We start from the raw sequence: 57,671 nt of genomic DNA, 5'->3' as shown, positions 1-57,671 counted from the left end.
ATTGAAGTAGTTTTAGTTAACTCAAACCCAGCTACAATAATGACAGATCCTCAGTTTGCAAACAAAACTTACATTGAGCCAATAAGCGTAGAATTTATAGAAAAAATCATAGCAAAGGAAAAGCCTACGCATTTGTTGCCTACACTTGGTGGTCAAACAGCATTAAATGCAGCTGTGGGCTTATATGAAGCAGGTATTCTTGAAAAACACAATGTAAAACTTATCGGTGCAAATGTAGAATCAATAAAAAAGGCTGAAGACAGGGAATTATTTAAAAAAGCAATGAACAAAATAGGTCTTAAAACGCCAAAATCAGCTGTAGTAAGAAGCCTTGAAGAAGCAAATCTTGCTGTAAGCGAAATAGGGTTTCCAGTAATTATAAGACCATCATTTACATTGGGTGGCACAGGGGCAGGTATTGCCTATAACAAAGATGAATTTGAAGCAGTTGTAAAATGGGGATTGGATCAAAGCCCAATAAAAGAAATATTGGTAGAACAATCCGTTATAGGTTGGAAAGAATTTGAGCTCGAAGTTATGCGAGACAAAGCGGATAACGTTGTTATAGTTTGCTCAATTGAAAACTTTGATCCGATGGGCGTGCATACAGGAGATTCAATCACAGTTGCACCTGCACAAACACTTACAGACAAAGAGTATCAACTTTTAAGAGATGCAAGTATTGCAATAATAAGAGAAATAGGTGTAGAAACAGGTGGGTCCAATATACAGTTTTGTGTTAATCCTCAAAATGGCGAATTTTACGTAATAGAAATGAACCCAAGAGTATCACGCTCAAGCGCTTTAGCAAGTAAAGCTACAGGCTTTCCTATAGCAAAAATTGCAACACTTTTAAGCATTGGCTACACTTTGGATGAAATACCAAATGATATAACTAAAAAAACACCTGCAAGCTTTGAGCCAACATTGGATTATGTGGTAACCAAAATACCACGCTTTACATTTGAAAAATTTAACACAAAAGATGAAATTGGAATGCAGATGAAAAGTGTAGGCGAAGTTATGGCAATTGGTCGCACATTTAAAGAATCTTTGCAAAAAGCCATAAGATCTCTTGAGTTAGATTACTATGGTTTTGAAGATCCCCAAGAAAATGACATTGTAAAAATTATAGACAAAATTGTTCATCCAAATAGTAAACGCTTATTTTACATCGCAAAAGCAATGCGAATGGGTATGTCTATAGATGAAATATACAAGTATTCATTTATTGACAAATGGTTTCTGGCAAATATAAAACAAATACTTGATATGGAAAATGAGATAAAATTAAATGGTGTAAATATTGAAAACATTAAAAAAATTAAACAGTATGGTTTTTCAGACAAATATATTGCAAATCTTATCAATAAAAAAGAAGAAGATATAAGGACTTTAAGAAAAAGTTTGAATATTAAAAATGTATATAAGATGGTTGACACATGCGCTGCTGAGTTTGAATCATATACTTCTTACCTTTATTCAACCTACGAAGAGGAAAATGAATCCAAGAGATCAAACAAAAAAAAGGTTGTAATTTTGGGCAGTGGTCCAAATAGAATAGGTCAGGGCATAGAATTTGACTATACATGCGTCCATGCTAGCATTACATTAAAAGAAGAAGGTTACGAATCTATCATGATAAATTGTAACCCCGAGACTGTTTCAACAGATTATGATATTTCTGATAAACTTTATTTTGAACCTTTAACTTTTGAAGATGTTATGAATGTTATAGAAAATGAAAATCCAGAAGGTGTAATTTTGCAATTTGGGGGTCAAACACCACTTAAGCTTGCAAGCGAACTTCAAAAAAACAATGTTAAAATATTAGGTACAGACTCATCAAGCATAGATATAGCCGAAGATAGAGAATTATTTAAGCAGCTAATTAATAAATTAGGTTTAAAGCAACCCAAAAGTGCAACAGCAACAACAATACAGCAAGCAATTGAGATAGCAAATACAATTGGATACCCGGTGCTAGTAAGGCCTTCATATGTTCTAGGTGGAAGAGCAATGATGATAGTATACGACCAATCACATATGGAAAAATATTCACAGGAAGCCATTAAAGTATCAGGAGATCACCCTATATTGATAGATAAATTTTTAGAAGATGCAATTGAAATAGATGTTGATGCATTATCAGATGGGACTGATACGGTTATTTGTGGTATAATGGAGCATATTGAAGCAGCTGGTGTGCACTCAGGAGATTCTGCTTGTTCTTTACCTCCTAGAACTCTAAATAGTCAAATAATAGATGAGCTAAAGCGCCAAACGAAAATCATATCTAAAGAGTTAAAGATTATTGGTTTTATAAACATACAATTTGCAATAAAAGACAATACTATTTATATTCTCGAAGTTAATCCTAGAGCTTCAAGGACAATACCTTTTGTTAGCAAAGCAACAGGTGTTGCCTGGCCAAAAATTGCAACAAAAGTACTTCTTGGCAAAACACTAAAAGAACTTAATGTTAAAGAAGTTGTCCCTAAATATTATGCTGTAAAAGAAGTAGTGTTACCGTTTGCTAAGTTTCCAGATGTAGATGTGGTTTTGGGACCAGAAATGAAGTCTACAGGCGAGGTTATGGGTATTGATAAAAATTTCTCTTTAGCTTATTATAAGGCTTTTTATGCGAGTGGATCAGTTTTGCCTACAAAAGGCAATGTATTTTTGTCACTTGCTGATAAAGATAAAGCTTATGTAAATGAGATTGCACAAAAATTAGTTTCTTTAGGTTTTAAGATATTTGCAACGCAAAGAACTTACAACATGATAAAAAATCTTGAAAACGTATATTATGTAAAAAAAGTTAGCGAGGGAAGGCCTAATATACTTGATTTAATAATTAATGATGAAATAGATTTTGTCATAAATACACCATCAGGTAAGGTTTCTTTTAGCGATTCATTCCATATCAGGCGATTATCGTTATTAAAAAACATACCATACTGTACTACGGTTTGGGGAGCTTTAACAAGCATAGAAGCCATAACAGCAAAGATTCAATCTCAAACTATAGATGTAAAAGCAATACAAGATTATTATAAGGAGATAGAATATGAGCAATAAAGTTTTTTTTACACCAGAAGGCTATAACAAGCTTATTGATGAATTAGAAAAGTTACAAAAAATTGAAAGACCTAAAATTATAAAAGAAATAGAAGAAGCACGTGCTAAAGGTGATTTAAGTGAAAATGCCGAGTATCATGCAGCAAAAGAAAAACAAGTTTTCATAGAAAAACGCATAACAGAAATTTCTAACAAAATAAACAAAGCTTGTATAATTGATCCAAATAGTGTTCCAAAAGATAAAATAAGCTTTGGTTGTAAAGTAAAGTTATTAAATACCGACACAGATGAAGAAGTTGAATATATGATAGTAGGCGAAGATGAAGCAAACCCAAACGAAGGAAAAATTTCAGTAAACAGTCCAATAGCTTTAGCACTTTTAGGCAAAGAAGTTGGAGATATCGTAACTGTAAAAGTTCCAGCTGGCGTAAAAAATTTTGAAATAGAGGATATATCATAATTATGCAAACATTAGTATTAAGCAACGATAAAGTTGCGAATGATATATATTGTCTTAAGCTGCAAAAACCGTACGGTTTTGATTATAAACCAGGTCAATTTTTAATGATAAAGGTAAATAATTTAAATGAACCATTACTTCGAAGGCCATTTAGTATAGCTAAAGCTGTAAGTTCAATAGATATATACTATAAAGTTGTAGGTCTTGGAACAAAGATTTTATCAGCTTTAAAGAATGGTGAATATATTGACATTACTGGACCTTTTGGAAATAATTTTGAAATAAAATACAAACGTCTTGCTTTAGTAGGTGGTGGCATTGGTGTTGCACCACTTATTGGTTTAAAAAACTTTTTAGACGAGCAAAAAATCGAATCGGAGTGTTTTTTTGGTTTTAATACAGCTAAGGATTGCTTTGTAGACTTTGGATCTATTGCGACAATTGATGGCTCTTCTGGTATAAAAGGCACAGTTGTTGATATGCTGGCTCATTTAGATAATTCGTATCATGTTTATGCTTGTGGACCAAATGCTATGCTTAGTGCTTTATGTAAACTTGCAGATGAAAAAGGTTTTAGCGTGGATGTATCTTTAGAATCAAACATGGCATGCGGCTTTGGTGTGTGCTTAGGCTGCAGCGTAAACACAATAAAAGGATACAAACAGGTTTGTAAAGATGGGCCAATCTTTAACTATACGGAGATAGTATGGTAAACCTATCAGTAAAATTAAACAATTTAATATTTAAAAATCCTGTAATGACAGCCTCTGGTACATTTGGTTACGGAATTGAGTACAATAGATTTTTTGATATAGGGCTTCTTGGCGGTATTATAGTAAAAGGCTTAAGTTTAAATCCAAGGCAAGGCAATCCTCCACCCAGAATTATAGAAACACCATGTGGTATGCTAAACTCAATTGGATTACAAAATATAGGCTATAATAAATTTGTTAGCGATATTTTACCCCAATTTGACAATATTGATACAAACTTAATAGTGAATATTTATGGTAGTGAAATTGGAGAATTTGTGGAACTTGCAAGTAAACTAAATAATTACAAACAAATTTCCGCTTTGGAAGTAAATGTATCGTGTCCAAATGTTAAAGCAGGCGGAGCTACATTTGGAAAAGACCCAGAGGTTATATTTGTTCTTGTATCAAGTATAAAAAAAGTTTGCGAAAAACCAATAATTGTAAAATTAACACCAAATGTTACAGATATTGCTCTAATTGCACAGGCGGCTCAATCTGCTAAAGCTGACGCAATAAGCTTAATAAACACTATTACAGGTATGGTTATTGATACAAAAACTAAAAAACCTTTCCTTGGAAATAAATTTGGCGGATTAAGTGGACCAGCTATTTATCCAGTGGGTCTTAGAATGGTTTATGAAACCTATGAAAAAATAAATATACCAATAATTGGAGTTGGCGGTATAAATAGTCCCGATATTGCTATTCAGTATTTACTTGCTGGAGCATCTTTAATACAAATTGGTACAGCTAATTTTGTTGAACCAGATATTAGTTTAAAAATTATAGATGGAATAAGGAGGTACTTAGAAAATGAAAAAATTGATGATGTTAGCAAGCTTGTTGGTCTTGCTCACAACTAGTGCTTTTGCCTATACCTTAAAAGATTTGGGTATTTCTCTTAAGAATTACCAGGTCTTGCCTTTTAAACAAATTGCAATAAATGCAATGACAAAACAAAAAATTGAAAGAAATGGTATATTGACAATAAAAAAAGGACAATACATGGTTTTTACATATAAAGATGAAACAGTAAAACTAAAAGACGCAAAAGTATATGATACTATAGACAATAGCACTAAAGTTTACCCTCTTGAAGGTTTTAATCAAGTTTTATACAATCTTTTTTTAGGAAAAGAAAACATTAATTCAATTTTTGATATTAAAAAAACAAATGGTAGCTTTTTGCTTACACCACAACAAAAAACAAACATTGCACAAGTTGAGCTTTCTTTAACTAACCAAAAACTTAAAAAAATTAAAATCACAGATGTTTATGGCAATATTATAATATTTGATTTTTAATGTTGCTTTTATGTTGCGAACACTACAACGAAGCAAAACCATTTATTGAATATTTCAAGGCTCAAAAGCAACGCAATTTATACCTAACAGAAGGTATAGCAATATATGTAAACTTCGGAAAAGGCGCATTGAACCTTGCTTTTGAATTTACAAAGTTAAACGAGACACTTAAACCGGATTTAAGCATTCTATTTGGCACAGCAGGAAATATATCAGACTTAAAAATAGGTGATATAATAATAGCAAAAAAGATCAAATTATTTGATACTAGTCTATCACCTCTTTTAAACCCTGTAGAACTAAATACAGTTAATGGTTTTAAAAATGTTGATTGTATAAGCGTTTTTGGTAGTTATGCACTAAATAAAGATCTAAGTCTATTTGGTGATTGTATTGATATGGAAGCCTACTTTTTTGCAAAAGCACTTAATCAATTAAATACAAAAGGCCTTATTGTAAAACTTATAAGTGATAATAATGATATAACTAATAAATTTATTACAATTGATTACTCCAAAGCTTTAGATGTGATAAATACTTTTAAAATAATAGCAAATAATAACCTAACAGAAATTTTTGTAAAAACGCACATTCTCGATGTAAAAGTACTTTTTGGTTTAAAAAGGCTTTTTGAAAAAAAACACTACACGTTTACAATGCGTCAAAATATCTATAAAAAAATTCTTATTAATTCTACAGAAATTATCAAAAAACCATTTAAACTTAAACGTAGCTTTAGTGAAATACATGTTAAACAAAAATATATAAAAATTGACGACTATGTTGGTATTTTTCACAATTTAAAAGATAAATGCGCAGTTATTTATGCAAATAAGAAAGGAGAATTTCTAAGGAAAACTCCAGATCATTACACACCACAAAATACTTATGGATACTCAATTCTTCAATCTTATAACTGCATATACGATTGTTCATATTGCTTCTTAAAAGGATATTTTAAAACATTCAATCCTGTTATTTTCAAAAACATAGAAGATTATTTTGAGCAAATAAAAAAAATTCTCTCAAAAGATAAACTAAGGCCAATGTACTTTTACCTTGGAACATTTTCTGATCCTATAGCTTTAAGTATTTTTGACAAAAGCTATATTAAATTTGCTGAGTTCTTTGAAAATCTCGATGCAATATTAGAAATTAGGACAAAATCAGCCAATGTTAAAGAATTATTACAACACAAACCTTTTAAAAATACAATAATTGCTTTTTCCCTTGCACCGCAAAATGCGATAGAAAAGTTTGAATATTTAACACCAAGCCTGCCAAGGAGGCTTGAAGCGATAAAATTATTAGATAATGCTGGTTTTAATATTGGCATTCGTTTTGATCCCTTTTTTGGTGAATTTTTAAGTCAATATGAAAGTTTTGTAAGTTTTTTAAAACAAATAAAACACTTGCACTCAATTGAGATAGGGTTTTTGCGATTCTCAAAAAACGAATACAAAATTTTTTTAGATAAAAACCCAGCAATTCTTTCAAATATGATTTTAAAAAATAATATGTATATATCAAATTCAATAGAATATACAAAAAAAGCAATACAAACAATATTTAGAGACTTTAAAGATAAAATTTACTATAATATGCTAACTAATTAAATAATTATAAAGTTTTGTCCTTATGACTTGACATCCTTTATTGATTATTATATAAATTAAAAAATTACCTTGGAGGTTAATAATGAAAGAAGAAGATCTCAACGCCCAATTGGCAGAATTAGTTAGATTAAATCCGCAAATTGAAGGTTCAGCTTTAGTTAGTTCGGATGGTTTGATGATAAGCTCACAGTTGCCAGCTAATTTTGATGAAGACAGGGTTGCTGCAATGTCAGCTGCATTGCTAACATTGGGTGAGCGGGCAGTGGACGAATTAGAAAAAGGTGTACCTGAGCAGGTTACTGTTAAAGGCGATAAAGGCTACATAATATTGACATCAGCTGGCAGTGAAGCAGTTTTAATTGTGCTTGCAAAACCTGATGTAAAATTGGGTTTGCTTTATTTGGACATTAAAAACACATCAAAAAAACTAAAAGAATTAATGTCGTAAAGGAGCGTATTGTGAGCGAAGAAGAGAAAAAAGAACGCCTTGAAAAATTGACTGGCGCTCATGTTTTTTGGGCATCTTTGGTTGGCTCATCTTATGATTTGGGCATAATGAATCAAGCAATAATAGTACCCGCAATGAAAGCAACAGCGCAAAGGTTAGTATTGCATCAAATGTATAAAAATCTGTTGCCAAAATTCAATCCACAAGATAGTCTGGATATTAACATTAAAAAAGCTCTTGATGCTTTAAACGAATACCTCCAATTTGCAAATCATTACAATGTATCTATTACTCAAGAAAATTCAAAAATGATAGCTACAATAAACATTAGAAAAGACTCTTGTATGTTTTGCCCAGTTGGTGTAGGTGGCGGTCCAGTTGATACTAGCGTATGTCCATACCCTCCACTTTTTTCTACATATTTTGATGTTTTAGCTAAAAATACACTTTCATTTTTAACACCCAAAATGAAAAAAGAAGAAAAAGGCTACATGAAAAAAGAACCTCAAGATTGTATTATGAGTTTTATCTTTGAAGAAGATGATGCTTTTAAATCAATTTATGAAATTTTAAAATCATCTGTAGAAAAAATACAAACTACAATAGAAAATGCACTAAAGGATGGTGTAATATCCGAAGAAGAACTCTGGGATAGAAATTATATCCCAATAGAAAATACAAACCCTCAAAAATACAAAACAAAATTTACTGATTTCATGAAAAAATTCATTCAACCAATTGAAGATGAAGTACTAAATCTAAACAAAAAATTTGTTTTTGTAGTGTTGGTTGATGAAAACGGTTATTTACCCGCGCACAATACAATATATGATCAACCACTAACAGGCGATTATCAAAAAGACCTTGCAGGAAACCGATCAATGCGCATATTTAATGACCCAACAGGTCTTGCTGCTGCAAAAAATACAGATCCTATTTTATTTCAAATATATCCAAGAGACCTTGGCAAAATTATGTATGACATCTCCATGCCTGTAACGATAAATGGAAAACATTGGGGTGCTTTAAGGATTGGTTTTAAAGATTAATCTTCTGCAACTAATTGCTCTAAAGCAAGCAGTATCGCTTGCTTTACTTCTTCTTTGTTTTTGTTTGAAATCTTAATTAAAGGTATGTCTTTTGGTTTATTGGAAAGTAGTTGTTCTATAACCTTATCATCTATTCTATTTGGTAAATCCTTTTTTGTAAGTGCAAATACCGCAGGCAGTCTTTTTATTTTCATAAATTCGCGATAATATTTGTACATATTGGAAACGGATTCTTTACTCGTTATATCTCCAAGTACTATTAAAGCAAGGGCATTTTTTTCTAATATATCGTATATAAATTTAAAGCGCTCTTGTCCAGGTGTTGCATAAATATGTATTATAATGTCTTTGTCAATTGTAATTGTGCCAAAATCAATAGCCACAGTAGTAAAACTTTTTATATCTTTTAAACCTTCTTCGGTGACGGGTTTATCTGTCGTAATTGGATCTATCTCGCTTATGCACTTAATAAATTCTGTTTTACCTGAATTAAAACTACCTGTAACAATTATTTTGTAAATAGCCATTTTTTACAAACCTCTAATTTTATCTAAAATTTTATGCAAAACACCTTTTTTTATCTTTACATCGAACTTATTTGTTAAATCTTGATCAGATGACAAATCAATTATTCTCAACATGTACATTACTACAAGGTTTTGTAAAACTCTTATATCATAGCCATATCGTCTTAGAATTTTATCTACGCTAATATTAGAGTTATTCATTAACCAATTAATATCTAAATTACTACCAGGCAATAAAGAGCTTTTTACGGCATATAGTGGTGCTTTTACAGTTACAATATTTCTATCTTTTGGAAGCAAAGACATAAGATGTTCTTTATTATCAATATTTTTAATCCCTTCCCAAACGAAATTTTTTAAACTAATTCTTGGAGTTCTTTCATTGGATATATTTGATAAATCGGATATCTCTATAATATCTTGGGCAACATAAAGTGTTGGATAGTTAAATATATCATAAAAATTTTCAAAATCAGAATGTATGAAGTTTATTTCACTTCCCACTATAAGAATTTTAAGCTGTCTATTGCCAACCAAAAAACTAATTTTTTGGTTACTTCTAATAGAATTTAAAAACTCACCAAGCCTAACTTCTTTAAAATTATCAAAAGATATTTTTTCCAATGTTTTGAATTTGTTATTAATATTTGAGATAGCTGTAAATATTTCTTTATGGAATGATGGATAAGCGATAGTTAAAATATCTTTAGTGTTTGGTATAATATCCGTTTCTTCCTTTAAAACAACAATAACTGGTCTAAAAAAGCTAGACTCTAAATTATTAGAATTTATCTTTTCTAAAAAAACCTCAGCAAGTTTAGCTTTAGTAGTTAAGCCTTTGTGATTTCCTATTATAATTAAATTATAATTTGTAATATCTTCTTTTATTTGACGAGGATCATCAACCCAATCCACAAGCCAACCATCACTGCTAAGCATAAATTGTAATATTTTTACAAGCAAATCATCATCTATCACCAAATAAGCTTTTTTGTTTTTGTCTAATACATTTTGTATCATAAATTGGATTTTATATAATACATATATATAAGTCAAGAAAATTTTTTAAAATTGATAAAAAAAATTTTTATGTTATAATAAAAAAATAGGAGGTAAAAATGAAAAAATTAACTTTAGCTCATAGCCCTGATTCAGATGATGCATTTATGTTCTATGCTTTAAATATAAACGCAATAGAGACACACGGATATACTTTTGAGCAAATTTTAAGCGATATACAAACCTTAAATGAAAAAGCACTTGAAGCTGTATATGATATAACTGCAATTTCTCTTGCGGTTTATCCCCTTATACAGGATAAGTACGATATACTAAAAAGTGGTGCAAGCATGGGTTTTAAATATGGACCTATTATAGTGTCAAAAAAACCTATGTCTTTAGATGAAATAAAAAAATCAAAAATTGCCATACCAGGTATTTATACAAGCGCATTTTTAGAGTTACAATTATTGCTTGGCAAAGATTTAGATATACTTATTGTGCCTTTTAATAAAATATTTGATCATGTATTAAATGGAGATGCACAGGCTGGACTAGTAATACACGAAGGTCAACTTACATATAAAGATTTTAATCTTTACAATGTATTTGATATTGGTAAATGGTGGTATGAAAAAACAAAACTGCCTCTTCCCCTTGGTGTTAATTCCATCAAAAAAAACCTAGAAGACAAAAGTTTAATATCTGATATCCTTCAAAAAAGTATTCTATACTCTTTAGAGCATAGAAGCGAAGCTGTAAATTATGCTTTAGAATTTGCAAGAGGCATGGAAACTTCACTTGCAGATCAATTTATAGGTATGTATGTAAATAAATTAACAGTAGATATGGGAGAAGACGGATTAAAAGCCTGTCAGCTATTGCTTGATGAAGCATATAAAGCTGGTTTGATTAAAAAAAGTACTAAAATAACGCTTGTATAACGCTATTATTGTTGGAGCAGGTACAAGTGGACTTGCTTGTGCTTGCTTCTGTAAAGGTAAAACCCTGCTTATAGATAAACAATCAGCGGGCAAAAAATTATCAATTGCAGGAAATGAACGTGTAAATTTGACTAACCTTGCAGATTTAAACGAATTTTTAAAAGCCTATGTTCCAAATGGTGAATTCTTAAGAGATGCATTTAAAATTTTTTTTAGAGATGATCTACTTAGATTTATAAATACACTTAATCTTGATATAGAAGTCGAAAATAATAAAGTTTTTTTGAAGAATTCAAATGGGAAAATTCTTGTCAATAAACTAAAAAACTTTATATTAAATAGAAATATTCATCTAGTTGAAAACGAGAAAGTCATTAAAATAGAAAAAAAAGAAACGTTTATAGTTTATACTTCAAGAAACATATACAAATCAAAAAATCTTGTCATAGCAACAGGCGGATTAGCACGTAAAAAATTAGGTGCAAGCGCAGATGGCTATATGTTTGCAAAATCTCTTGGTCATACAATTATACCGCCAAAACCATTTGAAACGCCGTTTTGCATTAAAGATAGCCTATTTGAAAATTTAAGTGGAATATCTTTATATGTTCAAATAAAATACAAAAATAAAATTTTTTCTGGCGATATGCTTTTTACTCACTTTGGCTTAAGCGGACCTGTTATTTTAGAAGCTTCATGTTTTGTTAAAAATTGCGACATAATAAACATTAATTTTTTAGGAAAAAATAAAGATATTTTTTTTAAAGAATTAGAAAAAGCTAAAAGTATAAAATTGCTTATTAAAGATTATTTACCAAAACGCTTTATTAATAATATATCAAAAAAAATTCCATTTATTGAAAAAAATATAAATCAAGTTTCAAAAAAAAATATACACTTTGCATTTGAACTACTTTGCAATTATAAAATTAATGTAAAACTATGTGGTTTTGATAGAGCTTTTGTTACAAAAGGTGGAATAAATTTAAAAGAAGTAGATCCAAAAAGTTGCTCTTCAAAGCTTGTAAGTAACTTATTTTTTTGTGGAGAAATTTTAGACATTGCAGGCCCAATAGGCGGTTTTAATATTCAGGCAGCGTTTTCAACTGGTTATTTAGTTTCTCAAAAACTTGGTAATCTACCGTTTACAAACATATAAAGCCCTATTGATACCAAAAAAATACTCATGACATATGTAATCAAATTTGTTTTCAAAAAGTTAAATGAGTTAACAAAAAAGCCCATAAATATAGATGCCAGTATAAATGGTATTCCAAGTCCAAGCGAGTATATAAAAAGCAACATTGCGCCTTTTGATAAACTTGCAGTGTTAGCTGCAATTACAAGTATAGATGATAAAATTGGTCCAACGCATGGACTCCACCCAAAAGCAAAGAAAATACCAACCAAAAATGATGTAAATAAATTTACACTTTTCACTTGAACATTAATTCGTAAAAATTTATAAATAAAATCTATTTTAAAAATATACAAAATTCCAAATATTATTATTAAAATACCAGAAATTTTAGCAAGTAAAATTTTATTTGTTACTATTATTGTTCCTATATAGCTTGCACTTGTACCCATGAGGGTAAATATAACGCTAAATCCCAAAACAAAAGCTATAGAGTTTAAAATTGCCTTTTTATAAACATTTTTATCTTTAGACTCTTTTAACTCTTTTACGGTTACTCCCGAAATGTATGAGATATAAATTGGTATCAATGGCAAAATACATGGACTAATAAAGGACAAAAGACCGCCAAAAAGTGCACTAAAATACATTAAATCCTCCCAAATAGATTATTAAAAAACATTTTTATTGGATTGTCAATAAGTTTAATGTTTTGAGAAAAAAAGTAATTTATCAATCTTTTGATAGAAATAGAGAAACTTGAGTCAGGGTTGTATTGAATAATTGGTTTTTGACTTTTGATTGAACTTGACAGGTTTTTATCAAACAAACTATAACTTGCCATATCAAGTTTTGTATTTAAAAATTTTTCACAAATATTGTTCATATTATTAAAAACATTTTGAGCTTCTTGTTTATCTTTTACCATATTTATAAACATTTTAATATCTTTTCGCTTGTAATTTAAAGTCAATATTTTAATTGTTGCATAAGCATCGGCTATTGATGTTGGCTCAGGGGTTGCTACGATAACTATATCCAAAGCATTTTTTAGAAGAGTCATAACTTTTTTTGATATACCCGCACCTGTATCTATCAATAACACATCTGATTGAGCAGATAATTCATTAAGCTTATCTAGTATTTCTCCTAAATCATTTTCTGCAACATTGGAAATTTCTTCAATGCCGCTGCCTGCAGGTATAATTTTTAAATTTTGATTATAGTCAACAATAATTTCTTCTAATTTTTTTGATTTGTTAATCACATCAATTATACTGTAACTTGTTTTAATACCCAATACAATGTCTACATTTGCAAGCCCTAAATCTCCATCAAATAATATAACTTTTTTATTTATATTGCTTAATGCTACAGCCATATTTGCAACAATGCTGGTTTTTCCTACACCACCTTTGCCACTTGAAACTGCTATAACTTTTTGGTTTTTTTTGTTTGTATCAACCAATTCTCTTAACTTTTTAGCTTGATCGTTCATTTTCTTCCTCTTTTATTGTATTTTTAATAATAAACGAAGATATACTTAATGGATCAGCTTTAACTATATCATCTGGAACATCTTGCCCAAAACTAATGTAAGAAATTGGTTTTTTTGTTTTAACAGCAAAATTAAGCATTGTACCCGGCGTATTTGTTTCGTCTAATTTTGTTAAAAGTAGGCTATCAATTCTGAGTTTAGAAAATTTCTCGTAAATTTCCATACAATCTTCTTCTTTTGTATTCAAAGCTAAAACCAAACTAAAATGCATGCCTTCTTGATCTTTAAATAAATTAAATGATTCCTCTAATCGTTTAATATCTTTTTGGCTTCTGCCCACGGTATCAATAAAAATTTTATCGTAGTCACTAAATTCATTAACAGCTTTTTGTAGATCATTTTTTGTAATACAAACTTGCATTGGTATTTCCATGATTTTTGAATATGTTAATAGTTGGTCAACGGCACCTATACGATAAGTATCGGTTGTAATTATACTTACTTTCTTTTTGTTTTTTAATTTTTCAATAGCTGCAAGTTTTGCTATTGTTGTAGTTTTGCCAACACCTGTTGGGCCAGTTAGTACCACTATTTGCTCGTCTAACTGAGCAGTTTTAAAAAATTGCGACAATAAAACGGTTAAATAATCAATGGTATAATTTTCATCTTTTAATTTTTCTGCATACAAATTATCATACATGGTTTTTGAAATCTTGAAAGAGTATTTTTTATTTATACCTTTTTCATTCATAAGATTAAAATACTTTTGGACCGAAATAGGCAAATTGTAAATATCGATTTCGCCTTCTTTTTTTGCCATATATGAAAGAGAACTTTTTAAGTTATCAAGATCATTTTTAATACTTTCTACAACTTCCTGAAGTGGATTTTTAGTAGCGCTTTTTAACAAATTTTCCAACTCTAAAATCTTTTTTTCCAGATCTTGTTTAGACGAGTCAATGTTTTGTGACTCAATTAAGCTTGCAAAATTAGCCTTTTTACTTTCTTGTTTGTGCTCAATAGCAGCAGTTACTTCGATAACCTCTCTTTTAAAAAATGAAAAAAAAGACCCTTTTCTTACCTTTCTTGTTGATAAAATGACGGCTTCTTCGCCTAATTCTTTTTTTATTTTTTTTATGGCTTCTTGAAGGTTATTTGCTTCAAATGTTTTTATTATCATAATTCAATTGTGCCCAATGTTTTAATTTCAACATTATTGGCAACCTCTGAGTAAGAAAGTACAGCAACTCTAGGAAAAAATTTTTCAAGAAACGCTTTAAAATGCCTTCTTACCCTTGGAGATGTAACGATAATAGGCTCAATACCATTTTCTGCAACCTTAGCAATTTGATTTTGCGTAGCTTGAATAAGCTTATCAGCAATATTTGGAGGCAGATTCATATAAGAATAACCGCTTTCTTCTTTAATATTTGCGCTTAATATACCTTCTGCACTTGAGCCAAGCAAAATTACATTTAAAACATTATTTTCATCCTTATATTTATTTGTGATATGGTAAGCTAGAGCGCTTCTTACATACTCTGTTAGCAAATCTAGATCTTTAGTATGTGGAGCCCAATCGGCAAGCGTTTCAAAAATTGTGAGCAAATCTCTTATAGGTACTTGCTCTTTAAGAAGATTTTTTAATACCTTATGCACTTGACCAAGAGTTAAATACTGTCCTAATTCTTCTATAACTTTAGGATAATCAACTTTTAAGTTTTCAAGTAATTTACTTGCATCCTGGCGCGTAAATATGTCATAAATATTTCTTTTTATTAGTTCGGTTATATGTGTAATTATGACAGTAACTGGATCAACTACTGTGTATCCAGCTAATATTGCTTCATTCTTTTTTTCCTTATCTATCCATATTGCCTGCAAACCAAACGCTGGTTCTTTAGTGGCTATACCTTCTATTTGCTTTAGGGGGGCAGGTGACATAGCAAGCAATTTATCCGGTTCAATCCTGTATTTACCTACTTCAATGCCTTTGATTAAAAAAATGTATTCATTTTTATCTAAAGTAAGATTATCTCTTATTCTTATAGAAGGTATTATAACACCAATATCCAAGGCTAGTTGTTTTCGCATTAATTTTATTCGATTTAGCAAATTGGCACCTTCTGTTTCTTCTGTTAGATGTATCAAGCCGTAACCTATTTCAAGTTCAAGTACATTAATTTTCATTGCTTCTTCAATATTTTCTTCAACTATTGGAACTTGCGATTGTTCTTGAGTAATTTTCTCTTCTTCAGTAGCCTCGCGGTTTTTTTGAGAAATTGAATAAGCCAGATAAGTAAAAATAGCGGCCAAAAGAATCAATAATATATGCGGCATACCTGGTAATAATGCAAGGATAGCTAAAATTGCAGCGGATAAATACAAAGCTTTGTATTGTTTTGTAAGCTGATTAATTAAATCAGGTGCAAGACTTTCTTCGCTTGAGCTTTTTGTAATTACAATACCTGCTGCTGTAGAAATAATTAGTGCTGGTAGTTGAACAACAAGGCCATCGCCAATAGTAAGCACAGTATATCTGCTAGCTGCTTCTGATAAACTCATTTTATGTTGAAGCACGCCAATAATTATACCACCTATTATGTTAATAAAAGTTATTAAAAGACCCGCTATTGCATCGCCTCTTACAAACTTGCTTGCACCATCCATAGCTCCGTAAAAATCTGCTTCTTTGGCTATTTCCTGTCTGCGTTTTTTTGCCTCTGCTTCAGTTATTACTCCTGAATTTAAATCTGCATCTATACTCATTTGTTTTCCAGGCATTGCATCCAAAGTAAAGCGTGCTGCAACTTCTGCAACTCTACCTGCGCCTTTTGTTATTACAACAAAATTTATTATTACCAATATAATAAATACTATAAAACCTACAATATAGCTTCCTCCAACAACAAAGTAACCAAAAGTTTTTATAAATTCTCCAGCTGCATCGGCACTTTGAGCTCCGTGAAGCAAAATTGCTCTTGTAGTTGCTATACTTAAAGACAATCTAAATAAGGTTACAGTTAAAAGTATTGTAGGAAAAGTCGATATATCCAGCGGTCTTTGCGTATAAATACTTACAAAAAAAATAAGCAATGCAGAAGCAAAAGAAATAGTTATAAAAAAATCAAGCAAAAAAGGTGGCAAGGGTACAATTAAAACTGTAAGAATAATAATTACTGCAACAAGTATAAGAAAATCGCTAAAGCGCGTAATTTGACCCATTAAACTAAGTTCTTTCTCCAAAAATTCCCCTTCCAATGCGTATAATAGTCGAGCCTTCTTGGATTGCTATACGAAAGTCATCACTCATACCCATCGATAACTCGCTCAAAGTAGGACAAATGCTTTTCTTTAAATCTTCAAATATTGATTTCATATCCCTAAAAGCTTTTCTAATTTCACTTTCTTGGGCTTGTGGTCCAATGCACATAAGACCGTATAGTTTTAGATTTTCAAAATTAACTATTCTCTTTGCAGCATCTGAAACTTCATTTTTAGAAAAGCCAAATTTTTTTGGATCATTTGCAATGTTTATTTCAAGCATAATATTAATAATTTTATTTTGAGCTTGAGCATATTTATCAAGCTTTTCTGCAAGTTCTATTGAGTCAACACTATCAATATAGTCAAAATAGCTAACTGCTTTTTTGGCTTTATTTAACTGAAGGTGTCCTATTAAATGCCACTGAATATCTAAATTGTCTGCTTTTGCAAGTTCAATTTTTTCAATTGCTTCCTGGACTCTGTTTTCCCCGAATATTTTTTGAGAGCACTCATAAGCTTTTTTTACAGCTAAATAGCTAAAGTTTTTTGAAACCGCCATTAATTTGACATTTGGATTTAAAATTTCCAATTCCTGTTTTATCTTTTTTAAGTTTTCACAAATATTTTCCATAAAAAACTCCTTTTTACGATTATACTTTTGCTTTAAAATAAGTCAATTATTTATGTTGTGTCTAGTTGACAAATTCCGTATAAAATAGTATAAAAACTTTGGCTAAATGCCCCGATAGCTCAGAAGGATAGAGCACAGGATTCCTAATCCTGGTGTCGCAGGTTCGATTCCTGCTCGGGGCACCAGTATTTTTAATTATGAAATGCTACAAACATGAAAACATTGATGCAGTAGCAACGTGTAGAGATTGCGGCAGAGGTTTATGTAGTCAATGTGCAAATAAATACTTTATACCTTTGTGCGATTACTGCTTTTTAAATAGAGCAAATAGAGATTATAATTTTTACAAGAAAGCAATTGTGATTGATTTGGCTTATTTTATTGTATTGGTTATATCCACAATTTTTGTTATGAAGACTTACTATTTACCCCATGCATCTAATCTTTTTATGGAATATACTTTAGATAACGATTCGAAAGAATTAGTAAATAGACTATTTAATGTGGAGCTTAAAAATCCAATTTATCTTTCTTATATTGTTATATTAGGATTCTACTGGTGGAAATACCTTTTTAAAAGAATTTCCTGGCGCATATTTTTATACGCTCATGTAATAGAAAAAGTGTTTTATGGAACTATTATATTTGGGAGCTACTTAATTATGGCGATATTTTCGCCAATATTTTTTATTGTGATGGTTATTATTTTAACTTTTAAGATAATAAAAGACAAAAATAACATAGAGCGTTTAAACAATATGATATTTAATATAAAATCTCAAATATAATTTTTTTGAAGTGGACCTCTGCTACAATTTACTGGATTATAAAAAATGAGTTCTGTTTTGCTGAAATGCCAGCAAAACCAGTAATCCTGAAGCGCCCCTGTTGTCATCCTGAGCGTAAGCGAAGGATCTACTTATGAGATTCTTCGGGCGTTGCCCTCAGAATGACGAAAAATTTTTTAAAAAAAATAATTTTTTCCTTGACATTATGTAATTTTGATTGTAAGTTTATTATATATTTTATATTTAGGAGGTGTGTCGTGTTAAAACACGATGTGGCACTAAAAAGGGGCTTGCAAAAGCAAGCGGGTTTCACTTTGATTGAGCTATTGATTGTTATCGCAATCATAGCTATTCTGGCTGCTATTGCCATACCGCAGTTTTTAAAGTACAAACAGGGCGCTTATCAGGATTCTGTTAAAAGCGATGTAAAAAATGCTGTAACGGCAATAGAGGCATTTAATGCTCAATATGGTGATTTACCAAACGCACCAACGAGCTGCACTTATGGAACATCCTGCGATTTGAAAGATGCAAACGGTAATACATCTACTAGTGCAGTTAATATTTCAAAAGGCAACACCATAAAATTTACCTGGGAAGATTGTGCTTCGAATACAGCAAACGCTGGCGCCAAAGGCTATAAGGTAGAAGGCTATAATAGCCAAATTGCAAGCGGTCCTGGCTCTCAAGGTACTCCTATTTCCTATGACTCCTGCACCGGAGAATACTCTGGCTTCTAATGGCTAAACCAAAGCCTGCTTCATTGAGGCAGGCTTTGGTATTTTTCCTTGCAATTTAAGTTTTTATAGTTTATAAGCTTTGGATTTTATTTTTTATCTGGCTTAGCAGATTAGATGTCAAAGTCAAATCAAAATTGCTCTCATTTGCAGGATCAAGCAAATCAATTGCTTTTGCAAAATACATTATAACAATATCACGCAAAGATTTTAGATAATCAAATTTTTTTAATACGTCTTCTATTGTGAGGTCTGTGTGTTTGTGAAGCCAGTTTATATTTATCTGAGAGTCTTTGGGCAATAAATCTTTTAATACATATAGATTTGCCTTTACCGATATTTTTGTCTTATTTTCAGGCAATAGCTTATATAAGTGTTTTTCGTCTAAAATATTTTCCAGGCCTTGTTTTATAAACTCTCTTATGCTTATCTGTTTATATTTTTCTATAGATATACGATCAGCAAAGTTAAATGTATTAAATTCATGATAGGCAGCTTTTACTTTTGTGTTTAGAAAAAAATCTTTAAAATCTTCAAAATCGTTTCTTAATATAAAAAATTTGCCGTTTGAAGTCAAAAATTCAAGCTTTTTATCATAAACCAAAGCAGTGACTTTTTGATTATCTTTAATGTAATGAAAAAATTTATAAAGATCCAATTCTTTAATCTCACCAGTTTGGGTAGTATCTTTTAGTTGTTTTTGCTCAAATGTCTGGATTTGATTTTCTTTTAATATTTTTGAGAGTTTTTCATGCGTATTTGGCATATTTACAATAAAAATATCCTTGCAGCGCTTTGGCAGTTTCTCATTTGGTGCCTTTAGCATAAAAATAAGAATCTTATGGTTGTTGTTTTGCGCAAAATCAGCAATTGCCTCGCATAATTTTGCTTTTGTTAAAATGCCAAAATTTTTTCCTATAATAATTGCTTTATAGTCTAGAATCGTATTTTGCTCAAGAATGCGTTTTATATCAAAACTTTCTTCGACAACAAAATTTGACTCAAATACAGCTTTTAAATACTGTTTTAGCGGTATATTATCCATAAAAAACAATACTTTGTGCATTTTATTTTCACCGTTTTTTATGTAGTATAACAAATGTTATATATATGTCAATATTATAAAATTAATTTTGCATTCCAATAAGACAAGCCCCAATAGCTCCAGTAAAACTGGATAACTCATGCGTGGCTATTGGTGTGTCCAATATCTTTTCTAAAGCCTTTAAAAGTCCAATATTTTTGGCAACGCCTCCTGTTAATATAACTTTTGGCTTGCCACCAGCTCTTTTGTACATGCTTGATATACGGCTTGCAATAGATTGGCAAAGGCCAGCGATAATATTGTTTCTATCTTCGCCTTTTGCTACCAATGATATAACTTCAGATTCTGCAAATACCGTGCAAATACTGCTTATTTTTGAAGGAGAAGTAGCTTTTAAAGCAAGATTTCCAAACTCATTTATATCTGTTTCCAAAGCTTTTGCCATGACATCTAAAAACCTGCCAGTGCCTGCTGCACATTTGTCATTCATAACAAAATTTACAACATTTCCACTTTCATTTAAAATTATAACTTTGCTGTCCTGACCGCCAATATCTATGAGCGTACTTACATCGTAAATCAAAAACTTAACACCTTTTGCATGGCATATGATTTCTGAAGCAGTTTTTCTTGCAAAATCAATGCTTTCTCTACCGTACCCGCAGGAAACAATATTTTTGATATGGGATTCACTTATGTTGTTTCTTGACAGAATTTCTTTGTATATATTTGTTGCAACCTGCTTTGAGCTGTAGCCTACATTTGCAATTAATTTATCAATTATGTTTTTGTTTTGATCCATAAGTACTATTTTTGCTGTTGTTGAACCTATATCTATGCCTATAAACATTTTAGCCCTTTATTTTGACTCAAAACTTCCATAAATGAATCAATACGATTTTCCACCTGAGCCTGTGCAAATTTGCGCTCATCTGTCATATCGGCTTCAATAAAAAGGGTAGGGATACCTTTCTTTTGAATTATACGCGCAATATCGTATTGACCAAAACCGTGAAAAATAGGCAATATCGCTAAAATTTTATCTTCTTGATTTAAATTTGCCCAGGCGCTTATTTGAGTGCCATTTGCAATCAAATTGAAATTTGATAACTCAATACCTTTTGGTTTTCCTGTTGTACCTCCGCTATACAAAATAACTGCCGTATCAAAAGCTTTTTGTTGTGGTTTTATATCAATTAAAATATTTGAGTGTTTAATTGCACTTTCAAAAGTTAAATCTAAAATTTTTTGGGTCTTTTGAAAACATTGTAGGCGGCTTTTAAAAAAAACGGCATAAATGTAGAAATACTTGTTTGCATAATGTTTTTTAACGGCGTTTTATCTTTTATAGATAACACTTTATTTACAAATAAATCAAGTGTTATAGCAAACTCAGAATTACTGATATTTAAATAATTTGCTATTTCTTCTTCACTGGATAAAGGATGAATAAAGCTTGCTATAGCACCTATTTTTATTTATTGCATAAAATGCAATCACAGCTTGAGGGCGTGTTGGCAAAATCAAACTCACAGTGCTTTTTTGGTCAATACCAATTTCTTTTAGATACATTGCAAATTTATCAATGTAGTAAAGCAATTTAGCGTAAGTTATAGTATTGCCAAAATAGGTAAAAGCAATCTGGTCTTCATATTTTAAACAGGACTGTCTGATAGACTCATACAAACTTATTTGGGGATAATTCAGGCTTTTTGGCACATTACCATAATGCCTTAACCAAATTGACACAAAAACCCCCTTTCTTTTGCAATTTAAAAAATTCACCAAAATCTTTTTTATCTATAACGTTAAAGTTAAATTTTGATATTAAACCTGTTTTAAAATAGAAATAATTATTTACTAAAATCACAATAAAAAAACCTTTTAGATTTAATTATTTGCGTTTTACTTCAAATATGCACTCACTAAAACCTTGTGCTATACACTGAGTTTCTTTTGGCTCCCAGCTTCCACCCAAAAATTCTTCTAGCATACCAGCTATAGTGCCGCCAAGTGGTAAACAGGTAGGTTTTTTACTTTCTATGCCTTCTGCAAAAACAGAGTGTTGAGCTTTAAAGTTTACAGAGTTTTCAGATATATTGAATACTACCATTTTACATTGTTTTGATTCTTCAAAATAAGAAATTATGCATTCTTTTACATCTTCTAAACTCAAGTTGTCACCAAGAATCTCTTTTATATGACTTGCTGCTTTTTTGCCTGCCTTTTTGCCACTTAAAACAAACATACCCCCAAGACCAAAACCAGCTAATTTAATCAGTTGCGAAAAAAAATCCCTAAATACATTCTTTGGCAAAATAAAGCCTTCTTCTTCCACATACTGATTTGTTTTAGCTCTTATTTCTTCTTTTTGCATATTATTTAACCCCCTTAAAAAGGCAGAAAGAAGATCTTTCTGCCTGAATTGTTAATTAAAATTTATAACCTACTTGAGCCCAAATACTGTGATCTGCGCTATTTTTTTTATCAAAAGTGCTTGAATAATTAATATTTGCTGATAACCTATTTGACATAAATGCATCAACTCCAAACTTGGCAACACCCCAATTTCTTGAATAATCAGCATATTGACTTGTGAGAGCTATAGATGGTTCATCCTGGAAATAACTGTCAAATTCCCCACCTCTTCCATTTAACTTGGACTTCATTTCAACAGAAATATTAGGAACTATGGTAATTGATCCTAGATTAGCTTCATATTGGGCTTTTAAACCTATTGTGCTCAACAGTCTTGACAAATCTTGCCTGTTAACACTCATGTTTAGAGCAGGGTCACCTGTTAAATCGTATGAATGAATACTAACATTGGTAGCGCTTAGCCCAATGCTTGGGATAAAGCTAAAATTGTTTAGTTTGAAGTTATATCCACCGTTTGTTTCAAAGTTAATATAATTTCCCCTTACACTTGAATTGCCAATACTGCTTATTACACCTGGGTGAGAAATTTTTGTGAAATTTGCCAAACCATAGTCAAGTTGGGCGTTTAGAAAAAAATTATTAAACTTATACAATCCGTATAAAGCCAGCTGGTAAACATTAGCTTCAAGCGTACCAGCAGAATCATTGAGACTTGCGTAGTTGTTGCCATAACCGATTGAAGCTCCAACCATTAAATTCGGATTTATCCAATAATCTCCACCTAATGCAAAAGTGCTTATATTGTAATCAAAACCTATGGTATTATCAGAATCATCTTTCCAGCCTGAATTGTAGCTTCCAGAAATGTAGAAGTTAGGTCCACTGTTTGCATTATTTAATTTAATTATGTTTTGATTGGATGATTTTTTTGCAATAAATGAGTTTATCCTGTTGTTTATTAATGAACTAAATGCATCAGAATTTGCTTCGATAAGTCTTGCTGGGGCAGTTAAAGAATAAAAGTTATTAACCGCGCTTGACACATATCTTGCAATTATACTGTGCATGTAAGCTGTAGGGTGAACACCGTCCCAAAAAAGATAACGAGAATAATTAGGATCGCCATTTAAGTAGGCAAGCATACCTTCATCTGTAGTATTTACTAAACCGTAAGCCTTTGTGTTACTAACAAGCTCGTTAAACAGCACTTCTCCATTTAGTGTTATAATATTAAGACCTGTTTGATTGTGAATATTTGAAAGTGCTTGCTGTAAATAGATATTATAAAGTTGAGTGTATGCTGATGCTAACGCCTGTACCTGAGGTCCGCCTTGGATTGCGGATGGCGTGTCTTGTAATGGCGGAAGCGTTAAGACAACCATTTGTTTTGCTCCAAGCTTTGATAGCTCAGCTATACCTTGGGCCGTTTGAGGCACTGCAGTTTGGATAGCATTTCCAATAAGCACACCCATTGCTTTCGTAGGATCATTTGTTTGCTGATATACTGTGATTATTTGATTTAACAAGGCAGGAGATATTCCAGCAGTTATAGCATAACTTGGGTCATTTGTTGCAATTGTTTTTTGAAGTGCCTGCGTCTGAGCTGCTGTTACAAAAAAATTATTTGCCCCAATCCAAACGCCAATTAGGTCGTTTGATTTAAACCTGCCACCAGCGTTAGCAAAATTTTGAACTTCTGTTAAAAAGCTTGGCAACTGTGGATTTGTAAATAATCCCTGACTTGCAAATGAACTCCAATATGTGTTTTCTAAATTGTTGAACACTCCAGGCTGGCCGTTTAAACCCTCAGTGCTTATTGGTCCAGTAAAAGCACCGCCTACAGCAAAATCATTTGACGGAATAAATCTAAAATTTGATATTAATGGAAAATCTTCTGCCCATACAGGGCCATTTGAAAATCTGTTTTTATAGTAAGGTGCTGGTGGCAAAGGATAGCCAGTCAATTTTGGTATGTTGCCATTATCGCTTAAACTATCGCCAAAAACAAACCAGTTGCCAAAAGCTTGCGCAGATTTAAAATTTGTTAATAGAAAAATTAGAAAAAAAACAGCTATTAACTTATTTTTATTTTTAAACATTTTAATCACCTATTAAAACACATATGTAACGTTTAAACCGTAACCCCAAATGTGAGCTTTAGCATTAACATCAGTTGATTGCTGTGGCAATACTCCAGGTATGCCATATGTAGCATTTAAGTTTTTAGAATTAGATATGTTTCTGTTTCCTGCGGTTGTTGAATAAAATACATCCGTGTCAATCTTCCAACGTTTAAAGTTTAATCCAACACCACCTGTAAACATGTACTTGTTTGCATCAGGCCACTGGGCATCAAATGTAGAAGAAGGAATAGGTGTGGGGTCATAGTAAAAGCCTCCACGCAAAGCAAGCATTTCGATTGGTTTGTATTCAATACCGAATTTTATTGTGTTTGTATCTTTCCAGTCTCTTGGGAAATACTCACTTGATTTTATTCCGAATAATGGCTGGCTAAAGTAAACTGTATATCCTCCTACAACGCTCCATCTAGTCCAAAGCCAATCCACTTCAAATCGCAGTTTATCAGATGGTTTTATATTAACACCAAGCTGAAACTGATCTGGCGCATCTACATCAGTGGAAGCGCTAAGTTGCTGATTTGCTATGCTTGCTGTTAAAGGATTTGTGTATTGTACTTGCGCAGTGCCAGTTAAATGCGTGTGCGTCATACTTCTGTATGTAGCACCAAGTGTTAACCACTCTACAGGTTTATACATAATACCTAAGTTCCAGGAAAAATTATGATAATCGGCTAAATTGGTTTTTACAGCTGCATTGCTTGTTAAGGGTAAACCAGTTTTTGCACTTTGTTGAGCAGTTAAAAGCGGTACACCAAACGCATACCTTTCTACACCACTTTGCGTTGTGCCTATGTTTATTGCGCCTCCTATAAATAAATTATCTGTAATTTTATAACCTGCGCCAAAAGCAAAAACTTCCCTGTAGTACCAGGATTTATAAGAGTTGTAAGAAAGGGGATTTAAAGGGCTATTTGTCCAACTAATCGATAATCCAAAAGGCACATATACACCAAAGCCCAGTGTCAATTTTTTGCTAACAGGCAAAGCAATGCCAAAGTTTGGTATAGTCATTGTAGCAGAATTGTCCGTAAAAGAGCCAAAAGAAGTACCACCGGGACTTACTCCAATTGGAGAATATGGATTTGGCGTTGGGTATACACCAAGAGGTTCTACACTCATGCTGTTTACAGTTAAAAACGGTTTTACATTTTCAAAACCAAGTGTCACTTCGGGTTTATTAATCTGGGCAAGACCAGCTGGGTTATAGTATAGAGCAAATGGATCATTTGCCCAGGCAGCATATGCACCACCCAAAGAAGTAGCTTTTGCTCCTATACCGTACGTGTCAACATTACCAGCAAATGCCTTTACAGACAGTATCAACCCTAGACTTGCAAGTATAGCAACTTTAGACAACTTTTTCATAAAACCCCCTATTAAACAAAATTTTAATTAACCTTATACAAAAAAATTTAATAAAAGTCAATAGTAACTTAATTATTTTAAATTTAACCGTAACTTAAAAATTATACTTGACATTTACGTAAAAGATTGATATATTTTATTTAATAAAATTTAGCAGGGGGAATTTATGGAAAACTGGCCATACAAATCATTACCAGATATGCTAAAACAAAATGCTATTGCTTTCAAAGACAAGATTGCAATAGCATACAAAAAAGGTGGCGGTATAACAAAATTTACTTATGAAGATTTTTACAAGTTTACTTTAATGGTGTCAAGAGGACTAAAAAAATTAGGAATTAATCCAAAAGATAAAGTAGCTATATTATCAGAAACAAGACCTATGTGGTCTTTGGCAGATTTTGGTATTATGAATATTGGTGCTATTGTAGTACCGATATATCATACCAATACACCAGAGCAAATTGCTTACATTATCAACCATTCAGAAGCAAGGGCTATTTTTGTTTCTGATAAAACTCAATATTTGAAATTGCTTGAAGTAAAAGACCAGATTCCAAGTATAGAATTTGTCATAGCTCATGATAGATTTTTGGGTGATAAAAAACTACCTCTTATTACTTTTTATCAAGTTTCAGAAATTTCAGAACCGCTCATTCAAAATGAACAAAAAGAAATAGAATCTTATATCGATAGTATAGATATTGAAGATACTTTTACAATTATATATACGTCAGGCACAACTGCTGAGCCAAAAGGTGTTGAGTTAACACATAAAAACCTTATCTCAAATATCTACTACATTAATAAAAAAGCAAAAGATCTAATAAACTCAAATGATATATTTCTAACATTTTTGCCTTTTAGTCATATTCTTGGCAGAGCTGATAGCTATTACTTACCGCTTGCATATGGCTCACAAATTGCATTTGCAGAAAGTATAGAAAAAATTGCCGATAATATTTTGGAGTTTAAACCCACAATAATAGTTACGGTACCAAGACTTTTAGAAAAAATATATTCCAAAATTTTAGATAGCGTCCACCATGCAAGTAATTTCAAAAAAAACCTTTTCCATACAGCATTAACTATAGCTAAACAGTATATAGATGCAAAATATGTAAACAAAAACCTCACTTCTAATTTGGAATTTAAATATAAGATTTTTGATAAACTTGTATTTTCAAAAGTCAGAGAAAAATTAGGACTTGTTAACTTCAAAACATTTGTTTCCGGTGGTGCACCACTTGAAATAGAAGTTAACAAATTCTTTTGGGGTTTGGGTATTAAAGTGTTAGAAGGATTTGGTTTAACAGAAACCTCACCTGTATTGTGCGTAAATACTTTTGATAAGATAAAATTTGGTTCAGTAGGAACTTTAATAGAAAATACCCAGGTAAAAGTAGCACCGGATGGTGAATTATTGTTTAAAGGGCCACAAATTACAAAAGGCTATTACAAAGCCCCTGATTTAAACAAAGAAGCATTTGACGAAGATGGATTTTTTAAAACTGGTGATATTGGTAAAGTTGATGAAGAAGGCTTTATTTATATTACAGATAGAAAAAAAGAACTTATAGTTACAGCAGGCGGTAAAAATATTGCGCCAGCTCCTATTGAAAATGCACTTAAGTTATCCAAGTACATTTCAAATGCATATGTCTATGGTGATAGAAAACCGTACTTGGTAGCTTTAGTTACAATGAATATTGAGCGAGTCTTAGAGTTTGCAAAAGAAAATCATCTGCATTATTTTGATATAGCAGACCTTTCAAAAAATCAAAAAATACTTGATCTATTTAAAGCTGAAATTGAATCGGTAAACAAAACATTGGCAAGATACGAAACTATAAAAAAGTTTTCAATTCTACCCCACGATTTTAGTATTGAAGGCGGTGAATTAACACCAACTTTGAAATTAAAGCGAAGAATAATATATAAAAAATACATGGATAAAATTGAATGCTTGTACACAGAAGAGGGCAATTGCTTTAGTTGCTAAAAGGAGGTTTATGATAATGTTTGACAAAAGGAGGTTTTTGGAATGAGAGAAATTAACAAAGTCGCCGTCCTTGGCGCAGGAGTTATGGGTTCTACGATTGCAGCACATCTGGCAAATGCTGGTATTGAAGTTTTACTTTTAGACTTACCTAGCGACGATGACCCAAATAAAATTGCCAAAGCTGGCTTGGATGCTGCTTTAAAAGCAAAGCCTGCTGCTTTTTATTTGCCAGATTATTCATCTTTTATAAAAGTGGGTAACTTTAGAGATGATATACCAAAAGTTAAGGATTATGATTGGGTTATAGAAGTAGTAGTCGAAAGGATGGATATTAAAAAATCTCTCTTGAATCAACTTGCACCACATTTAAATCCAAATAATGTTTTTTCGAGCAATACAAGTGGCCTTTCAATAAATGAAATGGCAGAGACATTACCAGAAAATTTAAGAAAGAATTTTTTAATTACACATTTTTTTAACCCGCCAAGATACATGAGGCTTTTGGAAATTGTACCATCAAAGTATACTGATCCTAAAATTGTAAAAGATATGGCGGAATTTATTTCACACAGGCTTGGTAAAGGTATAGTTTATGCTAAAGACACACCAAATTTTGTTGCCAACAGGATCGGTGTATATTCCATATTTAATGGAATAAAGCACATGCTTGATATGGGATTAACTGTTGAAGAAGTTGACGCAATAGCAGGGCCAGCCACCGCAAGAGCAAAAAGTGCTGCATTTAGAACATCTGATTTAGTTGGTACAGATACAATGGTGCATGTTGCAAACAATACTTATGAATTGCTAAAAGATGACGATGAAAGAGAAATTTTCAGGGTGCCAGAGTTTTTAAATTACATGGTTGAAAAAAAACTGCTTGGCAATAAAACAAAACAGGGCTTTTATAAAAAAGAAAAGGTAGACGGCAAAAATGTAACTTATTATTTTGATTACAATAAAAAAGAGTATGTTTTGTCCCAAAAACCAAAATTTGCATCAATAGAGATGACAAAACAAATTGATGATAAAGCTCAAGCTTTAAAAACACTTATATCATCTAATGATAAAGCAGCTCAATATGCATGGAAAAACATACGCGATACAATTATTTATGCTGCAAAACGTATACCAGAAATTGCTGATGATGTAGTTAATATCGATAATGCCATGAAATGGGGATTCAACTGGGAGCTTGGACCATTTGAGATGCTTGATGCAATTGGAATTAAATATTTTGTTGATAGATGCGAAAAAGAATCTATAAAATTTCCAGAATGGCTAAAAGATATAGATCGAATATATAAAATTGAAAATGGCAAAAAATATTACTATGATTGTATAGGAAAAACTTACAAAGAATTAGAATTGCCAAAAACACAAATAAATCTTGAATTGCTCAAATCAGCAAATAAAGTTGTAGAAAAAAATTCTGGTGCAAGTTTAATTGATTTAGGTGATGGTGTATTTTGCCTTGAATTTCATACAAAAATGAACGCAATTGGAGCTGAAATTATTACAATGATAAACAAATCACTTGCAAGAGCTCAAAGTGATGGCATAGGTCTTGTTATTGCAAACCAAGGTAAATTGTTTTCAGCTGGTGCTAATTTAATGCTAATTGCAAGCCTAATTGCAGAAGGCGATTTTGCACAAATCTCACAAGCTGTAAAAACATTCCAAAAGGCTTCCATGAGTATCAAATATGCAAAAGTGCCGGTTGTTGCAGCGCCATTTAATTTAACATTGGGTGGCGGTTGCGAGATCAGTCTTCACTCTGATGCCATAGTTGCACATGCAGAAACATACATGGGTCTTGTAGAAGTAGGCGTTGGATTGATACCAGGTGGTGGTGGTACAAAAGAAATGACACTTAGATCAATTGAAGAGGCAAATTTATACAATGCTGATGTTTCTGCATTTGTATTCAAAGCTTTCCAGAATATTGCAATGGCAAAAGTTTCTATGAGTGCAGATGAGTTATTCCAATTAGGTTATTTACGACGTGGCGATTCCATAACAATGAACATTGATAATTTGATCTTTGATGCAAAACAAAAAGTTATAGCACTATCTACAAACTATAGACCACAAAAACCCAAAGAAAATTTAAGCGCACCAGGAAGAAGCGTAGCAGCAAGCATCAAGGCACAATTGTGGAACATGAAAATGGGAGGCTATATAACTGAATATGAAGAGTACCTTGGTGGGCTTATTGCAAATGTAATGACAGGCGGTGATGTGCCAGCAGGCACATTGATTACTGAAGAATATTTACTTGATTTAGAACGCGAAGCATTTTTGAAAGCTTGCGGTAATAAAAAAACACTGGAGCGTATACAACATATGCTAAAAACCGGTAAACCATTAAGGAATTAAGGAGGAAAAAACATGAAAAGTGCATATATTTTAACTGCGTACAGGACAGCAGGGTGCAAAGCAAAAAAAGGTAAATTCAAAGATACAAGGCCTGATGATCTGGCTGCAGCAGCCATAAGAGGTCTTATTGATAGAACAGGCATTGAAGAAGCATATATTCAAGATGTGATTTTGGGATGCGCATTTCCAGAAGCAGAGCAGGGCATGAATGTAGCACGTATTGCTTCTCACAAAGCTGGGCTTTCTTATGAGATACCTGCTCAAACTGTAAATAGATTTTGTTCTTCTGGTTTGCAGGCAATAGCAACTGCTGCAGAGCGTATTATGGCTGGTTTTGCAGACTGCATTATAGCAGGCGGTGTTGAAAGTATGACAATGGTTCCAATGGGCGGCAATAAATACAGCGCAAACCCGGCTTTAGTTGAAACATGGCCAGAAGTATATGCTGCAATGGGTATAACTGCAGAACTTGTAGCAGAAAAATTTAACATAACAAGGGAAGACCAGGATGTTTTTGGCTACAATAGTCAGATGAAAGCAGCTGCTTCATTGGAAAAGTTTAAAGAAGAAATTATACCTGTTGAAATAGAAAAGGTTTCTATAGTCGATGGCAAGGTTAAAAAAGAAAAAGAAATCGTGGATATAGATGATGGTGTAAGAGCTGACACTACACTTGAGGCTTTACAAAAATTAAAGCCTGCCTTTAAAGTAAATGGTACTGTAACAGCTGGTAATGCTTCCCAAATGACAGATGGTGCTGCAGCAGTGTTTGTTGTATCAGAAGACTTTTTAAAGAAAATAAACAAAGCACCAATGGCAAGATTTGTGGGTTTTGCTGTTAAAGGTGTACCACCTGAAATTATGGGTATTGGTCCAACTGCTGCCATACCCGAGGTTTTAAAGCTTACTGGTTTGTCATTGAACGATATAGGTTTAATTGAGTTAAATGAAGCTTTTGCATCACAATCCATCTATTGCATAAGAAAACTTGGACTTGATGAATCTATTGTTAATGTTAATGGTGGTGCTATAGCGCTTGGTCACCCACTTGGCTGCACCGGTGCAAAACTTACAACAACACTTTTGCATGAAATGAAAAGAAGAAATAATGTTAAATACGGTTTAGTGTCTATGTGCATTGGTGGCGGTATGGGCGCTGCTGGAATTTTTGAAAAAGTATAAATTTTTAGGAGGTTATCATGAAAGGTGGAGAATTTATCATTAAAGAAACTGATAAAAATGAAATAACTATACCAGAGGAAATTACTCAAGAGCAAAAACAAATGGCAGAAACTGCAGAAGCATTTGTTACAAATGAAATATTACCAAATATTGATGAAATAGATAAACATAACCTGGATTTGCTAAAATCATACCTTGCAAAAGCTGCTGAGCTAGGTTTTTTGGGAATCTATGCACCAGAAGAGTATGATGGAGTCGATTTAGATACAAAAACTACAATTGCAATAGCTGATAAAATGGGTGCTGCGGGCTCTTTTGCTGTGGCATTTGCAGCGCACGTTGGCATTGGAAGCTTACCGTTAATCTACTTTGGTACAAAAACGCAAAAAGACAAATACCTTAAAAAACTTGCAACTGGCGAATGGATTGCAGCATATTGTTTGACTGAACCAGATGCAGGCAGTGATGCTATGAATATTACTACTTATGCAACACTTTCGGAAGATGGCAAGTATTACATTTTGAATGGTTCAAAAACCTATATTACAAATGGAGGCATAGCAAACTTATTTACTGTGTTTGCAAAAATTAATAAAACAGATTATGCAGCATTTTTAGTAGAACGCAGCTTTGAAGGCGTAAGCATAGGCAGAGAAGAAGACAAAATGGGCATAAGGGGTTCATCCACCACACCTGTGATGTTTGATAATGTAAAAGTACCTGTTGAAAATCTACTTGGTGAGATTGGAAAAGGCTATAAAGTAGCATTCAGTGTTTTGGATGAAGGGAGGTTTTTGCTATCTGTTGCTGCAATTGGCGGAGCTAAAGTAGCTCTTCAGGAAGCCATCAAATACGGTAATCAAAGAAAGCAATTTAAGCTACCTATTACAAAATTTGGCGCAATAAAAGAAAAAATTGCAGATATGATTACAAAAATTTATGCAGGCGAAGCACTAAATTACAGACTTGCAGATCTCTACGACAAAGAAATTCAAAAAATAAACCATGATGATCCAAATTATTATGTAAAAAAACAAAAAGCTCTCGAAGAATACAGTATAGAGTGCTCGATATCAAAAATTTACGGTAGTGAAGCACTTGATTTTGTTGTAGACGAAACTGTTCAAATTTTTGGTGGTTATGGATTTATAAAAGATTACCCTGCAGAAAGATTCTATAGAGATGCAAGAATAAACAGAATCTTTGAAGGTACAAATGAGATTAACAGGCTACTTGTACCTGGCATAATGCTAAAAAAAGCTATGAAAAACGAGCTTCCATTGCAGCAGAGTGCAATGGCGGCATTTGAAGCACTAATAACACCGTCTTTTGATGAAATTGATGAAACAAAAAAATATTCCGTTGAAAAAAATCTTATAAAAAATTTAAAAACTTTGTATCTAGCTTTAAGTGGTATGGCAGTTCAAAAATACTTGGATAGTATTAAAAAAGAAGAAGAAGTTCTTTTTGCTTTAGCTGATATTGCAATAAACATTTTTGCTCTGGAAAGTGCTGTTTTAAGGGCAGATAAAGCACAAGATATTGTAAACCCAAATAAACTGCCTTTATATGACAGTGTTGTTAAAACAGTTGCTTTTGAGTGCACAAACAATGTTGAAATAGCTGCAAAAAAGGCTGCGTTTTATATTGGAGGCGATGCATTACAAAGCATTTTAAGTGGTATTAGGCGTTTTACAAAATATGATGCAAATGACTTACTTGAAGCTAAAAGACTGTTAGCAGATACTGCAATAGATCAAGAAAAATACATATTTTAATTTAAAAGGAGGCTTAATGCCTCCTTTTTTTGGGTGATCTATGTACAATGTAATTTTAAATGAAAATCAAAAAAAGATTTTTGAAGAAGCAAGTGAGTTTGTAAAAAGTGTTGACAAACAATTGCTTATTGATATGGACGCAGATTTAATAGAATACCCAAGACAAACCATTAAAAAGCTTGGAGATTTGAATTTACTTGGTATAAGGTTTGAAAAAGAATTTGGTGGCAGAAATTTAAGCTGGCAAGAAGAAGTAGTTTTAATTGAAGAAATCGGCATTCTTGGTGCTGCTTTGTCGTGCGCTAGCGTAATGCCTTCAATTGTAGGTGAGGCGATCTCAAAATTTGGGAGCAATTATCAGAAAGAAAAATATTTAAAACCTACATTAAAAGGAGATTTAATTTGTGCAGAAGGCCTAACAGAACCAAGAGGTGGTTCTGATTTTTTTGGCGCAACAACCATAGCTAAAAAAGACGGCAACAAATGGATTTTAAATGGACAGAAAAGATTTATTGTAGGCGCAAAAGGCGCAGATTATTTTTTGATTTATGCTAAAACCAATTTTTCAAACGATTACAAGCAAAATATGAGCGCATTTTTGGTTGACAAAAATCAAGTTAGTGTGGAAAATCTATATGAGCTTATGGGAGCAAGAGGAGCCGGCACGGGCAGAATTGTACTAAAAAACGCGATTGTTGGCGAAGAAAATCTAATTGGTAAAGAAAACGAAGGCTCAAAAATATTCTATCAAATGATGATACCAGAACGTTTAACTACTGCAGCAGGGGCGTTGGGTATTGCTAAAGCAAGCCTGGAAATTGCACTTTCCTACTCAAAAAACAGGAAAGCCTTTGGTCAGCCAATAAAAAATTTTGAAGCGGTAAGCTTTAAAATAGCTCAATCAAGCGCATTACTTGATGCAGCAAGATCCCTTGTGCACACAGCAGCAAAAGCAGTTGATGAATTGCAAGACTCAAGTATTCAACGCAGACTTGTAAGCGAAGCAAAGCGATTTTCTACACAAGCAGCATGGGAGATTGTAAACAATGCGATGCAAATTATGGGTGGCATTGGCTATACTAATGTTTATCCTATTGAAAGATACCTCAGAGACACACGATTGATGATGATCTGGACTGGCACAAACGAAATTATGGATTTAATAGTTCAGCACGAATTATATAAAGAGTTGGACAAAATGCGAATCAAACGCGATATAGAAAACGATGCCAAATCATCTGACAAAATAGAAGAAAAGGTATTTGAGTAAAAATGGATAGGCACACGCTTGATACACCTTATCCTGTTGGTCCTGTGCATTTTTATACCTGTGAGTTAAGTGGCGATATAATTATGTTTGACACAGGACCATACACATTTGTTGCACTTGACTATATCAAAAAAAACATCAATTTAAACAGATTGAAATACGTATTTATTACGCACTCTCACGCTGATCACTATGGGCTTGAAAATTTTATTGCAAAAAACTCACAGGCTAGAATTTTTATGCCAAAAATGGATCACCTTAAATTTACAAATCTTCAAACAAGGATAGAAATTTCTAAAAAGCTGCTTTTAAAGTATGGCTTTAGTACAGATTACATTGAAAAAATAAAAGTTATGCTTTTGAATTTTGTAAACAGTGTACCTTTACCCATAAATTATGAAATTTTAGAAGAATCAAAGTTTGATATTGACTTAAATTATATGTTTTGCCCTGGTCACTCCAAAAGTGATGCAGTTTATTTATTTAACGGTTATGCAATAACAGGTGATTGCCTGCTAAATAATATTTTTCAAACGCCATTGCTTGATGTTGACTATGATAAAAATGATAGGTTCAATAATTATGAAGCCTATTGTTCTACTTTACTAAAATTTCCAATTTTAGAAAAATATACGATTTTACCAGGACACAGAAAACATAGCTCCATTGAAGAAATTGTAGTTTTCTATGTAACAAAAATTATTGAAAGAGCAAGTCTTATTCAAGACCATTGCGATAAATTAGTATTCGATATTATAAAAAATACAATTCCTTATGCTCTAAATGACCCATTTACTGCCTATATAAAAGCATCAGAAGTATTGTTTTTTCTTGATTTTTTATTAAACCCGTACTTATTGAAAGAAAGTCTTGAAAAAATAAATATAATAGACAGCCACCTTTTGAGAATGTTTGATAGGATTTTTCTAAAAAAAGTTTACCAAAAAAATTAAGTTTATCAAAAAAATTAAATTAAACTTGAAATTAAACTTTTCAAATATATAATACAAGTAGTATTTAATATTTGGAGGATAGTGTTGAATAGAGTTTTATTGGTTATATTTGATGGTTTTGGTGTTAATCCAAATAGAGCTTATAATGCTGTTGCATTGGCAAAAACGCCTAATTTAGATTACTATTTTGCCAACAATTCACATACAGTAATAGAAGCTTCAGGTATTGCATGTGGTCTTCCAGATGGTCAGTTTGGCAATTCGGAAGTGGGTCATTTAACCCTAGGATCAGGTAGAATACTAAAGCAAGATCTGCTTAGAATTACAGAAAGTTTTGAAAACGGCACTATTAACGAAAACCCCACATGGCAAAAAATTATAAAAGAAAATTCAAATAAACGGTTGCATTTAATCGGTTTGGTTTCTGATGGAGGCGTACATTCCCATATACAGCATATAATTTACCTTATAAAACTCCTTGCAAAAAACAACATTGAGCCAGTTTTACATATGATAACTGATGGCAGAGATACGCCACCAACAAGTGCGCCCATTTATTTAGATATTTTAGAAAAATTATTTAATAAGCTATCAAAAGGTACAATTGCAACTGTAAGCGGTAGATATTATGCTATGGATAGGGCACAAAACTACGATAGAGTAGAAAAGGCATACAAAGCTATTGTAAATCATGAAGGAATGTCTGCAAAAAGTGCAAAAATTGCTATAGAACAAGCCTATGCAAGAGGAGAAACAGACGAGTTTATAACACCCACCTTTATAGAAGGTGTTGCACCAATCCAGAAAGATGAAGCAGTATTGTTTTTTGATTTTAGAGCAGACAGGATGCGTCAGATTGTAAGTGCTTTTGGAAGCAGTGATTTTAAATATTTTAAGCGCAATAATGTATTTAAAGTTTACTGTATGGTAGAATACGATGAAAAATTTGATTTTGATGTGCTTTTTAAACCCATTTTTCCTAAAAATGTACTATCAGAAATCATAAGTAAAGCAGGACTTACCCAATTTCACTGTGCAGAAAAAGAAAAATACGCTCATGTTACTTATTTTTTTAATGGCGGAAAAGAGGAGCCTTTTGATAAAGAAGATAGGGTGATTGTACCATCGCCAAATGTATCTACGTATGATTTAGCACCCCAAATGAGCGCATGCGAAGTGGCAGATCAAACAATTAAAGCTATAAAAAAGCATTACGATTTTATTGTAATAAACTTTGCAAATGGGGATATGGTAGGGCATACGGCTGTGCAAAAAGCTTGCATAATTGCTGTTGAAACACTTGATACACAATTTAACCGCCTGGTAAAAGCTGCTTTAGAAGAAGGATATAATATTTTGCTTACTGCCGATCATGGCAATTGCGACGAAATGGTTGACCCAATAACTGGAGAACCTCACACCCAACACACAATTTATCCAGTGCCTTTTTTGATTATTGGCAAAAAGTATAACCTTAGAACTCAAGGCGGAATTTGTGATATTGCCCCCACGGTTTTGGATTTGTTAAATTTGGAAAAACCATCGGAAATGAGCGGTAAAAGTTTGCTACTAAAACCAACCTACTATATTTAGGAGGTAAAAATGGATGTAAAGGTTCCTCTTGATGTTCCATATGAGCGAAGACAAAGCTACATTAGAAACTTTAATATTATGACGCACGAAACAGGCAGATTAGCATTATTTGCTGGAGATCAAAAAATAGAACACTTAAATGACGACTTTTTTGGACCAAATATTCCAATTGATGATAGTTCACCAGAACATCTATTTAAAATTGCTCAAAATGCAAAAATTGGCGCTTTTGCTTCTCAAATTGGCCTTATAGCCAGATACGGCATTGATTATCCCAAAATACCGTATGTTATAAAAATCAATTCAAAAACAAATCTGGTTAAAAAAGATTTAAAAGATCCGCTTAGTACAGCAATGCTTGATATCGAGCAAATTGATAGGTTTAAAAAACAATCTGGTTTAAATATTGTTGGTGTTGGTTATACGATTTATCCAGGCAGCGAATTTGAATACATAATGCTAAAAGAAGCAGCTCATATTATATTTGAAGCTCATCAGCTAGGTTTGATTGCTATAATCTGGTCTTATCCAAGGGGAAAAAGTGTTGTAGACGAATACGATCCTCATTTGGTTGCAGGTGCTTGCGGAGTTGCAGCGTGCCTGGGTGCTGATTTTGTGAAAGTTAATTTTCCTAAAAAAGAAGGTGTAAATATTTTTGAAGCCTTTAAAGAAGCAGTTTTAGCTGCAGGTAGAACACGTGTAATGTGTGCCGGTGGATCATCAAAAGAACCAAAAGCTTTTTTAGAAGAATTATACAATCAAGTTCACATAAGTGGTGTTCAGGGTGCTGCAACAGGCAGAAACATTCATCAAAAACCGCTAAAAGAAGCAATTAGCTTTGCAAATGCAATTTATGCAATACTTATAGAAAATAAATCTGTAGAAGAAGCCTATAAAATTTATCAAGAGGGTTAGTTTATGTTGATTTTCCCTCCAAATAAGACAAAAATAGTTTGCACAATAGGTCCTGCATCAAAAAACAGAGAAGTCATGGAAAAAATGATGCAAAATGGTATGAATATTGCACGCATTAACTTTGCACATGGCAGCTTTGAAGAACACAGAACAATTATAGAAGACCTAAGAAAAACAGCCAAAAAACTAAACAAACGTATAGTGATTTTAGGTGATTTACCAGGACCAAAAATAAGGGTTGAAGATATTGAACCCATTGAATTAAAAGAAGGTGATAGAATAGTATTATCCAGCAATCCTGAAGGTAATGAAATTGGTGTAAACTTAGAAAACTTTGCAAGTTATTTAAGCTCAGGAACAATTATTTATCTAAATGATGGGTTTTTGCAGCTTAGGGTGGAAAGCATAGAAGGTCAGAAGGTTAAATGTATTTGTTTGATTGGTGGCAAATTATCATCTCACAAAGGCATTAATCTGCCTGGAGTGGAGCTACCTTTAAAAGCTATAGGTGATTTTGAAAGAAAATGCCTTGATTTTGCAAAAAGCGTTAAAATAGATGCAATAAGCATATCTTTTGCGCAAAACAAACAGGATATACTTGATGCAAAAGCCTATTGCGAAAAAATTTCTTACAATCCCTTTATAATTGCAAAAATTGAGCGCTTAAAAGCAATAGAAAATATAGATGAGATACTACAAGAAACAAATGGTATAATGGTAGCTCGAGGTGATTTAGGTGTTGAAACACCAATCGAATCCATAGCAATATTGCAAAAGCAGCTCATACAAAAAGCCAACATACTTGGAAAACCCGTAATTACTGCTACACAGATGCTTGAGTCTATGACAAACAACATAAGACCAACAAGGGCAGAAAGCACAGATGTAGCAAATGCAATACTTGATGGTACAGATTGCGTAATGCTATCAGAAGAATCAGCCGTAGGTAAATATCCAGCAGAATCTGTCTTAATGCTTTCCAAAATTGCCCAAAGCGTAGAAAACAAACGTTATCTTTACCCGATATACGAAACCTTATTTAAAGTACTATCTTCAAAATCGCCAACACTCGAAGATACTATGGCAGTAAATGTTTTTACCACAGTTAAAAACCTAAATCCACTCTTGCTTGTAACGCCAACTACAAGCGGAGCAACTGCAAGGCGTATGAGCCGCTTTAAGCTGCCTATCTGGATACTTGGTGTAACACACAATGAAAATGTAGCGCAAAACTTAGAGTTTTCATATGGTGTCTACCCTGTATATGAACAAGAATTGCCTCAGGACTGGAAAAGTTATATAAAATCACTTATTGGAGAACATGAATCTTCTTTTGTTTTGGTTAGAGGTCCGTCAATTAAAAACCCTGATGCAAACAATTCACTTGAGATTGTAAGGATGAAGTAGATCATTCGCTTACGCTTTAGAATAACATCCCCATCTGTCATTCTGAAGGGCACGAATGTGCCCGAAGAATCTCATTGCCATATTACTGCAGTTATAAAATTACTCAAAGTAATTAAACTGCTTTTAATCAAAAAAAATGCTATATCCTACCTTAAATTCTACTATTGTAGGCTTCAGCGTATCATCAAACTCTTGTACGCTAAAAAATACTCTTGTTAAATACCTATCATGATCAGGACTATTTTGAAGCAATACCAACGGGCTTCCGAAAGTTTTATCAATAAATAGCTTGACTATCAAAGAATTTCTAATCCCAAAAGATAAATAACCATCTGTAACCCCAAGTCCGCCATTTGAGCTTTGCAATATTGATACTGGCAGGTGATGCAAAATAGGCATATCCTTTTCTATAAAAAATTTTTCATTATAGCGACCACCGTTTTTGCAAGAATACCAGAATTTAATATTTTTTTTAATAGGCAAAAGCGTAAATGTAGCCATTCTAATAGATGCTTTTGTGGGTTTTGAAAGTTTTAGAATATCATAAATCGATATCTTTTTTAAAGCAAAATCAACAATCCATATTCTTTCTTCAACCGCCAGGTCAGATAAATAATTTATTCCTTTTATGAAAAATTTATCCTCACCTGTTTTTTTAACTTCTATATTAGAAGTTTCATTTAAATTTGCAATCCTTCCAAAGGAGCAGGATTCTATTGTTGTCGTGCCTGTATAATAATCAGCACCGTGAGATATATAATCAAGCTCCCCATGATTAACGCTACCAAATAAAAGTTTTTTTTCATTTTTGCATACATTTTCAAGCGCAAGACCTTTTTTGGTTAGAAAAGTAGCACTGTATTGTTTTCCTTTTAATAAAATTTTCCCTGAATTATTGTCAAAATCAAGCTCTTTGGCATTTTTTGTTTCTATTTTAAAATCGTTATTGAACTTGCTTAAATAGCTAATCGAGGCATGCCATTTATTTAAAGTTGTATGTGTTCTATAATCGCTTCCCCAAAACTTTAATAAATTTTTCCATGATTCATTGTCAGTTTTGTTTTTAATAGTATCATAACAATTATAACACAATGTATTTATGTAGTGCCCACCAAGACCAGCTACGCTCCATCTGCTTAATGAGTATTTAGGCTGTTTTTTAACAATTATAGGATATACAGGGTTACTCAAATCAAGAGCTATTTTTTTATTTGCAAATTGCAAGACTTCACAAGGCAGTAAAAATTCTCCGTAATTTTTTAAAGCCAAAAAAATCTTTTCTATATTTTTCCATTCGTTTGTATTGATATTGTTTTCTGTATTAAAACGTCCTGGCCTAAAATTAAAAACTTCTAAATCTGAAGAATATATTGGCAAATAACGATAACCTTTTTTTATAAAGCGCTCAATCATGGATAAATAATTTTCTAGTGTATTTTGAGAGGTAGCCGTACGCTGAAATTGCTGAAAAAGGATAGAATTGGTCCAGATAATAGGTATTTGGGTTTTTATCCCTTTTGCTATTGCAGGTGCAAAACCATACGATTCTTGCCAGTAATGTGCGTTGATAGAGTAAGGGTTGTTCCACTCCATACAAATTGCATCATAGAATTCTTTATAGATATCTACCATAGATTTTGAAAATACCTGTTCGTTTAAAAAAGCAACCCTAGGCTTGATTCCCAAAAAATTCTCATAAACCTTCAACCCAAGCTCTTGATTTTTTACATTTACTTTATATGGCACAATTGGACCTATGATTTGCTGATAACCACTTGCAATAACTTCAACCAAACCGCTTTTTGAAAGAATTTTTAGCTCATCTATAAACAATGGGGCAAACTTAGAAAGTTTTTCAAGTGTATAGCCACTGAGCTCGATACCGGTTTTTGTATTAGTTGACTTAACTATTTCAAGCAATGGAAAATAGCTTTTAGCAATAACTTCATTTAGCTGATCTTCATCAATTGATGAAAACGCCAGATTACAATGAAATATGAGGTAAAATTTTGGTTTATTGCTAACCTTTGTTAAAGAATTAATTTTCATGTTTAAAATTCTCAATATAGTTTTCGAAACTTTTTACCCTATCTGGATACATCTTTTTTAGATTATCAAACGCTTTCATAAGTATTTTTGGTTTTTGATTGTATAATTTTTCATAATCCACAATAGTTGTTGCGATACGCTGATAAAATTTTTCATAAGTATTCAAAGCAATATCTTTTAAATTATGCTCAATGTATGGGTTTTTAAATCTATTAATCACAGTCAAATAAAAATCTTCTACAAAATTTTTATCATAGTTTATAGTAGGAAATATCTCATCATAAAATAGCTTATTAATCAAGTTTATATAGTGTTTATCTAAAAAACATTCATAAACTGTATTTTTACCTTCCATATATGCTGTTAGCACCAGAAATGTATGTATACCGTTTAATACCTTTATCTTTATCTGGGCTATTTTGTCTATATCTTTTGTAAAATAAACATTCAAACCCTTATTGTTAAATATTTTTTCTAATAAACTATTCTTGCTTACGTAAAATGCATAATACCTTTCTCTTTCTATATTTAAATTGCTTTCTTTTGTTACAATGCAATCAACAATTGTATTTACAAACTCACATGTCCTTAACACCCAAAATTTAAAACTATCGTTATAATTCTCATCAATTATTTTCAAAATTGTTTGTTTTAAAAACTCTCCGTTATTAGGAATAAGCTCTAACGGTATAATAACAAGCATTTTATTATTATCAAGCTCAAATTTTTTATACAAAAATGATGTTAAAAGCAAAGGGTAACCTCGTTTATCCAAAATACCTTTTTCTGTTGTATTTGAAACAATAAAATCTATACTGTTTGCCAATTCAAATATAACTTTTGTATCTTTTGCCCAAAAAAGATCTTTTATCACGCTTACATTGTCGGTTTGGGTATAATTTATATCTTTTAGTGTAACATTAAATATGCATTTATTATTTTTTAAGTTAGTATATTGTACTTTAGGCGTAAAATAAACTGCAAAAACTTCTGAATTAATATCCGTTTTTGATAGCATCCAATCAAAATAGCCTTTTATAAATTTACCTGTGCCAAATTGTAAAAAAGTTACTTTAAGAGCCATCTGTATTTACTTTGCGTATTTGGCATTAATTTTTTTGAATCTCCAACCAAAACCCATAAATAATAAAGCTCGTATCCAGGCATGGAGCAAACCGGGTGGTATCCTTTTGGTATCAATACAATATCGTTATTTTCCACTACCACGCATTTATCAAGCGATTTATCTTCTGTGTAAATTCTTTGCATACCAAAACCATCAGATGGGTTTAGTTTAAATAAATATACTTCTTCCATTTTTACTTCAGAATTGCTATTTTGATCGTGTTTATGTGGAGGAAAACTTGACCACTCTCCTTTAAAATTTATAGTTTCACCTAAAACTAATTTTACAGAAGGACTGTCTTCGTCTAAAATATCAAATACTTTTCTTCTATAGCCGAGGCTGCCTCTTATATGTTCTTTTATCTGGTCTGGATAGATCACAGAAAATTTTGAGTCTTTATCAATTTTTGTTTTACAAATTGCTACTTCGCATAATGATTTTGGATTTAGCAAAACTCTTGTGTTTCTCGGAATATATATAGCGCTTGCTTTTTCTTCAAAAACATTTTTTCTATTTAATATAAATTCCTTTTCAAAAAAAACGCTTAACTCTCCTGATAATAAAACAATGGCTACCTCAAAATTGGTTTCAAAAATTTCAATTTGTTTTGAAAAATTTAAATGTGATAGCCAGATATTTTTTACAGGCCCATCACTTGCATAAGCTTGCCTGACTTTAAGTTGCATATCAAAAACTCCATGTATAAATCTTTATAGTTTTTTTTGCTAATTCAAATGCATAATTAGCTTGCTCATAAGTATCACCGCTTGTTATTACATAACAAACTCTATGAGCACAATTTTTATACTCAGAAATAGTTTCGCCTTCTTTGATAGTTAAAAAAATTTGATTAACATTTTTAATTTTTAGCGCTTCCTTCACGCCTTCAATTTTTTTTACCAAACCAGGTTTTGGAAAAATCGCTCTGCATAAGCTTACACGCTTTTTGTTTGGAGTATATGTTTCAGGATCTGGAATATCACCAATTGTCAACTGTATGACAAACTTTATAGGTTCCATTCCACTTGATAAAGGCGTGGTATATTGTGAATGGAAACCACCAGAAAGCCTGGCTGCCATTTCTAATATCATAATCTTATTATCTTTTTTTCTAATGATCATATCAGCTTTTGCAGGCGCATTGTTGATTTTTAATGCTAATGCAGCATTTTTTACCACTTCATACATTTCTTCTTCTGTTTTTTTTGGTAAAAATGCAGGATTAACATGTCCTGTTTCTATAGGTAAAGGCAACATATCGTATTCTCTTTTTGCAATACCAAACCTGTATTGTTTGCCATTATAAATGACAGTTTCTACGCTGTATTCTTCCCCTTCCACATACTCTTCTATGAGAGCGGTATGCGTTGTAGACTGCATGAATGCCTCATACAATGCAGCCTCTAAATCTTCGATTCTTTCCAGCTTTTGTGTCCCTCTTGAAGCAGAACTGTCAACTGCTTTTACCATGCATGGTAAACCAATTTTATCTATAGCATTTTTTGCTTCATCAATAGTTTTTACTTCTTTTGCTAAAGGAGTTGGCACATTATTTTTTAACCATAGTTGCTTACTTAAACTTTTATTATTGGAATACCTGGCCGAAAAACTATTTACGCCAATCAAGTTTAGTTGTTCATTAATAGCTGCTGCACTAACTGCATTGTCAGCCGCTGCAAATACGCCTGAAATATTATATTTATATTTATTATTAACTGCAAATCTTAAAAGCGAATCTATATCTTTTGTGTCAATGTCTAAAGCAAGGTCGCAATATTCAAACCCAACTGCATTTTTATCCCTATCAACTGCAATTACAAACAAACCTAATTCTTTTGCTGTTTTTATTGCAGGTATCTGCATAATACCTGCACCAAGTATGATTATTGATCTCATATTATACCTTTGCATAAAGCACAGTGTCACCGAAATCAAACCTATGATGTCCAATATAGAGTTTATATTCTTTTACCCAATCTTTAAGCAATATTGGAATTTTCCATAAATGTTCTGGTTTGTGGTAAATGCAAATTTGAAGTTTTGGTTTGTATTTGGTTATAATTTCTTTAGTACCATATAATGCTTCTAACTCTGCACCCTCTATATCCATCTTTATTAATGTAGGCTTTTCTTTATCTTTAAAAAATTCATCCAGGCTTATTACATCTATTGTTTGGTTTGCTTCATTAAAACTGTCAGTTATCGTACTTCCACGTGTTCCATCAGCTATAAAATGTAATTTATCAGATTGTTTCCAAAGTCCGAATTTGTTGCAAAATATATTATCGTATTTTTTTGTGTTTTCGATAAGTTTGCTGTAGTTTTGATTATCTGGCTCAAATGCGTAAATTTTTTTATAGTTTATGTTTTGCTTTATAATTTCTTCTATTGTATCGCCAATATAGGCACCTGCATCTACTATAATATCATTATCTTCCGGTTTTACTTTTGGATGAAAATATTGATTATATTCGACTTTTGGCATAGGAGGCCAAATTAAATTTTTACCGTAAAATACTCTACCTTTCAAAACTCTAAAATATAAAACTCTTGATGCATCGTCTTCTAATAGATCGAATATTTGTAAATAATTATTCAAATTAAGTTTCAAATGCGATAAAAACCTTTCTTGCGTATTTTCTATTTCCATTGTAGATAAATTATGCATAAAATAACTTACATCAAAATCAAGTTTGTAAAGTAAACCAAATCTTTCTTCAAGTTGCTTTTTTATATCAGTCCACCACACTGAAGCTATTATAACTTTGTTATCGAAAAACAAGATTTCGCTTGGATGTTTTATAATTTTGCCCAAAAACTCTTTTCCTTTTTTATTTATGTCATTATCAACAAAATATTCTACCTTTTTACCTAATTTATCTAAAAATTCTTTTATTTCAGCACCACCAGCACTAGCTCCAAAAATAATAAAATTGTCGTATTTATTAATAAAGTTTTTGCTATTAATTTCGTAGCTTATTAATTCTAAATGAGATTCACCAAATTTTACAATTTCTTCTAATTTTTCTTTCCACACTTTTTTCTCCATTTACAACTAATTAAATTATTAATTTTCTTGTTATTTTAAAATCATAGCTGTTTTTATTTTTTTGTTCTAAGTTATACTGTGCATCCATATACATAGGATTTAAGTCTAAAGCTTGTTCAATCAATTTAAAACCATCTTCCACATTTCCTAATTTTATGTATGCAACACCAATATTGTTATATAAACAACCAAGTTGAACCTTAAATTTCAACAAATCTTTATTCAAAAGTAGATTAAAATATTCTAAAGACTTTTCTACTTTGCCTTCTTTTAGATAAAATGCCCCAAGACAAAACAAAGCATCAGGGTTGTTTGGATTTATATCTAAAGCTTTTTGGAAATATTCTTTTGCTTCTTCAATCTTACCGGTTCTTAAATAAAATATACCTTGTGAACTATAATTTTCATCTTCTTTTTCATAACTGTAACCTACTATCGAAAAGTCCGTTTTATTTAGAGTCAAGTTTGGATTATAATATGGATCACCTTTTTGTAAAATGTCCTGCCATTTTGACTTAAAAAGTGACACTTCTTTATTATAACGCTTTATGGAGTTTTCTCCAGTATTAAAACCTCTTGATTTTGATTCATAGTGATACAAAACTGCATGAGGTGTCCATACAACTAAATAACCTTTTTTTCTTAAACTTAAACATAAATCAATATCATTCAAAGCTTCTGGATAGCCTTCATCAAACCCTTTAATTTCATTAAAAACTTTTTTTCTTACCATCAAACATGCACCGGTTGCTGCTGATAAATTCTGCACTGTAATTAATCTTGTAAAATAACCTGTAGAATCTGAATTTGAATACTTAAAGCAATGCTCTGCTATACCATTTATACCAATTATTATACCAGCGTGTTGAATCGTATTGTTTGGATATAGCAGTTTTGCACCAACTGCTCCTACATCATCTCTTTGGGCAAACATCAGCATTTCTTCAATCCAGTTTGGTGTAATTACTTCAGTGTCGTTATTTAAAAAAAGTAAAACCTCTCCTTGTGAAAATTGCACTGCATAATTATTTATACTTGAATAGTTAAATGGTTTATCCCATACAATTACTTTAATAAATGAATATGTTTTTTCCAAAAATCTGTAGTAATCAAAAATAGATTGTTCTATAGAATTATTTTCTACTATTATAATCTCATAATTTTTATATGTAGACTTTTGAATAATTGACTTAATGCATTTTTCTAAGTCATCTTTGTGGTCTTTATTTGGTATAATTATAGAGATTTTTGGACTATCTGTTATTTTATAGTTAATTTTATACAAACCTAAAACTTTACCATCTAAAACATCACCATCTAGATTTAATCTATTTAAATGCTCCTTTAAAGCTTTTTTGGCAGAATCGTAAGCATAAATTTTAGATTGAGGATTTCGAGAAACTGAATTTTGACTTACTCTCCAATGGTAGAGAATTTTTGGAATGTGTATTATCTTTTTTGCTTTTTCTGTTACCCTGAGTATAAGCTCATAATCTTGAGAGCCTTCAAAACCTTCCTTCAAATATCCAATTTTATCTAAAAGCTTTTTTTTAATTACACTTAAATGGCATACATAGTTACAACTTCTTAAAAAATCTGGGGCAAAATCTGGTTTAAAGTGAGGATCAAAAAACTTTTTCCCGTCTTCAGTTACTTTATCTTCGTCTGAATAAATAAAATCAACGTCTGGATTTTCATTTATAGTTTTTACTACTTCAAACAGAGCATTTTTGGCTAATATATCATCATGATCTAAAAAAGCTGTATAATCACCTTTGCTAATAAAAATTGCTTCGTTTGTATTTTGCGCTATACCTTTGTTTTTCTTTAAATATTTAATTTTAATACGATTATCTTTGTCTGCATAATTATCTAAAATCCTTTTTACATGACTTTGATCACTTGCATCAGCTATACAAAGCTCAAAATTTGTGTAGCTTTGATTTAAAACAGATTCTATCATTTCAATCAAAAACTGTTCTGGTGTATTCCATGTGGGCACTACAACAGAAATTAAAGGCTTAAATGAAAAAATTAAATCTTGTGTGTTACTTTCTTGCATAAATTACTACCTCTCTGCCAATATTCAATTGCGCTAAAGATTTATAAAGATCTCTTTTTAAATTATTAAACCCAGCGTTTTGTAAATTTTTTTCAAAATTTTTTCTTTTTGTATGGCATAATCTGCCTAAACTGTCATTTCCCACATAATTATCTCCCATAAGTAAGAAAATATCTATCGGAAATGATGTTTCTTTTAATACAATATCAAAACCTTGTTCTCTTAAAAGTTTTTCAAGTGAATTAAAATCAAAATAATTAATATGATGCGGTAGTGCTACCCACCATGGAGAAAAATTACAAGCTTTTTTTAAAGCAAGTTGAAATGGATTATAATCGTTTGGTACAACAATACATACAACACCACCTTGCTTTAAAACCTTTTTTATAGAGGCAATGGTGTTTGCAGGGTCTGGTACGTGTTCTAGTACTTCACTTAAATATACTACATCAAATTTACTGGCTAATTTTTTAGATAAATTTTCGTCAAAAAATCCTTCTATTACATCCAGACCAATTGATTTACAATGATTGATAGATTGAATTGATGGGTCTACACCCAATACACTCCATCCTCTATTTTTACCATAAAGCAAAAAATATCCGCCCCCACAGCCAATATCAAAAATATTGCCTTTATAGCCCAATATTTTTTCAAAACTATCGTATCTGTCTTTAAATACCAAATCATACCAATCTTTATCTTCCAAAAATCTTTCATTAAAAAACTCTACATTTTGATAGTATTTGCTTTTATACATATCTTGCAATTCTCGAGGACTTGGTATAGGTATAATATGTTTAAATCCGCAAATTTTGCAATCAATTACATCAAAATCATTAACACTGTCCAATACTTCTCCATAGTGATTTTGCCATTGTTTTTCACTCACCCAAAACCTCCTTTGCAATACGAAAAGCACCAAGTCCGTCGATACAGTCTTTAGCAGTTTGAGCCATTTTATATCTTAAATCGGCATTTTTTGACAATTTTAAAGCAGCTTTTGTTATTTCTTCTAAGTCTGTCTTGTCATATTCTCCCAAATTTATTGCAAAACCACTTTTTTCAAGCATTGAAGCCGATAAACTATGGTCTTTGCTAATACACAAATAAATTGCAGGCACACCCACACAGGCTAACTCATAAGCACTTGTGCCAAAAGAACAAATTGCAAAATCGCACATATGCATTATTTCAGCCATATTGTCAACATTTTGAAAGACTTTATAATCGTAATTTGCTTTTTTTAAAATCATATCCAAATTTTTTTTGCAAGAAAACAGTGCACCAATAACAATTAATGCTTCAAATTCAACATTTAAATTATTGAGAGCTTTTGCAATTAACGGCGTTATGCATTTTGGATCGCTTGCACCTGCTGCTACAAATATCTTTAACTTTTTGTTTAATGGTTTTGGTTTATTTTTGTACTGCAAAAATTGATCGCGCAAAATCACCCACTCAAACCCAGAATAAAGTTTACCTTTAAAACCTTCCCAGCTAAGATGCCTGACCTGAAATACGGGTGGGTAAAAAACATAATCGCAAACAAGCCTTTTATCTTGAGGATCATCTATGCTTACTATTTTAATATTAAACTTTTGTTTTATCTCAACAAGAATTTCTTTATCAAGCTCATCCCTTATGTCCAAAACTAATATGTCTGCTTTTGATTTTTCAATTGTGTCAATTAGCCATTGTTTGGAATTTTTTTCATCTTTTTCGATTATAGTGTATTGTCCTTTTTGAATGAGTTTTATTGCCTTGAGATTTTTATTTACAGCAAAAGTAATTTGACAGTCTCTTTTTTTAAACTCTTGCGCAAGTGCCAAGCATCTAACCAAATGACCAAAACCAATAGCCCTTGAAGCATTGCATCTAAACAGTACATTTTTCATACAAAATAATATAGCAAAAAGTATTCTTTTAAGGATTATCCTGCCAGAAAAACTTGCCTACTTTTTTTGCGTTTTTCCATATGTCTGTGTATTTAGTTTGTAGTTCAATATTTAGTGGCTTGTGTTGAATATTTTTGTTAATGTTTATAAACTCAGGGTTTGATTTTAAAAGATTAACTATATCTTCTAAATACATAAAATACTTTTGAGTGTATAGCTTTTCATATATTATTTTGTATAGCTCATAGTCTTTTTTTTCATCCAATGTCAATCTGCAGTTTTGCAAAATAAGAGAATCTTTTGGACAAACTTCTACTATGCGAAGCTTATCGGGATTTTGTGTAATGTAGATTGCACCTACATGTTCTTTATTTAAAGCATCATTTGTATTTTTATAAATATAATCAAGTACATCAGCTTTAATAACGCCAGCCCCTTCAAATGCACAACCTAGATTTTCACAATAAATCACATCTGCATCAAACAAACTTAGCGCACTTATTTGATTGTCTATCCAAACAGGACAAATGTGCGGACAATCTGCAGTTATTCTTACTACATACTTTGGTTTTTTTTCGTAAATTATATCCATAAAACGCTCAAGCACATTATCAAGGCTACCTCTGTAATAATTCATTGAATTTGCTTTCAAAAACTCCACAAGCTCATCGTCGCTTTTGTCTTTGGATGTTGCTACGATAACCTCGCTTACATATTTAGAATGCAAAGCTCTATGGTAAACATGCCAGATTACAGGTTTTCCTGCTAAATCAAGCATAACTTTGCCTGGAAGCCTTGTTGAAGACATGCGTGCCTGAATTATAGCTATTGTCTTTTGCATAAACTATCCCTTATACCCCTAAGAGGCCTTAAGCCATCTATTGGATCTGCTCTCCAAAGACGTTCTTTAAACTCACTATCCTGCGGTTCTTTTTTGCCATCACCATCGGCTAAAAATGCATCTTTAACACTTTTTATAAGAGACTCAACCTGATTTGGTAAATAGCAGTGACCCATTTGGTATTCTTTACCTTTGCCGTCTAAATCCATATGAAATTCAACCATTGAAACATCATATTTATGTATAGCCCTATGTATTACGCCAAAATTAACACTGTGATCAGACCATCCAAATTTGATATTTTTAGGCAATGACTCTCTCATTGTTTGTATTGCACTTAAGTTGCAATCCTGCGGCAGGGTAGGGTAATTTGAAGTACAGTGTAAAACTGTCAGATCTGTGCATTGATTATCAAATACTGTTTCCACTGCAAATTTTACCTCATCAAGTGTTGCCATACCGGTAGATATGATCATTGGCTTTTTTGTTTTAGCGCATTTTGAAAGTAAATCTTGCCACAAGATTTCGTATGAAGCAATCTTGAATGCATTGACATACGGCCCTAAAATATCTACAGCATCAAGATAAAAAGGTGTGCATATAAATTTTATATTATTATCCGCACAACATTTAGCAATTTCTGGTATATACTTTTCATTTAACTCCCATTTTTTCCTGTTTCTTAGCTCTTCAAAACACTCCAGTGCTTCTTTGGCAAACAATTCATCAATTTTAAATAATTGAAACTTAACACCACTACAACCAATTTTTGCTGCTGTCTCAATAAAATCAAAACACCGATTTAAGTCATTGTTGTGGTTGCTTGACACCTCTGCAATAAATTCTACCATTCATTTATCTCCGATATAATTAAATTTAGAAACCAAAAATTATTCTTTACCTAAAATTACTTTTTGAAGTTTTTTAAAACTTTCAGTGCCAGCAAATTTTAGCCAGTAAAATACAATAGATTCAGATGGTATTACTTTTGCACCAATTGAATTATAAAACGCAATAGCTGTATTGTAAAATTCTTCTTCTCTTGAAGTTACTGCATCTTTTGCAATTACCACATTGTAGCCTTTTTCTATTAAATCTATGGTTGTTGACAATACGCATATATGAGACTCAATGCCGCACAATACAACTGTTGTTTTACTTGAATCAACTATAAAAGTTTTAATTTCCGGGATTTCTAAGGCAGAAAAACTCATTTTATCAAACCGCTGTACATCAGAAAGCAAGCTTTTTAGTGGTTCTATCGTTTCGCCTAATCCTTTTGGATACTGTTCTGTGTAAAAAATTGGTACATCAAGTTCTTTTGCAGCTTTTATCAAAAGCGAGATATTTTTAGTTGTAGCATCAAGATTCTTCATAACTTTGGCAAGTTTGTCCTGCATGTCAATTACGCATAAAATGCAATTTTCCTTGCTTAAAAAGCTCATCTTCAACCTCCTTGCTTTAAATATTTCATTATGTTTTTTGAGTTTTGGTAAAATTTAATGTAATCTTCCAACAAAGCTTTTTTCTTTTGCTCAACCAAAAATTCAATTTGTGCGTTTTGTTCCAACAATTCTTTAATTTGATCTAAATATTGATTTGTAATTTTTGTTTTATATATTGTTTCAAAAAGTTTATTTCGTTCGTTTAATACACTTAAAAGTTCTTCACCTTTATACTCTTTTTCATTTAATAAATTAATAATTTTGGTGCCATTATCTTTTAAAGCGTTAAATAACTTTTGCATTTTACACCTTTATTTATTATAACTTTATTTGGTATATTTTCAAGTAAGAAACAATAATTAAATTATGGTTGGTTACATTTTATGTTTTATTTAACATAATTACAAATTTGTTCCCAAAATATTTAATTTTATAATTAAATTTTTGTTTATTTAAGTATGTTATAAGTCTTTTTTTCTGACCAATTATAGCAACATTATGATTTTTAAGTAAGTTTTTTAAATCGGATTTTTCTATAAATTTTTCGTTTTTATTTTTTAGAAGAGTCATACCGTAGTATAAATCGCCATCATCAAAATCGTCCAATAAAATACTATCCCTACCTAGATAAAATATACTTGAAGAAGTACGCCAAAATGGTCCATACTGAACAAAAATAGTATTTGGTTTCATATTAGCTTTTAACCAGATACTTGCATATTTTGAACTAAAATTATTGACATTTAATGAAAAATACAAATAAATGGATATTAAAATAACAATATTTGATAAAGCGATACTTTCTACTAAAAAATTCTTTTTGTAAAAAGCAAAAAAATATATTATAAAAATAGCAAATGATAACTCAATTAAAGGCAGTTTTTCAATATAGGCATTATCTGTAAATCTGATATAACCAAGTTTAGCCAAGATACTGCCAATTAACAATAAAAAACCAGCTACCAATAAAACATAATAAAATGGCTTTAAATTAGTATTAAAAATTGTATATGTAGCAAAATAAGCTATAGGAAATATTGCCGGCAAAAGGTAATAATTTGCCTTACCGCTTGACAATGAAAAAAATATAAATATTGCAAAAAACCATAGCAACATATAAAAATTAAAATCATCTTTGTAAAGTTTTAGCTTAATCAGCTTATAGATTGCAAAAATAGAAAGCAACGACCATGGAAAATCACATCCAAGCAGTCTAATAACATAGAAATAAACAGGACCTTTAATAGTATCATTTGGATACATTTTACCCAAAAAACGCAAAACCTGATTATTTATAAAGTAATAGTAAAAAAAAGACGGAATTTTAATACTTACAATAACGAACCAGATAGACAATATCAAAAAAACAAAAAAGCCAAACATTAAATGAAGATCTTTAAGTTTTATTTTTTTTATTGCTATAAATGGAGTTAAAATCAAAAAAGCTAAAACTAACGATACAAACCCTTTCGTAAAAATTGCCAAAGCTAAAAATACGTAGAATAATCTGTAGTATTTATTATTAAGCTTATAGCCCATATAAAAGCTAAACATCGCTAAACTAAAAAATAAAGTTAGCAACATATCAAACATGAGCATACTTATCGACGTATCAAAACAAATCTGGCTTACAATTACTACTGCTAAAGTAGATGCAAAAAAACTATTCAAAAATTTCTTTACAAAAAAATAGGAAAAAATAACTAATAAGACTCCTGCCAATATTACTGGCAATCTTACAGAAAATTCTGATATACCAAATAATTTTAATGATAAAGCACTTAACCAGTACAATAGCGGAGGTTTCTCTAAATATACGAGTCCATCAAGGTGCGGAACTAAAAATTTTGAGGTTTTAAGCATATTTAATGCTATATTTGCATATAGGCCTTCATTGTCATCAGAAAGTGCTCTAAAAGAAAACAACACAATTAGCACTATATAGGTCAAAATTAAAGTAAAATATCTTTTTTTATCACTAAAATTAGTTTTAAACATAAAAAAACTTTAAAAAAAATTACAATTTTTTTTATAATATCACATTCTATCTGTCAAGAAAATTTTAAAAAAATTTCAAATTATTAATAATCTCACTTGCTAAAAAGGAGTTTTTTAATATAATTTTTTAAATGAATTTTGGTGATATTTCTGAAATAAAACTCCAGATTGACTCAATAAACTTAAAAAATTTACAAGAACTGCTTAAAATAGGCGAGGTCGTTAATGCCAAAGTGCTTAATGTAGAAAATAGCCAGACTACTGTAAATATTAAAGGTAATAATATAAAAGCTTTCTCAAACCTAAACTTAGAAAAAGATAGCACTCTTAAATTGCTTGTAACCAAACTGGAGCCTTTTGTTGAGCTAAAAATTTTAAACATTGATTCAAAAGAAAACTTAAATTTAAAGACAATGGACAATTTAGTTAACAAAGTAATTTTAGATAATATTGCAAAATCTACACTTGAAAATGTTGATGAAAAAACATTTGGCAATTACATCAAAACATCGTTTGAAACCATTTCAAATGCTTTATTAAACAATAATATACACATAAATGAAAATGTATTTATTGTAATAGCTTATTATATTGAAACTAAAAGATTCAACATTTACGTAAAATCTAGAAAAAAACTTACAAAACAAAAAAAGCTAAGGCAAACACTGACAATTTTCAGTGAAACACCCATCGGGTTAATAAAAATAGATATAACAAAAATGGAGTTTACGTGGGCAAACTTATGTGTTTATGATAAAAAATCGTATGAATTACTTTATTCTTGCAAAAAAGAACTTGAAGATTATGTTAAAATACCTATAAAAATCATATTAAAACAAGACAAACCATCAATTGAAACACTAAAAACCATAAGTTACATAGATATTATCATATAGTGCTGGATAACAACTTTTTGTAAATATTGTAGAGGTTTTCAATATAGACTTTTATGTCAAATTGTTCAGCAACACTTCTTGTATTGCCTGACAGTTTTTCGTAAAGAGCAGGATTTGATATAATATTTTTTATATTATTGTAAATACTTTCAACATCAGTATCGCAAATCAATGTGCAATCTTTTGTTACTTCAATGCTTGGTACATTTTTTGAAACAATTGAAGGCAAACCTGTAGCAATTGCCTCTATGTGTGAATTTCCAAAACCTTCATAAATTGATGGCAAAACAAACAAATCCGCTTTATACAGGTAAATTGATACATCTTTTTGGTAGCCAGCAAAAAATACATTTATTTTTAAAGATTTTGCGAGATTTTCTAAATTATTTTTTTCTTTTCCATCACCTACAATAGTTAGTGTGGTGTTACTATATTCTTTATGAATTCTGGCAAAAGCTCTAATTAAATTATCTAAGTTTTTTTGTGGCATAAGCCTTGCTGTTGTTACAATATTAAAGTGGTTTTTTGGGTATGTCCTTTTAATCCATTTGAAATTATTTAGATTTATGGCATTATATAAAACAATATGCTTTCTTTTAAATATATTGTGAAATTTTTCAACCATATCGTACACTGCTTTTGATACGGATATATAAAGATTGGTCCTGAAAGATAGCCATCTATTAATCAGTCTTCTATGAAGGTGTTCTTCTATTTTTGTGTTGTGAATATGTGTTATAATTGGTGTTTTAGAGCCAATCAAAGCCAATTTAGAAAAATAATCAGCACTAAAGTTCATTGTGTGAACTATATCCGGTTTTAATTGATTAAAAACTCTTTTTACCTTTTTTAAAGTAGATAATTTGTAAACTTTTAAATCTTTCGTGGAATTACATATATTTAAAACATCAATTTTTGCATCATAAAACTCACCAAGTTTTTCACCAACACCAGCAATATTTATAATTTTCAATTCCAAATCATTATAACTTTTTGAATAAAGTGCTATATCATAAACCAGATTTTCTATACCACCATAAGGAATTGAGCCTAAAACAATAGCAACCTTCAACTTAATTTTTCCAAAAACTGCTTTATTCTATAAATGGATTCATCAATACCCATAATCTCTATCATGTCAAATAGGGCAGGTCCTGCACTTTTTCCACTTAGAGCTATCCTTATTCCTTGAGCTACATTAACTACTTTTTCATTGTATTTTGATGCCAGATCGTTTATTAGAGCTTGAAAATTATCATGCGTAAATTTAATGTTTTTGATTTTGTCAATAAAGTCAAGTAAAATCTGCTTTGTGTTTTGGTTGGTGTACTTTTTGATACCTTTTTCTTCATAAAAAATCGGTCTTGTGCAAAAAAACTCAATTGATTGTGCAAGCTCAACTAAAGTTTCAACACGAGGTTTCATAACTTCAATTGCTTTTTCTAAATACTTTTTTTCATGCGACTTACAGTTCTGACTAAGAAAATCATATGACAAATTTAGTAATTCTTCTGCTTGTGTGTTTCTTATATAGTAACCATTTAGCCATAAAAGCTTTTTTTGATCAAACACAGCTGGTGATTTATTCAGTCCTTCTAAATCAAACAATTCAAGTAATTTTTGCATACTAAAGATTTCTTCATCACCATATGACCAGCCAAGACGAGCCAAATAATTAAGCAAACTTTGTGGCAAAAAACCCATTTGTTTATACTCTAGCACACTTTGAGCGCCATGCCTTTTTGAAAGCCTTTTTTTATCTGGTCCTAAAATCATCGGTATGTGTGCAAATTGAGGAACTTTAGCACTTAAAACTTCATATATATACAATTGCTTGGCTGTATTTGTTATGTGGTCGTCTCCTCTTATAACATGAGTGATTTTCATATCTATATCATCTACTACATTTGTAAAATTATACATAAAACTGCCATCAGAACGCTGTAGTATAAAATCGTCAAATTCTTTGTAAGAAAACTTAAGCTCTCCATGCACACTATCAACAAAACTCACATCTTTTTGTGGCAAATTTATCCTTACAACATAAGGTTTATTTAAATCTTCTTTAATATTTTTGCAAAATCCATCATAGTGCGGGTTTTCACCTTTTACCATCTGTGTCTTTTTTAACTCTTCAAGTCTTTCTTTTGTACAATAACACTTGTAGGCTGTGCCATTTTTTAGCATACTGTCTATATATGATTGGTAAATATGGGTTCTCTGGCTTTGATAGTATATTTCATCCCAATTTAGGCCACACCACTTTAAGGCTTCGAGAATTGATTCAGTATATACCTGACTTGAGCGCTCAAGATCTGTGTCTTCTATTCTCAAAACAAATGCACCTTTATTTTTTTTGGCGTATAAATAATTGTAAAGTGCTGTTCTTAGGCCCCCAATATGCAAATGTCCGGTAGGTGAGGGGGCAAACCTAAGTCTTACCATTTATTTTTGCTCCTTTGTCTGGTTTGAAGTTTGTTTTTCATTTGGGTAAATTGTTACATCAACGCGCTCGTTTTTTGTGCCTTGCGCTACCGCGTATTTCCTATCAAGATAATAAACTATCATATTAGATTTTATTACATTTTTTCCACTTTTAACGTATGCATTGCCAATTAATGTAACTTTTTGGTCTTTAAGTTCATAAATTCCTTC

General features: G+C 31.5%; 52 protein-coding genes and 1 tRNA gene (2 of these 53 cut by a window edge). 23 read left to right on the top strand and 30 right to left on the bottom strand.

Features of this window, described 5'->3' with window-relative positions; translation table 11 throughout:
- The 8 genes from carB to BLQ93_RS04245 all read left to right on the top strand — a co-directional run.
- Positions 1 to 3,081, top strand: partial view of a carbamoyl-phosphate synthase large subunit gene (gene carB / locus BLQ93_RS04280; protein ID WP_092128414.1) — the 3' portion only. It extends 123 nt beyond the left edge of the window; the window shows 3,081 of its 3,204 coding nt (coding positions 124–3,204); the start codon falls outside the window, past its left edge; it ends in the stop codon at positions 3,079 to 3,081.
- Positions 3,071 to 3,541, top strand: coding sequence for a transcription elongation factor GreA (gene greA, locus BLQ93_RS04275; RefSeq protein WP_092128412.1), 471 nt, complete (start codon positions 3,071 to 3,073; stop codon positions 3,539 to 3,541). The genes carB and greA overlap by 11 nt, the downstream gene beginning before the upstream one ends.
- Before the next feature lie 2 nt (positions 3,542 to 3,543).
- Positions 3,544 to 4,254: a dihydroorotate dehydrogenase electron transfer subunit gene (locus BLQ93_RS04270; protein ID WP_092128410.1), complete on the top strand. Its 711-nt coding sequence runs from the start codon at positions 3,544 to 3,546 to the stop codon at positions 4,252 to 4,254.
- Entirely contained in the window at positions 4,248 to 5,159 is a 912-nt protein-coding gene (locus BLQ93_RS04265; RefSeq protein ID WP_092128408.1) for a dihydroorotate dehydrogenase, read from the top strand. The genes BLQ93_RS04270 and BLQ93_RS04265 overlap by 7 nt, the downstream gene beginning before the upstream one ends.
- A complete protein-coding gene (locus BLQ93_RS04260; RefSeq protein WP_092128406.1) occupies positions 5,110 to 5,601 on the top strand; it encodes a LolA family protein in 492 nt (163 codons plus the stop codon). Before BLQ93_RS04265 ends, BLQ93_RS04260 begins: the two co-directional genes overlap by 50 nt.
- Entirely contained in the window at positions 5,601 to 7,217 is a 1,617-nt protein-coding gene (locus BLQ93_RS04255; RefSeq protein ID WP_092128404.1) for a spore photoproduct lyase family protein, read from the top strand. Before BLQ93_RS04260 ends, BLQ93_RS04255 begins: the two co-directional genes overlap by 1 nt.
- An 82-nt stretch (positions 7,218 to 7,299) precedes the next feature.
- On the top strand, positions 7,300 to 7,665 hold the full coding sequence (locus BLQ93_RS04250) for a roadblock/LC7 domain-containing protein (protein ID WP_025391937.1): 366 nt from the start codon (positions 7,300 to 7,302) through the stop codon (positions 7,663 to 7,665).
- Positions 7,666 to 7,676: 11 nt separating this feature from the next.
- Positions 7,677 to 8,714, top strand: coding sequence for a cache domain-containing protein (locus BLQ93_RS04245; protein WP_092128402.1), 1,038 nt, complete (start codon positions 7,677 to 7,679; stop codon positions 8,712 to 8,714).
- On the opposite strand, the gene BLQ93_RS04240 is transcribed toward BLQ93_RS04245, so the two are convergent.
- Positions 8,711 to 9,241, bottom strand: a complete 531-nt coding sequence (locus tag BLQ93_RS04240) for a GTP-binding protein (RefSeq protein WP_092128400.1) — start codon at positions 9,239 to 9,241, stop codon at positions 8,711 to 8,713. The genes BLQ93_RS04245 and BLQ93_RS04240 overlap by 4 nt on opposite strands.
- Positions 9,242 to 9,244: 3 nt before the next feature.
- Positions 9,245 to 10,261 carry a hypothetical protein gene (locus tag BLQ93_RS04235; RefSeq protein ID WP_092128399.1) on the bottom strand — a complete coding sequence of 339 codons (1,017 nt, stop codon included), beginning with the start codon at positions 10,259 to 10,261 and terminating at the stop codon, positions 9,245 to 9,247.
- A gap of 98 nt (positions 10,262 to 10,359) precedes the next feature.
- On the opposite strand from BLQ93_RS04235, the gene BLQ93_RS04230 reads away from it, so the two are divergent.
- Together BLQ93_RS04230 and BLQ93_RS04225 are read left to right on the top strand one after the other, a co-directional pair.
- Positions 10,360 to 11,184: a menaquinone biosynthesis family protein gene (locus tag BLQ93_RS04230; RefSeq protein ID WP_025391933.1), complete on the top strand. Its 825-nt coding sequence runs from the start codon at positions 10,360 to 10,362 to the stop codon at positions 11,182 to 11,184.
- On the top strand, positions 11,177 to 12,343 hold the full coding sequence (locus BLQ93_RS04225; RefSeq protein WP_092128397.1) for a BaiN/RdsA family NAD(P)/FAD-dependent oxidoreductase: 1,167 nt from the start codon (positions 11,177 to 11,179) through the stop codon (positions 12,341 to 12,343). The genes BLQ93_RS04230 and BLQ93_RS04225 overlap by 8 nt, the downstream gene beginning before the upstream one ends.
- On the opposite strand, the gene BLQ93_RS04220 is transcribed toward BLQ93_RS04225, so the two are convergent.
- The 5 genes from BLQ93_RS04220 to BLQ93_RS04200 are packed head-to-tail and all read right to left on the bottom strand — an operon-like array spanning position 12,307 to position 17,718.
- Entirely contained in the window at positions 12,307 to 12,972 is a 666-nt protein-coding gene (locus tag BLQ93_RS04220) for a cytochrome c biogenesis CcdA family protein (RefSeq protein WP_092128396.1), read from the bottom strand. The two genes, BLQ93_RS04225 and BLQ93_RS04220, sit on opposite strands and share 37 nt — an antisense overlap.
- Positions 12,972 to 13,820: a MinD/ParA family protein gene (locus BLQ93_RS04215; RefSeq protein WP_092128394.1), complete on the bottom strand. Its 849-nt coding sequence runs from the start codon at positions 13,818 to 13,820 to the stop codon at positions 12,972 to 12,974. The genes BLQ93_RS04220 and BLQ93_RS04215 overlap by 1 nt, the downstream gene beginning before the upstream one ends.
- Positions 13,804 to 15,000, bottom strand: a complete 1,197-nt coding sequence (gene flhF / locus BLQ93_RS04210; RefSeq protein WP_092128392.1) for a flagellar biosynthesis GTPase FlhF — start codon at positions 14,998 to 15,000, stop codon at positions 13,804 to 13,806. The genes BLQ93_RS04215 and flhF overlap by 17 nt, the downstream gene beginning before the upstream one ends.
- Positions 14,997 to 17,066 carry a flagellar biosynthesis protein FlhA gene (gene flhA, locus BLQ93_RS04205; protein WP_216818737.1) on the bottom strand — a complete coding sequence of 690 codons (2,070 nt, stop codon included), beginning with the start codon at positions 17,064 to 17,066 and terminating at the stop codon, positions 14,997 to 14,999. Before flhA ends, flhF begins: the two co-directional genes overlap by 4 nt.
- On the bottom strand, positions 17,050 to 17,718 hold the full coding sequence (locus tag BLQ93_RS04200; RefSeq protein ID WP_092128391.1) for a YggS family pyridoxal phosphate-dependent enzyme: 669 nt from the start codon (positions 17,716 to 17,718) through the stop codon (positions 17,050 to 17,052). The genes flhA and BLQ93_RS04200 overlap by 17 nt, the downstream gene beginning before the upstream one ends.
- Before the next feature lie 108 nt (positions 17,719 to 17,826).
- Here BLQ93_RS04200 and BLQ93_RS04195 point away from each other — a divergent pair.
- The 3 genes from BLQ93_RS04195 (at position 17,827) to BLQ93_RS09730 (ending at position 19,246) form a co-directional block, all read left to right on the top strand.
- Positions 17,827 to 17,903: transfer RNA gene (locus BLQ93_RS04195), tRNA-Arg, on the top strand.
- A gap of 12 nt (positions 17,904 to 17,915) precedes the next feature.
- Positions 17,916 to 18,506: a hypothetical protein gene (locus tag BLQ93_RS04190; RefSeq protein WP_092128389.1), complete on the top strand. Its 591-nt coding sequence runs from the start codon at positions 17,916 to 17,918 to the stop codon at positions 18,504 to 18,506.
- 257 nt (positions 18,507 to 18,763) lie between these two features.
- Positions 18,764 to 19,246: a prepilin-type N-terminal cleavage/methylation domain-containing protein gene (locus BLQ93_RS09730; protein WP_281182320.1), complete on the top strand. Its 483-nt coding sequence runs from the start codon at positions 18,764 to 18,766 to the stop codon at positions 19,244 to 19,246.
- A gap of 70 nt (positions 19,247 to 19,316) precedes the next feature.
- Here BLQ93_RS09730 and BLQ93_RS04180 read toward each other — a convergent pair whose 3' ends face one another.
- The 7 genes from BLQ93_RS04180 to BLQ93_RS04150 form a co-directional block, all read right to left on the bottom strand.
- Positions 19,317 to 20,309, bottom strand: a complete 993-nt coding sequence (locus BLQ93_RS04180; RefSeq protein WP_092128386.1) for a hypothetical protein — start codon at positions 20,307 to 20,309, stop codon at positions 19,317 to 19,319.
- A gap of 61 nt (positions 20,310 to 20,370) precedes the next feature.
- On the bottom strand, positions 20,371 to 21,138 hold the full coding sequence (locus tag BLQ93_RS04175; protein ID WP_092128384.1) for an acyl-CoA dehydratase activase: 768 nt from the start codon (positions 21,136 to 21,138) through the stop codon (positions 20,371 to 20,373).
- Entirely contained in the window at positions 21,129 to 21,479 is a 351-nt protein-coding gene (locus BLQ93_RS04170) for an AMP-binding protein (protein ID WP_281182323.1), read from the bottom strand. The genes BLQ93_RS04175 and BLQ93_RS04170 overlap by 10 nt, the downstream gene beginning before the upstream one ends.
- Positions 21,480 to 21,719: 240 nt before the next feature.
- Positions 21,720 to 22,037: an AMP-binding protein gene (locus BLQ93_RS04165; RefSeq protein WP_159427486.1), complete on the bottom strand. Its 318-nt coding sequence runs from the start codon at positions 22,035 to 22,037 to the stop codon at positions 21,720 to 21,722.
- Between the two features lie 145 nt (positions 22,038 to 22,182).
- Positions 22,183 to 22,665, bottom strand: coding sequence for a V4R domain-containing protein (locus BLQ93_RS04160; protein WP_092128380.1), 483 nt, complete (start codon positions 22,663 to 22,665; stop codon positions 22,183 to 22,185).
- 55 nt (positions 22,666 to 22,720) lie between these two features.
- Positions 22,721 to 24,766, bottom strand: a complete 2,046-nt coding sequence (locus BLQ93_RS04155) for an autotransporter domain-containing protein (protein ID WP_092128378.1) — start codon at positions 24,764 to 24,766, stop codon at positions 22,721 to 22,723.
- A 12-nt stretch (positions 24,767 to 24,778) separates the two neighbouring features.
- Positions 24,779 to 26,173 carry an OmpP1/FadL family transporter gene (locus BLQ93_RS04150; protein ID WP_092128377.1) on the bottom strand — a complete coding sequence of 465 codons (1,395 nt, stop codon included), beginning with the start codon at positions 26,171 to 26,173 and terminating at the stop codon, positions 24,779 to 24,781.
- 166 nt (positions 26,174 to 26,339) lie between these two features.
- On the opposite strand from BLQ93_RS04150, the gene BLQ93_RS04145 reads away from it, so the two are divergent.
- The 9 genes from BLQ93_RS04145 to pyk all read left to right on the top strand — a co-directional run bounded on the left by BLQ93_RS04145 (position 26,340) and on the right by pyk (position 39,652).
- Positions 26,340 to 28,175 carry an AMP-dependent synthetase/ligase gene (locus tag BLQ93_RS04145; protein ID WP_092128375.1) on the top strand — a complete coding sequence of 612 codons (1,836 nt, stop codon included), beginning with the start codon at positions 26,340 to 26,342 and terminating at the stop codon, positions 28,173 to 28,175.
- Positions 28,176 to 28,217: 42 nt separating this feature from the next.
- Positions 28,218 to 30,554: a 3-hydroxyacyl-CoA dehydrogenase/enoyl-CoA hydratase family protein gene (locus tag BLQ93_RS04140; RefSeq protein WP_092128374.1), complete on the top strand. Its 2,337-nt coding sequence runs from the start codon at positions 28,218 to 28,220 to the stop codon at positions 30,552 to 30,554.
- Between the two features lie 12 nt (positions 30,555 to 30,566).
- Positions 30,567 to 31,736: a thiolase family protein gene (locus BLQ93_RS04135; protein ID WP_092128372.1), complete on the top strand. Its 1,170-nt coding sequence runs from the start codon at positions 30,567 to 30,569 to the stop codon at positions 31,734 to 31,736.
- 17 nt (positions 31,737 to 31,753) lie between these two features.
- Complete coding sequence (locus tag BLQ93_RS04130) at positions 31,754 to 33,514, top strand: acyl-CoA dehydrogenase family protein (protein ID WP_092128370.1); 1,761 nt, start codon at positions 31,754 to 31,756, stop codon at positions 33,512 to 33,514.
- A 40-nt stretch (positions 33,515 to 33,554) separates the two neighbouring features.
- Positions 33,555 to 34,784 carry an acyl-CoA dehydrogenase family protein gene (locus BLQ93_RS04125; RefSeq protein ID WP_092128369.1) on the top strand — a complete coding sequence of 410 codons (1,230 nt, stop codon included), beginning with the start codon at positions 33,555 to 33,557 and terminating at the stop codon, positions 34,782 to 34,784.
- Between the two features lie 2 nt (positions 34,785 to 34,786).
- Complete coding sequence (locus tag BLQ93_RS04120) at positions 34,787 to 35,737, top strand: MBL fold metallo-hydrolase (protein WP_092128367.1); 951 nt, start codon at positions 34,787 to 34,789, stop codon at positions 35,735 to 35,737.
- Positions 35,738 to 35,815: 78 nt separating this feature from the next.
- The gene (gene gpmI / locus BLQ93_RS04115) at positions 35,816 to 37,330 is read left to right on the top strand and encodes a 2,3-bisphosphoglycerate-independent phosphoglycerate mutase (RefSeq protein WP_092128366.1); all 1,515 of its coding nucleotides are present in this window, start codon (positions 35,816 to 35,818) and stop codon (positions 37,328 to 37,330) included.
- 9 nt (positions 37,331 to 37,339) lie between these two features.
- Complete coding sequence (locus tag BLQ93_RS04110) at positions 37,340 to 38,245, top strand: beta/alpha barrel domain-containing protein (protein ID WP_092128364.1); 906 nt, start codon at positions 37,340 to 37,342, stop codon at positions 38,243 to 38,245.
- Positions 38,246 to 38,248: 3 nt separating this feature from the next.
- The gene (gene pyk, locus BLQ93_RS04105) at positions 38,249 to 39,652 is read left to right on the top strand and encodes a pyruvate kinase (protein WP_092128362.1); all 1,404 of its coding nucleotides are present in this window, start codon (positions 38,249 to 38,251) and stop codon (positions 39,650 to 39,652) included.
- 123 nt (positions 39,653 to 39,775) lie between these two features.
- On the opposite strand, the gene BLQ93_RS04100 is transcribed toward pyk, so the two are convergent.
- The 13 genes from BLQ93_RS04100 to BLQ93_RS04040 all read right to left on the bottom strand — a co-directional run bounded on the left by BLQ93_RS04100 (position 39,776) and on the right by BLQ93_RS04040 (position 54,120).
- A complete protein-coding gene (locus BLQ93_RS04100) occupies positions 39,776 to 41,701 on the bottom strand; it encodes a polysaccharide deacetylase family protein (RefSeq protein ID WP_092128361.1) in 1,926 nt (641 codons plus the stop codon).
- Positions 41,691 to 42,785 (bottom strand): mannitol dehydrogenase family protein, encoded by a 1,095-nt coding sequence (locus BLQ93_RS04095; RefSeq protein ID WP_092128359.1) that lies wholly within the window; start codon positions 42,783 to 42,785, stop codon positions 41,691 to 41,693. Before BLQ93_RS04095 ends, BLQ93_RS04100 begins: the two co-directional genes overlap by 11 nt.
- The gene (gene iolB, locus BLQ93_RS04090) at positions 42,770 to 43,513 is read right to left on the bottom strand and encodes a 5-deoxy-glucuronate isomerase (RefSeq protein ID WP_092128358.1); all 744 of its coding nucleotides are present in this window, start codon (positions 43,511 to 43,513) and stop codon (positions 42,770 to 42,772) included. The genes BLQ93_RS04095 and iolB overlap by 16 nt, the downstream gene beginning before the upstream one ends.
- 1 nt (position 43,514) lies before the next feature.
- On the bottom strand, positions 43,515 to 44,723 hold the full coding sequence (locus BLQ93_RS04085) for an ATP-grasp domain-containing protein (RefSeq protein ID WP_159427485.1): 1,209 nt from the start codon (positions 44,721 to 44,723) through the stop codon (positions 43,515 to 43,517).
- Between the two features lies 1 nt (position 44,724).
- On the bottom strand, positions 44,725 to 45,864 hold the full coding sequence (locus BLQ93_RS04080) for an FkbM family methyltransferase (RefSeq protein ID WP_159427484.1): 1,140 nt from the start codon (positions 45,862 to 45,864) through the stop codon (positions 44,725 to 44,727).
- Between the two features lie 22 nt (positions 45,865 to 45,886).
- Positions 45,887 to 47,938 (bottom strand): glycosyltransferase, encoded by a 2,052-nt coding sequence (locus BLQ93_RS04075; RefSeq protein ID WP_143338681.1) that lies wholly within the window; start codon positions 47,936 to 47,938, stop codon positions 45,887 to 45,889.
- Positions 47,925 to 48,830 carry a class I SAM-dependent methyltransferase gene (locus BLQ93_RS04070; protein ID WP_092128352.1) on the bottom strand — a complete coding sequence of 302 codons (906 nt, stop codon included), beginning with the start codon at positions 48,828 to 48,830 and terminating at the stop codon, positions 47,925 to 47,927. Before BLQ93_RS04070 ends, BLQ93_RS04075 begins: the two co-directional genes overlap by 14 nt.
- A complete protein-coding gene (gene pseG / locus BLQ93_RS04065; RefSeq protein ID WP_092128350.1) occupies positions 48,823 to 49,836 on the bottom strand; it encodes a UDP-2,4-diacetamido-2,4,6-trideoxy-beta-L-altropyranose hydrolase in 1,014 nt (337 codons plus the stop codon). The genes BLQ93_RS04070 and pseG overlap by 8 nt, the downstream gene beginning before the upstream one ends.
- A 28-nt stretch (positions 49,837 to 49,864) precedes the next feature.
- Complete coding sequence (locus tag BLQ93_RS04060) at positions 49,865 to 50,677, bottom strand: cytidylyltransferase domain-containing protein (RefSeq protein WP_092128348.1); 813 nt, start codon at positions 50,675 to 50,677, stop codon at positions 49,865 to 49,867.
- Positions 50,662 to 51,528, bottom strand: a complete 867-nt coding sequence (locus BLQ93_RS04055) for an N-acetylneuraminate synthase family protein (RefSeq protein WP_092128346.1) — start codon at positions 51,526 to 51,528, stop codon at positions 50,662 to 50,664. Before BLQ93_RS04055 ends, BLQ93_RS04060 begins: the two co-directional genes overlap by 16 nt.
- A 39-nt stretch (positions 51,529 to 51,567) precedes the next feature.
- Positions 51,568 to 52,122 (bottom strand): isochorismatase family protein, encoded by a 555-nt coding sequence (locus tag BLQ93_RS04050; RefSeq protein ID WP_038572297.1) that lies wholly within the window; start codon positions 52,120 to 52,122, stop codon positions 51,568 to 51,570.
- A gap of 2 nt (positions 52,123 to 52,124) precedes the next feature.
- Entirely contained in the window at positions 52,125 to 52,424 is a 300-nt protein-coding gene (locus BLQ93_RS04045; protein ID WP_092128345.1) for a hypothetical protein, read from the bottom strand.
- A 79-nt stretch (positions 52,425 to 52,503) separates the two neighbouring features.
- Positions 52,504 to 54,120 (bottom strand): ArnT family glycosyltransferase, encoded by a 1,617-nt coding sequence (locus BLQ93_RS04040; RefSeq protein WP_092128343.1) that lies wholly within the window; start codon positions 54,118 to 54,120, stop codon positions 52,504 to 52,506.
- Between the two features lie 131 nt (positions 54,121 to 54,251).
- Between BLQ93_RS04040 and BLQ93_RS04035 the strand changes: the two genes are divergently transcribed.
- Positions 54,252 to 55,016 carry a hypothetical protein gene (locus BLQ93_RS04035; protein ID WP_092128342.1) on the top strand — a complete coding sequence of 255 codons (765 nt, stop codon included), beginning with the start codon at positions 54,252 to 54,254 and terminating at the stop codon, positions 55,014 to 55,016.
- Here the strand turns inward: BLQ93_RS04035 and BLQ93_RS04030 are convergent.
- The 3 genes in view from BLQ93_RS04030 to lptA are tightly spaced (each overlapping or abutting the next) and all read right to left on the bottom strand, a layout consistent with a single transcriptional unit that may run on beyond the window.
- Positions 55,009 to 56,088 carry a glycosyltransferase family 4 protein gene (locus BLQ93_RS04030; protein WP_092128340.1) on the bottom strand — a complete coding sequence of 360 codons (1,080 nt, stop codon included), beginning with the start codon at positions 56,086 to 56,088 and terminating at the stop codon, positions 55,009 to 55,011. The genes BLQ93_RS04035 and BLQ93_RS04030 overlap by 8 nt on opposite strands.
- Positions 56,085 to 57,461 carry a glutamate--tRNA ligase gene (gltX, locus tag BLQ93_RS04025; protein WP_092128338.1) on the bottom strand — a complete coding sequence of 459 codons (1,377 nt, stop codon included), beginning with the start codon at positions 57,459 to 57,461 and terminating at the stop codon, positions 56,085 to 56,087. The genes BLQ93_RS04030 and gltX overlap by 4 nt, the downstream gene beginning before the upstream one ends.
- Positions 57,462 to 57,671, bottom strand: partial view of a lipopolysaccharide transport periplasmic protein LptA gene (lptA, locus tag BLQ93_RS04020; RefSeq protein ID WP_092128336.1) — the 3' portion only. It continues 306 nt past the right edge of the window; the window shows 210 of its 516 coding nt (coding positions 307–516); its start codon lies beyond the right edge, outside the window; it ends in the stop codon at positions 57,462 to 57,464.

Origin of the sequence: Desulfurella multipotens (genome assembly GCF_900101285.1) — a bacterium.
In the GTDB taxonomy this organism is placed as follows: Bacteria; Campylobacterota_A; Desulfurellia; order Desulfurellales; family Desulfurellaceae; genus Desulfurella; species Desulfurella acetivorans.
Note: the sequence above shows the minus strand (reverse complement) of the source record. Positions and strands in the feature narration are given on the sequence as shown.

Excerpts from the sequence above, each read along its gene's own strand:
- BLQ93_RS04150 (WP_092128377.1), bottom strand. The coding sequence starts at position 26,173 with ATGAAAAAGTTGTCTAAAGTTGCTATACTTGCAAGTCTAGGGTTGATA.
- BLQ93_RS04265 (WP_092128408.1), top strand. The coding sequence starts at position 4,248 with ATGGTAAACCTATCAGTAAAATTAAACAATTTAATATTTAAAAATCCT.
- BLQ93_RS04095 (WP_092128359.1), bottom strand. The coding sequence starts at position 42,785 with ATGGCTCTTAAAGTAACTTTTTTACAATTTGGCACAGGTAAATTTATA.
- BLQ93_RS04255 (WP_092128404.1), top strand. The coding sequence starts at position 5,601 with ATGTTGCTTTTATGTTGCGAACACTACAACGAAGCAAAACCATTTATT.
- BLQ93_RS04220 (WP_092128396.1), bottom strand. The coding sequence starts at position 12,972 with ATGTATTTTAGTGCACTTTTTGGCGGTCTTTTGTCCTTTATTAGTCCA.
- greA (WP_092128412.1), top strand. The coding sequence starts at position 3,071 with ATGAGCAATAAAGTTTTTTTTACACCAGAAGGCTATAACAAGCTTATT.
- BLQ93_RS04160 (WP_092128380.1), bottom strand. The coding sequence starts at position 22,665 with ATGCAAAAAGAAGAAATAAGAGCTAAAACAAATCAGTATGTGGAAGAA.
- BLQ93_RS04240 (WP_092128400.1), bottom strand. The coding sequence starts at position 9,241 with ATGGCTATTTACAAAATAATTGTTACAGGTAGTTTTAATTCAGGTAAA.
- BLQ93_RS04215 (WP_092128394.1), bottom strand. The coding sequence starts at position 13,820 with ATGAACGATCAAGCTAAAAAGTTAAGAGAATTGGTTGATACAAACAAA.
- BLQ93_RS04145 (WP_092128375.1), top strand. The coding sequence starts at position 26,340 with ATGGAAAACTGGCCATACAAATCATTACCAGATATGCTAAAACAAAAT.
- iolB (WP_092128358.1), bottom strand. The coding sequence starts at position 43,513 with ATGCAACTTAAAGTCAGGCAAGCTTATGCAAGTGATGGGCCTGTAAAA.
- BLQ93_RS04050 (WP_038572297.1), bottom strand. The coding sequence starts at position 52,122 with ATGAGCTTTTTAAGCAAGGAAAATTGCATTTTATGCGTAATTGACATG.
- BLQ93_RS04230 (WP_025391933.1), top strand. The coding sequence starts at position 10,360 with ATGAAAAAATTAACTTTAGCTCATAGCCCTGATTCAGATGATGCATTT.
- BLQ93_RS04155 (WP_092128378.1), bottom strand. The coding sequence starts at position 24,766 with ATGTTTAAAAATAAAAATAAGTTAATAGCTGTTTTTTTTCTAATTTTT.
- BLQ93_RS04040 (WP_092128343.1), bottom strand. The coding sequence starts at position 54,120 with ATGTTTAAAACTAATTTTAGTGATAAAAAAAGATATTTTACTTTAATT.
- BLQ93_RS04120 (WP_092128367.1), top strand. The coding sequence starts at position 34,787 with ATGGATAGGCACACGCTTGATACACCTTATCCTGTTGGTCCTGTGCAT.
- BLQ93_RS04055 (WP_092128346.1), bottom strand. The coding sequence starts at position 51,528 with ATGGTAGAATTTATTGCAGAGGTGTCAAGCAACCACAACAATGACTTA.
- BLQ93_RS04270 (WP_092128410.1), top strand. The coding sequence starts at position 3,544 with ATGCAAACATTAGTATTAAGCAACGATAAAGTTGCGAATGATATATAT.
- BLQ93_RS04175 (WP_092128384.1), bottom strand. The coding sequence starts at position 21,138 with ATGTTTATAGGCATAGATATAGGTTCAACAACAGCAAAAATAGTACTT.
- BLQ93_RS04100 (WP_092128361.1), bottom strand. The coding sequence starts at position 41,701 with ATGAAAATTAATTCTTTAACAAAGGTTAGCAATAAACCAAAATTTTAC.
- BLQ93_RS04250 (WP_025391937.1), top strand. The coding sequence starts at position 7,300 with ATGAAAGAAGAAGATCTCAACGCCCAATTGGCAGAATTAGTTAGATTA.
- BLQ93_RS04045 (WP_092128345.1), bottom strand. The coding sequence starts at position 52,424 with ATGCAAAAGTTATTTAACGCTTTAAAAGATAATGGCACCAAAATTATT.
- BLQ93_RS04235 (WP_092128399.1), bottom strand. The coding sequence starts at position 10,261 with ATGATACAAAATGTATTAGACAAAAACAAAAAAGCTTATTTGGTGATA.
- BLQ93_RS04260 (WP_092128406.1), top strand. The coding sequence starts at position 5,110 with ATGAAAAAATTGATGATGTTAGCAAGCTTGTTGGTCTTGCTCACAACT.
- BLQ93_RS04140 (WP_092128374.1), top strand. The coding sequence starts at position 28,218 with ATGAGAGAAATTAACAAAGTCGCCGTCCTTGGCGCAGGAGTTATGGGT.
- BLQ93_RS04125 (WP_092128369.1), top strand. The coding sequence starts at position 33,555 with ATGTACAATGTAATTTTAAATGAAAATCAAAAAAAGATTTTTGAAGAA.
- BLQ93_RS04200 (WP_092128391.1), bottom strand. The coding sequence starts at position 17,718 with ATGGAAAATATTTGTGAAAACTTAAAAAAGATAAAACAGGAATTGGAA.
- BLQ93_RS04190 (WP_092128389.1), top strand. The coding sequence starts at position 17,916 with ATGAAATGCTACAAACATGAAAACATTGATGCAGTAGCAACGTGTAGA.
- flhF (WP_092128392.1), bottom strand. The coding sequence starts at position 15,000 with ATGATAATAAAAACATTTGAAGCAAATAACCTTCAAGAAGCCATAAAA.
- pseG (WP_092128350.1), bottom strand. The coding sequence starts at position 49,836 with ATGAAAAATGTACTGTTTAGATGCAATGCTTCAAGGGCTATTGGTTTT.
- pyk (WP_092128362.1), top strand. The coding sequence starts at position 38,249 with ATGTTGATTTTCCCTCCAAATAAGACAAAAATAGTTTGCACAATAGGT.
- BLQ93_RS04060 (WP_092128348.1), bottom strand. The coding sequence starts at position 50,677 with ATGCAAAAGACAATAGCTATAATTCAGGCACGCATGTCTTCAACAAGG.
- BLQ93_RS04035 (WP_092128342.1), top strand. The coding sequence starts at position 54,252 with ATGAATTTTGGTGATATTTCTGAAATAAAACTCCAGATTGACTCAATA.
- BLQ93_RS04110 (WP_092128364.1), top strand. The coding sequence starts at position 37,340 with ATGGATGTAAAGGTTCCTCTTGATGTTCCATATGAGCGAAGACAAAGC.
- BLQ93_RS04180 (WP_092128386.1), bottom strand. The coding sequence starts at position 20,309 with ATGCACAAAGTATTGTTTTTTATGGATAATATACCGCTAAAACAGTAT.
- gltX (WP_092128338.1), bottom strand. The coding sequence starts at position 57,461 with ATGGTAAGACTTAGGTTTGCCCCCTCACCTACCGGACATTTGCATATT.
- BLQ93_RS04075 (WP_143338681.1), bottom strand. The coding sequence starts at position 47,938 with ATGCAAGAAAGTAACACACAAGATTTAATTTTTTCATTTAAGCCTTTA.
- BLQ93_RS04085 (WP_159427485.1), bottom strand. The coding sequence starts at position 44,723 with ATGAGATCAATAATCATACTTGGTGCAGGTATTATGCAGATACCTGCA.
- BLQ93_RS04130 (WP_092128370.1), top strand. The coding sequence starts at position 31,754 with ATGAAAGGTGGAGAATTTATCATTAAAGAAACTGATAAAAATGAAATA.
- BLQ93_RS04135 (WP_092128372.1), top strand. The coding sequence starts at position 30,567 with ATGAAAAGTGCATATATTTTAACTGCGTACAGGACAGCAGGGTGCAAA.